69 protein-coding genes and 3 tRNA genes (2 of these 72 running past the window's edge) are annotated in these 53988 nt (G+C 53.1%); 53 read left to right on the forward strand and 19 right to left on the reverse strand.

What is annotated here, in order from left to right; genetic code table 11:
- Window positions 1-25, forward strand: partial view of a putative manganese-dependent inorganic diphosphatase gene (locus J2T58_RS05110; protein WP_253487951.1) — the 3' end only. The gene continues 1592 nt to the left of window position 1, outside the view; only the last 25 of its 1617 coding nucleotides appear in the window; its start codon lies off the left edge, out of view; its stop codon occupies window positions 23-25.
- A 188-nt stretch (window positions 26-213) separates the two neighbouring features.
- Here J2T58_RS05110 and J2T58_RS05115 read toward each other — a convergent pair whose 3' ends face one another.
- The gene (locus tag J2T58_RS05115) at window positions 214-468 is read right to left on the reverse strand and encodes a hypothetical protein (RefSeq protein ID WP_366518446.1); all 255 of its coding nucleotides are present in this window, start codon (window positions 466-468) and stop codon (window positions 214-216) included.
- A gap of 145 nt (window positions 469-613) precedes the next feature.
- Between J2T58_RS05115 and J2T58_RS05120 the strand changes: the two genes are divergently transcribed.
- Together J2T58_RS05120 and J2T58_RS05125 are read left to right on the forward strand one after the other, a co-directional pair.
- Complete coding sequence (locus J2T58_RS05120; RefSeq protein WP_253487953.1) at window positions 614-1000, forward strand: type II toxin-antitoxin system VapC family toxin; 387 nt, start codon at window positions 614-616, stop codon at window positions 998-1000.
- Entirely contained in the window at window positions 978-1187 is a 210-nt protein-coding gene (locus J2T58_RS05125; RefSeq protein ID WP_253487955.1) for a hypothetical protein, read from the forward strand. The genes J2T58_RS05120 and J2T58_RS05125 overlap by 23 nt, the downstream gene beginning before the upstream one ends.
- A gap of 173 nt (window positions 1188-1360) precedes the next feature.
- Here J2T58_RS05125 and J2T58_RS05130 read toward each other — a convergent pair whose 3' ends face one another.
- A complete protein-coding gene (locus J2T58_RS05130) occupies window positions 1361-2437 on the reverse strand; it encodes a GHMP family kinase ATP-binding protein (RefSeq protein ID WP_253488099.1) in 1077 nt (358 codons plus the stop codon).
- 238 nt (window positions 2438-2675) lie between these two features.
- Here J2T58_RS05130 and J2T58_RS05135 point away from each other — a divergent pair, with 238 nt between their 5' ends.
- The 15 genes from J2T58_RS05135 to J2T58_RS05205 all read left to right on the forward strand — a co-directional run bounded on the left by J2T58_RS05135 (window position 2676) and on the right by J2T58_RS05205 (window position 15605).
- The gene (locus tag J2T58_RS05135; protein WP_253487957.1) at window positions 2676-2990 is read left to right on the forward strand and encodes a DUF2551 domain-containing protein; all 315 of its coding nucleotides are present in this window, start codon (window positions 2676-2678) and stop codon (window positions 2988-2990) included.
- 69 nt (window positions 2991-3059) lie between these two features.
- Window positions 3060-3344, forward strand: coding sequence for a hypothetical protein (locus J2T58_RS05140; protein ID WP_253487960.1), 285 nt, complete (start codon window positions 3060-3062; stop codon window positions 3342-3344).
- On the forward strand, window positions 3334-3741 hold the full coding sequence (locus J2T58_RS05145) for an archease (protein ID WP_253487962.1): 408 nt from the start codon (window positions 3334-3336) through the stop codon (window positions 3739-3741). Before J2T58_RS05140 ends, J2T58_RS05145 begins: the two co-directional genes overlap by 11 nt.
- Before the next feature lie 9 nt (window positions 3742-3750).
- Window positions 3751-5184, forward strand: coding sequence for an RtcB family protein (locus J2T58_RS05150; RefSeq protein ID WP_301287483.1), 1434 nt, complete (start codon window positions 3751-3753; stop codon window positions 5182-5184).
- Window positions 5181-5762, forward strand: a complete 582-nt coding sequence (locus tag J2T58_RS05155; RefSeq protein ID WP_253487964.1) for a hypothetical protein — start codon at window positions 5181-5183, stop codon at window positions 5760-5762. Before J2T58_RS05150 ends, J2T58_RS05155 begins: the two co-directional genes overlap by 4 nt.
- Window positions 5763-5793: 31 nt before the next feature.
- Entirely contained in the window at window positions 5794-6216 is a 423-nt protein-coding gene (locus tag J2T58_RS05160; protein WP_253487966.1) for a DUF2111 domain-containing protein, read from the forward strand.
- Between the two features lie 5 nt (window positions 6217-6221).
- Complete coding sequence (locus J2T58_RS05165; RefSeq protein WP_253487968.1) at window positions 6222-7202, forward strand: biotin--[acetyl-CoA-carboxylase] ligase; 981 nt, start codon at window positions 6222-6224, stop codon at window positions 7200-7202.
- Window positions 7203-7314: 112 nt separating this feature from the next.
- Complete coding sequence (locus J2T58_RS05170) at window positions 7315-7833, forward strand: biotin transporter BioY (RefSeq protein WP_253487969.1); 519 nt, start codon at window positions 7315-7317, stop codon at window positions 7831-7833.
- Entirely contained in the window at window positions 7830-8447 is a 618-nt protein-coding gene (locus J2T58_RS05175) for an ABC transporter ATP-binding protein (RefSeq protein WP_253487970.1), read from the forward strand. Before J2T58_RS05170 ends, J2T58_RS05175 begins: the two co-directional genes overlap by 4 nt.
- A complete protein-coding gene (locus tag J2T58_RS05180; RefSeq protein WP_253487971.1) occupies window positions 8440-9702 on the forward strand; it encodes an ATP-binding cassette domain-containing protein in 1263 nt (420 codons plus the stop codon). Before J2T58_RS05175 ends, J2T58_RS05180 begins: the two co-directional genes overlap by 8 nt.
- A gap of 72 nt (window positions 9703-9774) precedes the next feature.
- Complete coding sequence (locus J2T58_RS05185) at window positions 9775-11520, forward strand: pyruvate/oxaloacetate carboxyltransferase (protein WP_253487972.1); 1746 nt, start codon at window positions 9775-9777, stop codon at window positions 11518-11520.
- Window positions 11517-12998 (forward strand): acetyl-CoA carboxylase biotin carboxylase subunit, encoded by a 1482-nt coding sequence (locus tag J2T58_RS05190; protein ID WP_253487973.1) that lies wholly within the window; start codon window positions 11517-11519, stop codon window positions 12996-12998. The genes J2T58_RS05185 and J2T58_RS05190 overlap by 4 nt, the downstream gene beginning before the upstream one ends.
- Before the next feature lie 111 nt (window positions 12999-13109).
- A tRNA-Met gene (locus J2T58_RS05195) sits at window positions 13110-13220 on the forward strand.
- Window positions 13221-13618: 398 nt separating this feature from the next.
- Entirely contained in the window at window positions 13619-14263 is a 645-nt protein-coding gene (wrbA, locus tag J2T58_RS05200) for an NAD(P)H:quinone oxidoreductase (protein ID WP_253487975.1), read from the forward strand.
- A gap of 196 nt (window positions 14264-14459) precedes the next feature.
- Window positions 14460-15605: a serine hydrolase domain-containing protein gene (locus J2T58_RS05205; RefSeq protein ID WP_253487977.1), complete on the forward strand. Its 1146-nt coding sequence runs from the start codon at window positions 14460-14462 to the stop codon at window positions 15603-15605.
- Between the two features lie 12 nt (window positions 15606-15617).
- Here the strand turns inward: J2T58_RS05205 and J2T58_RS05210 are convergent, their stop codons facing one another.
- Complete coding sequence (locus tag J2T58_RS05210; RefSeq protein WP_253487979.1) at window positions 15618-16370, reverse strand: SagB/ThcOx family dehydrogenase; 753 nt, start codon at window positions 16368-16370, stop codon at window positions 15618-15620.
- 73 nt (window positions 16371-16443) lie between these two features.
- Window positions 16444-17214: a GPI anchored serine-threonine rich family protein gene (locus tag J2T58_RS05215; RefSeq protein ID WP_253487981.1), complete on the reverse strand. Its 771-nt coding sequence runs from the start codon at window positions 17212-17214 to the stop codon at window positions 16444-16446.
- Between the two features lie 78 nt (window positions 17215-17292).
- Here J2T58_RS05215 and J2T58_RS05220 point away from each other — a divergent pair, with 78 nt between their 5' ends.
- From J2T58_RS05220 to serS, 5 genes are all read left to right on the forward strand, one after another.
- Window positions 17293-19353, forward strand: a complete 2061-nt coding sequence (locus J2T58_RS05220) for a thioredoxin domain-containing protein (RefSeq protein WP_253487983.1) — start codon at window positions 17293-17295, stop codon at window positions 19351-19353.
- 30 nt (window positions 19354-19383) lie between these two features.
- Complete coding sequence (locus tag J2T58_RS05225; RefSeq protein ID WP_253487984.1) at window positions 19384-19689, forward strand: hypothetical protein; 306 nt, start codon at window positions 19384-19386, stop codon at window positions 19687-19689.
- Between the two features lie 116 nt (window positions 19690-19805).
- Entirely contained in the window at window positions 19806-19994 is a 189-nt protein-coding gene (locus J2T58_RS05230) for a CxxC-x17-CxxC domain-containing protein (protein ID WP_253456584.1), read from the forward strand.
- A 165-nt stretch (window positions 19995-20159) separates the two neighbouring features.
- Entirely contained in the window at window positions 20160-20348 is a 189-nt protein-coding gene (locus J2T58_RS05235) for a CxxC-x17-CxxC domain-containing protein (RefSeq protein ID WP_436262634.1), read from the forward strand.
- A 144-nt stretch (window positions 20349-20492) separates the two neighbouring features.
- Window positions 20493-21770, forward strand: a complete 1278-nt coding sequence (gene serS, locus J2T58_RS05240) for a serine--tRNA ligase (RefSeq protein ID WP_253487988.1) — start codon at window positions 20493-20495, stop codon at window positions 21768-21770.
- Window positions 21771-21777: 7 nt separating this feature from the next.
- On the opposite strand, the gene J2T58_RS05245 is transcribed toward serS, so the two are convergent.
- Window positions 21778-22965, reverse strand: coding sequence for an FAD-dependent oxidoreductase (locus tag J2T58_RS05245; RefSeq protein ID WP_253487989.1), 1188 nt, complete (start codon window positions 22963-22965; stop codon window positions 21778-21780).
- A 93-nt stretch (window positions 22966-23058) separates the two neighbouring features.
- Between J2T58_RS05245 and J2T58_RS05250 the strand changes: the two genes are divergently transcribed.
- The 3 genes from J2T58_RS05250 (at window position 23059) to J2T58_RS05260 (ending at window position 25268) form a co-directional block, all read left to right on the forward strand.
- Window positions 23059-24714, forward strand: coding sequence for an ATP-binding protein (locus J2T58_RS05250; protein ID WP_253487990.1), 1656 nt, complete (start codon window positions 23059-23061; stop codon window positions 24712-24714).
- A 79-nt stretch (window positions 24715-24793) separates the two neighbouring features.
- Window positions 24794-25036 (forward strand): rubredoxin, encoded by a 243-nt coding sequence (locus tag J2T58_RS11095; RefSeq protein WP_301287480.1) that lies wholly within the window; start codon window positions 24794-24796, stop codon window positions 25034-25036.
- Window positions 25037-25061: 25 nt separating this feature from the next.
- On the forward strand, window positions 25062-25268 hold the full coding sequence (locus J2T58_RS05260) for a hypothetical protein (protein WP_253487991.1): 207 nt from the start codon (window positions 25062-25064) through the stop codon (window positions 25266-25268).
- A gap of 17 nt (window positions 25269-25285) precedes the next feature.
- On the opposite strand, the gene J2T58_RS05265 is transcribed toward J2T58_RS05260, so the two are convergent.
- Both J2T58_RS05265 and J2T58_RS05270 read right to left on the reverse strand, forming a co-directional pair.
- Window positions 25286-25370 (reverse strand) — tRNA-Leu (locus J2T58_RS05265).
- 52 nt (window positions 25371-25422) lie between these two features.
- Window positions 25423-26457: an AI-2E family transporter gene (locus J2T58_RS05270; RefSeq protein ID WP_253487992.1), complete on the reverse strand. Its 1035-nt coding sequence runs from the start codon at window positions 26455-26457 to the stop codon at window positions 25423-25425.
- Between the two features lie 121 nt (window positions 26458-26578).
- Between J2T58_RS05270 and ehaB the strand changes: the two genes are divergently transcribed.
- Genes ehaB through J2T58_RS05360 form a run of 18 tightly spaced genes read left to right on the forward strand, consistent with a single transcriptional unit; the run spans window position 26579 to window position 37401 of the window.
- Window positions 26579-27064, forward strand: coding sequence for a [NiFe]-hydrogenase-3-type subunit EhaB (gene ehaB, locus J2T58_RS05275; RefSeq protein ID WP_253487993.1), 486 nt, complete (start codon window positions 26579-26581; stop codon window positions 27062-27064).
- Window positions 27052-27300: an EhaC family protein gene (locus tag J2T58_RS05280; RefSeq protein ID WP_366518447.1), complete on the forward strand. Its 249-nt coding sequence runs from the start codon at window positions 27052-27054 to the stop codon at window positions 27298-27300. Before ehaB ends, J2T58_RS05280 begins: the two co-directional genes overlap by 13 nt.
- The gene (locus J2T58_RS05285) at window positions 27297-27530 is read left to right on the forward strand and encodes an EhaD family protein (RefSeq protein ID WP_253487994.1); all 234 of its coding nucleotides are present in this window, start codon (window positions 27297-27299) and stop codon (window positions 27528-27530) included. Before J2T58_RS05280 ends, J2T58_RS05285 begins: the two co-directional genes overlap by 4 nt.
- Window positions 27527-27769 carry an EhaE family protein gene (locus J2T58_RS05290; protein ID WP_253487996.1) on the forward strand — a complete coding sequence of 81 codons (243 nt, stop codon included), beginning with the start codon at window positions 27527-27529 and terminating at the stop codon, window positions 27767-27769. Before J2T58_RS05285 ends, J2T58_RS05290 begins: the two co-directional genes overlap by 4 nt.
- Window positions 27766-28218 (forward strand): EhaF family protein, encoded by a 453-nt coding sequence (locus tag J2T58_RS05295; RefSeq protein ID WP_253487998.1) that lies wholly within the window; start codon window positions 27766-27768, stop codon window positions 28216-28218. Before J2T58_RS05290 ends, J2T58_RS05295 begins: the two co-directional genes overlap by 4 nt.
- Window positions 28215-28817 (forward strand): EhaG family protein, encoded by a 603-nt coding sequence (locus J2T58_RS05300; RefSeq protein WP_253488000.1) that lies wholly within the window; start codon window positions 28215-28217, stop codon window positions 28815-28817. Before J2T58_RS05295 ends, J2T58_RS05300 begins: the two co-directional genes overlap by 4 nt.
- Window positions 28810-29466, forward strand: coding sequence for a hypothetical protein (locus J2T58_RS05305; RefSeq protein WP_253488002.1), 657 nt, complete (start codon window positions 28810-28812; stop codon window positions 29464-29466). The genes J2T58_RS05300 and J2T58_RS05305 overlap by 8 nt, the downstream gene beginning before the upstream one ends.
- Window positions 29463-29669, forward strand: a complete 207-nt coding sequence (locus tag J2T58_RS05310) for a hypothetical protein (protein WP_253488004.1) — start codon at window positions 29463-29465, stop codon at window positions 29667-29669. Before J2T58_RS05305 ends, J2T58_RS05310 begins: the two co-directional genes overlap by 4 nt.
- A 1-nt stretch (window position 29670) precedes the next feature.
- The gene (locus J2T58_RS05315) at window positions 29671-30513 is read left to right on the forward strand and encodes a respiratory chain complex I subunit 1 family protein (protein WP_253488006.1); all 843 of its coding nucleotides are present in this window, start codon (window positions 29671-29673) and stop codon (window positions 30511-30513) included.
- Window positions 30510-30758: a hypothetical protein gene (locus J2T58_RS05320; protein WP_253488007.1), complete on the forward strand. Its 249-nt coding sequence runs from the start codon at window positions 30510-30512 to the stop codon at window positions 30756-30758. The genes J2T58_RS05315 and J2T58_RS05320 overlap by 4 nt, the downstream gene beginning before the upstream one ends.
- Complete coding sequence (locus J2T58_RS05325) at window positions 30758-31135, forward strand: EhaM family protein (protein WP_253488008.1); 378 nt, start codon at window positions 30758-30760, stop codon at window positions 31133-31135. Before J2T58_RS05320 ends, J2T58_RS05325 begins: the two co-directional genes overlap by 1 nt.
- Entirely contained in the window at window positions 31132-31587 is a 456-nt protein-coding gene (locus tag J2T58_RS05330) for an NADH-quinone oxidoreductase subunit B family protein (protein WP_253488009.1), read from the forward strand. The genes J2T58_RS05325 and J2T58_RS05330 overlap by 4 nt, the downstream gene beginning before the upstream one ends.
- On the forward strand, window positions 31584-32669 hold the full coding sequence (locus J2T58_RS05335; RefSeq protein WP_253488010.1) for a hydrogenase large subunit: 1086 nt from the start codon (window positions 31584-31586) through the stop codon (window positions 32667-32669). Before J2T58_RS05330 ends, J2T58_RS05335 begins: the two co-directional genes overlap by 4 nt.
- A gap of 4 nt (window positions 32670-32673) precedes the next feature.
- Complete coding sequence (locus J2T58_RS05340; RefSeq protein WP_253488011.1) at window positions 32674-33276, forward strand: 4Fe-4S binding protein; 603 nt, start codon at window positions 32674-32676, stop codon at window positions 33274-33276.
- Window positions 33273-33662, forward strand: coding sequence for a molybdopterin dinucleotide binding domain-containing protein (locus tag J2T58_RS05345; protein WP_253488013.1), 390 nt, complete (start codon window positions 33273-33275; stop codon window positions 33660-33662). Before J2T58_RS05340 ends, J2T58_RS05345 begins: the two co-directional genes overlap by 4 nt.
- Window positions 33652-34944, forward strand: coding sequence for a formylmethanofuran dehydrogenase subunit B (locus J2T58_RS05350; RefSeq protein ID WP_253488014.1), 1293 nt, complete (start codon window positions 33652-33654; stop codon window positions 34942-34944). The genes J2T58_RS05345 and J2T58_RS05350 overlap by 11 nt, the downstream gene beginning before the upstream one ends.
- Window positions 34937-36637: a formylmethanofuran dehydrogenase subunit A gene (locus J2T58_RS05355; protein ID WP_253488015.1), complete on the forward strand. Its 1701-nt coding sequence runs from the start codon at window positions 34937-34939 to the stop codon at window positions 36635-36637. The genes J2T58_RS05350 and J2T58_RS05355 overlap by 8 nt, the downstream gene beginning before the upstream one ends.
- On the forward strand, window positions 36634-37401 hold the full coding sequence (locus J2T58_RS05360; protein WP_253488016.1) for a formylmethanofuran dehydrogenase subunit C: 768 nt from the start codon (window positions 36634-36636) through the stop codon (window positions 37399-37401). The genes J2T58_RS05355 and J2T58_RS05360 overlap by 4 nt, the downstream gene beginning before the upstream one ends.
- A 2-nt stretch (window positions 37402-37403) precedes the next feature.
- Here the strand turns inward: J2T58_RS05360 and J2T58_RS05365 are convergent, their stop codons facing one another.
- Entirely contained in the window at window positions 37404-37676 is a 273-nt protein-coding gene (locus tag J2T58_RS05365) for a DUF1922 domain-containing protein (protein ID WP_253488017.1), read from the reverse strand.
- A gap of 196 nt (window positions 37677-37872) precedes the next feature.
- Between J2T58_RS05365 and J2T58_RS05370 the strand changes: the two genes are divergently transcribed.
- Window positions 37873-38631 carry a coenzyme F420-0:L-glutamate ligase gene (locus J2T58_RS05370; protein ID WP_253488018.1) on the forward strand — a complete coding sequence of 253 codons (759 nt, stop codon included), beginning with the start codon at window positions 37873-37875 and terminating at the stop codon, window positions 38629-38631.
- On the opposite strand, the gene J2T58_RS05375 is transcribed toward J2T58_RS05370, so the two are convergent.
- Window positions 38623-38781 carry a preprotein translocase subunit Sec61beta gene (locus J2T58_RS05375; protein ID WP_211529928.1) on the reverse strand — a complete coding sequence of 53 codons (159 nt, stop codon included), beginning with the start codon at window positions 38779-38781 and terminating at the stop codon, window positions 38623-38625. The two genes, J2T58_RS05370 and J2T58_RS05375, sit on opposite strands and share 9 nt — an antisense overlap.
- Window positions 38782-38832: 51 nt before the next feature.
- Between J2T58_RS05375 and J2T58_RS05380 the strand changes: the two genes are divergently transcribed.
- The 6 genes from J2T58_RS05380 (at window position 38833) to J2T58_RS05405 (ending at window position 44936) form a co-directional block, all read left to right on the forward strand.
- On the forward strand, window positions 38833-39864 hold the full coding sequence (locus J2T58_RS05380; protein ID WP_253488019.1) for an amidohydrolase family protein: 1032 nt from the start codon (window positions 38833-38835) through the stop codon (window positions 39862-39864).
- 42 nt (window positions 39865-39906) lie between these two features.
- Entirely contained in the window at window positions 39907-40335 is a 429-nt protein-coding gene (locus J2T58_RS05385; protein ID WP_253488020.1) for a universal stress protein, read from the forward strand.
- Between the two features lie 5 nt (window positions 40336-40340).
- A complete protein-coding gene (locus J2T58_RS05390; protein ID WP_253488105.1) occupies window positions 40341-41189 on the forward strand; it encodes a CBS domain-containing protein in 849 nt (282 codons plus the stop codon).
- A gap of 78 nt (window positions 41190-41267) precedes the next feature.
- Window positions 41268-41909, forward strand: a complete 642-nt coding sequence (gene psmB, locus J2T58_RS05395; RefSeq protein ID WP_253488021.1) for an archaeal proteasome endopeptidase complex subunit beta — start codon at window positions 41268-41270, stop codon at window positions 41907-41909.
- A gap of 31 nt (window positions 41910-41940) precedes the next feature.
- Window positions 41941-43833: a beta-CASP ribonuclease aCPSF1 gene (locus J2T58_RS05400; protein ID WP_253488022.1), complete on the forward strand. Its 1893-nt coding sequence runs from the start codon at window positions 41941-41943 to the stop codon at window positions 43831-43833.
- 26 nt (window positions 43834-43859) lie between these two features.
- Complete coding sequence (locus J2T58_RS05405; protein WP_253488023.1) at window positions 43860-44936, forward strand: MFS transporter; 1077 nt, start codon at window positions 43860-43862, stop codon at window positions 44934-44936.
- Here the strand turns inward: J2T58_RS05405 and J2T58_RS05410 are convergent.
- The 5 genes from J2T58_RS05410 to J2T58_RS05430 form a co-directional block, all read right to left on the reverse strand.
- Complete coding sequence (locus J2T58_RS05410) at window positions 44930-45397, reverse strand: nucleoside deaminase (RefSeq protein ID WP_253488024.1); 468 nt, start codon at window positions 45395-45397, stop codon at window positions 44930-44932. The two genes, J2T58_RS05405 and J2T58_RS05410, sit on opposite strands and share 7 nt — an antisense overlap.
- A gap of 39 nt (window positions 45398-45436) precedes the next feature.
- A complete protein-coding gene (locus tag J2T58_RS05415) occupies window positions 45437-47644 on the reverse strand; it encodes an efflux RND transporter permease subunit (RefSeq protein ID WP_253488026.1) in 2208 nt (735 codons plus the stop codon).
- A 100-nt stretch (window positions 47645-47744) separates the two neighbouring features.
- Window positions 47745-49625, reverse strand: a complete 1881-nt coding sequence (locus J2T58_RS05420) for a beta-propeller domain-containing protein (protein WP_253488028.1) — start codon at window positions 49623-49625, stop codon at window positions 47745-47747.
- Window positions 49626-49725: 100 nt separating this feature from the next.
- Window positions 49726-50196, reverse strand: coding sequence for a GyrI-like domain-containing protein (locus J2T58_RS05425; RefSeq protein WP_253488030.1), 471 nt, complete (start codon window positions 50194-50196; stop codon window positions 49726-49728).
- A 78-nt stretch (window positions 50197-50274) separates the two neighbouring features.
- Window positions 50275-50359, reverse strand: a tRNA-Leu gene (locus J2T58_RS05430).
- Between the two features lie 116 nt (window positions 50360-50475).
- Here J2T58_RS05430 and trpY point away from each other — a divergent pair.
- On the forward strand, window positions 50476-50976 hold the full coding sequence (gene trpY / locus J2T58_RS05435; protein ID WP_253488032.1) for a TrpY family transcription regulator: 501 nt from the start codon (window positions 50476-50478) through the stop codon (window positions 50974-50976).
- Here trpY and J2T58_RS05440 read toward each other — a convergent pair whose 3' ends face one another.
- The 5 genes from J2T58_RS05440 to J2T58_RS05460 are packed head-to-tail and all read right to left on the reverse strand — an operon-like array spanning window position 50977 to window position 53859.
- A complete protein-coding gene (locus tag J2T58_RS05440) occupies window positions 50977-51492 on the reverse strand; it encodes an HD domain-containing protein (protein WP_253488035.1) in 516 nt (171 codons plus the stop codon). It lies immediately after the preceding gene.
- Window positions 51470-51991 (reverse strand): transcription factor, encoded by a 522-nt coding sequence (locus tag J2T58_RS05445; protein ID WP_253488037.1) that lies wholly within the window; start codon window positions 51989-51991, stop codon window positions 51470-51472. Before J2T58_RS05445 ends, J2T58_RS05440 begins: the two co-directional genes overlap by 23 nt.
- Window positions 51991-53064: an ATP-grasp domain-containing protein gene (locus J2T58_RS05450; protein ID WP_253488040.1), complete on the reverse strand. Its 1074-nt coding sequence runs from the start codon at window positions 53062-53064 to the stop codon at window positions 51991-51993. Before J2T58_RS05450 ends, J2T58_RS05445 begins: the two co-directional genes overlap by 1 nt.
- Window positions 53061-53585 (reverse strand): tRNA (cytidine(56)-2'-O)-methyltransferase, encoded by a 525-nt coding sequence (locus tag J2T58_RS05455; RefSeq protein WP_253488106.1) that lies wholly within the window; start codon window positions 53583-53585, stop codon window positions 53061-53063. The genes J2T58_RS05450 and J2T58_RS05455 overlap by 4 nt, the downstream gene beginning before the upstream one ends.
- Window positions 53578-53859, reverse strand: coding sequence for a MarR family transcriptional regulator (locus J2T58_RS05460; protein WP_253488042.1), 282 nt, complete (start codon window positions 53857-53859; stop codon window positions 53578-53580). The genes J2T58_RS05455 and J2T58_RS05460 overlap by 8 nt, the downstream gene beginning before the upstream one ends.
- A gap of 35 nt (window positions 53860-53894) precedes the next feature.
- Here J2T58_RS05460 and J2T58_RS05465 point away from each other — a divergent pair, with 35 nt between their 5' ends.
- Window positions 53895-53988, forward strand: partial view of a hypothetical protein gene (locus J2T58_RS05465; protein ID WP_253488043.1) — the start only. It continues 302 nt past the right edge of the window; 94 of the gene's 396 nt are visible here — the first part of the coding sequence; its start codon is at window positions 53895-53897; its stop codon lies beyond the right edge, outside the window.

The raw sequence follows: 53988 nt of genomic DNA on the forward strand, positions 1-53988 counted from the left end.
CGGCCAGATGATCAGGTCACTCTGATCATTGGATCTTTGGAACAACCCCTGTCCCCTTTCAGAGCATGGAGGGGAGGAGAGGTGTGATCAGGGATCCTGGAAGCCATCCCGGACCGGTATCTACACATTTAAAAAAGTCTGTGAGGAAGTACGCAAGTTGCGTATTCAATAGAAAGAAAAGACAGGGGGTGATAAAACAGTTCAGTTCAATCCTCACGCCGGGGGGGTCACCTGGACACCCTGGTTATCAACGGCAGCCTCAACTGCGATCTCAAGGCCGAGGGAGGCGACGATCGATTCCACATCTCCTCTGCTCTTCTCAGTGATGATGGCGATCGCCGGACCGACCGAACTCATCGCAACAAACTCAAGACCTGCTTCCCGGAGGCGGCTCATATACTCATAGAGCGCAAAGCTGTGATGCTCCACCTCTGCCCGCTTTGATCCGCGGAACTCTATCTCCCACATGATGTCGCCGATTGTTTTTCAATAAGACATTGGTTTTATTTTGATTGAGGGTGAATACTGGCCGAGGGATGATAGATTGAAGGTTTATCTTGATGTATGCTGTCTATGCCGACCATTTGATAACCAGCAGTCACATCGCATCAGGATGGAAACTGAAGCAGTAATTGCAATACTTGGTCGTTGTATGTCCAACTGGGTGTTGGTTGACAGTGAAGTGATCGAGTATGAGATTGGTCAATTTGCAGACGAAGAGAGGGCAAAGACGGTTCAGAACCTCCTAAATTTTTCCCAGGAGCGAGTGAGTATCGATACAAATATCATAAATCGTGCCCGAGAAATCCATGAGTTGGGTATCGATACCTTTGATGCCCTGCATGTTGCATCTGCTGAGAGTGTGGATGCAGTCTTCATTACAAGCGATGACGCCCTTGTCAAAGGTATTAAGAATCACCAGGAAACATCCTCTATTGTAATAGGCAACCCTGTTCAGTGGCTCATGGAGGTGACCTATGGAAACAAAAACACTCAATGAGGTAAGAATCACAGGTTTTAAGGTACTTGTCCAGCACCTTGGACCCGCTGATGCAATTCGGTTTATTCAGAGCTATTCGCATGGAAGTGGAGATTATACAAGGGACCGAAAGTTATGGCTCGAAAAGGATTTTGATACCGTCGTAACAGGAATCATTGAGCGGCGCAAACAAAAGCATAAGGATTGACTGTCCGATTTAGCAAATAGCAATAAAATTTTGATTTTATCGGTACCATAAAATATATACTTAAATACAATTTTTAAGTGTATGAGTCTTTCCCTTTAAAAAAAACATAAAGAATGATAGGTTAAAAAAGAGGGAGCATTCCATAGAATATATATAAAAGAGAGAGCTTTATCTCACACCAGGGGGGTCACCTGGACACCCTGGTTATCAACGGCAGCCTCAACTGCGATCTCAAGGCCGAGGGAGGCGACGATCGATTCCATATCTCCTCTGCTCTTCTCAGTGATAATGGCGATCGCCGGACCGACCGAACTCATCGCAACAAACTCAAGACCTGCTTCCCGGAGGCGGCTCATATACTCATAGAGCGCAAAGCTGTGATGCTCCACCTCTGCCCGCTTTGATCCGCGGAACTCTATCTCCCACATGATGTCGCCGATTGTTTTGAGGTCGCCCCGCTCAACCGCAGGAATCAGATCCATCATGATCATATAGACCTTGAGTTCACGATCCCGGTAATCAAGGGTACGGGCCCTCGTCATCAGGAGATCGAACTCATGCTCCCCTGCACTGGATACTCCGGTCGGGGGGATGACGATGAAGACGTTCTTATCTTCAGCAAATGGATGCTGGTAGACGAGGGAGAGTGCATCACCCATCACCCCGATGCCGCCGTGTGTTGATACCGCAGGGCCGACCCCGGTCTCAAATCCAAAGACGACATCGCCGCCTTCGGTCTCCTCGACATAATTATTCCCAATAAGCACCCGGATCTGATCGCTTGAGAGTGGAGAGCCAAGTGCGGCATTTGTGGCATTTCCAACGGCGGTGAGAAGGGTGCTTGTCGATCCAAGCCCCACATGCTCCTTGCCATGGTCCGTCGCCACCACATGGAATCCTCCGGTATAGCCGACAGCCCGGCTCATTGCAATAAGGAAGTGGCGGATGATGGATGCCCGGGGATGCTCCACCTCTATGCCTTCCGGTGTGCAGGAGACCTCAGCCTGGCAGTACAGCCGGATGGCAAACCCAAGGCCGCCTCCGCCGGGATGGCCGGGGGCAAAACGGTTCATGTCAAAGACGCTCAGATGGATTCGTGCAGGTGCAACTGCAGTGAATGTACCCTCCTGTGGATCTGCAGTCACTTTCCCGAGTAATCCGCATGTCCTGATCTCCTCTCCTGGTGAGAAGGCGACGAACTCGTACTCAACGAGATCGAGGTCGCCACCACGGATCTTCATCGTCGGCATGGTGTATCCCATAGCCTTTTTCGATACCCGGTGATAGTCTTTCTGATTTGTGTATGCAAATATGCATTATCATAACAAGCAGGAGAGAAGGCAACCCGGTGGTATACTCTTGCACCCCCTGAGCCGATAGATCATGAGAATGCACAGAGTCCCAAAAGAGACACAATACAGGAATCCATTGCCACTGTACGAGAGGAAAATAGATTAGTATAAATAGGTGTAGTGCAGTATTCAGTGTATGCTCTCGCCGGGAGAGATCAGGAAAGAGATCGAAGAGCGCCTCAGAGCGTACCTATCCAGAGACAGATCCGGGATACGGAAAGAGTTGCTCAACCTCTTCATTCGTGTCCGTTCACTCACCATTGCAGAGATCCATGCACGGTTAAATGAACACTTCAGCATCGGTATCAAATCCGTTGCATCCATGGTTGGGATCATCGCATCCAAATTCGGAATACTGCATATCCGTCGGAATGCCGAAGGTACAACCAGTGTCTATGAGATGAAAGAACAATATCTTGATGTTGTGACAGATATTGTCGCATCAACATAAGACTCCTTTTTCTGATCGCCTGCATCAGTCAGAACTATTTTAATCATTCTCTCCCCATTAATTACGTACATGCGTAGACCGTTTGGAGAACCCACAGAGGTGCCGGATATCATCATCAACGAAGACGTACGGGCATATATTCATGAGCGCGGATGCGACTTCAGGGTCTGTACATCATGTGGAGGGCCAATCCTCCTCCCGACATCAATCAAGCAGCCAAAATCAACTGACATACGCATAACGGTCGGTGACCATGATCTGTATGTCTCACGGTACCAGGTGAAATGGATCCAGACGATCGACATGAAGATGGTGCCACGGTACTTTGGATATGGTCCGTCCGATGAGTATTGAAGAACTCCCTCATACCGCAGATGTACGTCGGCGTATACGGGCAGAGAGCAGGGAGGAGCTCTTCTCCCTTGCTGCAAAGGCTATGTTTGCAGTCCTCTACCCCGGAGAATGTGATCATCATTCTGAGAAGACGATGAGAGTTGATGCAGACGAGCCCGAGGATCTCCTCTGGGAGTTCCTCTCTGATCTCCTCTACACCTCCGAGGTTGAATCATTCGTCGTCTGTGAGACGGTTGTCAGATTCACAGAAAGCGGTCTGGTCGCCACACTCAGAGGAGAGCCATTTCAGCGAGAGAAGCATGAAGGGGGGCGGGAGATCAAAGGTGTCTCACTCTCCGGCCTCGCCATCCGGACTACCGGAGATATGATGAGCTGTGATATCATCTTTGATATTTGAGGTGTGATGATGCAGAAAGAATTCTCTTCTGTTGGACGCCATGAATGGGATCTTCCCCTGGGATATATCCCGGATATGCGGGTATCCGGGAGGCTCTTCCTTTCAGAGTCTCTCTTTGGCTCTCTTGAAGAGGGAGCCGTCCGACAGCTTGCCAATGTCGCAACCCTCCCGGGTATCATCGGCCACTCCTTTGGGATGCCTGACATCCACTGGGGCTATGGATTTCCGATCGGTGGGGTCGCCGCCTTCTCAGAAGAGGAGGGGATCATCTCACCCGGGGGTGTCGGATTTGACATCAATTGTGGAGTCCGGATGATCACAACGCCCCTGAATATCTCCGATCTGGGGAAGATGGAGGATATCATCGGCAGGCTGTATCAGCAGGTTCCAACAGGTGTTGGTTCAAAAAGTGCATTCCGCCTCTCCGCTACCGCACTCGACGATCTCCTGGCACACGGAGCCAGCTGGGCGGTATCTGAAGGCTATGGCCTTCCTGATGACTGCATCCGGTGTGAAGAGGGAGGATATATGAAGGAGGCTGTCCCCGAAAACGTCAGTGAGAAGGCGCGCAAGAGGGGGATTCCCCAGTGCGGCACCCTGGGATCAGGAAATCACTTCCTTGAGCTCCAGGTGGTATCCGAGATCAGGGATCAAGAGGCTGCAGCAACATTTGGTGTACAGGAAGGCAACGTCTGTTGTATGATCCATTGCGGATCGCGCGGGCTCGGGCACCAGGTCTGCACAGATCACCTGAAAACCCTTGAGAAAGCCACAAAGAAGTACGGGATTAATCTCCCTGACCGCCAGCTCTCCTGTGCCCCTCTCACCTCACCTGAAGGGGAGAGCTACTTCGGCGCGATGGCGGCGGCTGCAAATTATGCCTGGGCCAACCGCCAGATCATCACCCATCAGGTGAGAACCCTCTTTGAATCGGCATTTGGGATCGCCCATACCGAGATGCCACTGGTCTATGATGTGGCGCATAATGTCGCCAAATGGGAGAAACATACTGTTGATGGCTCAGAACGGCGCGTCTGTGTTCATAGAAAAGGAGCAACCCGGGCATTTGGACCAGGAAGACCAGAACTCCCCGCCGTGTACCGGAAAACAGGACAGCCGGTGATCATTCCAGGCAGCATGGGAACGGCATCCTACCTCCTCGCAGGAACAGAGACGGCGATGGAGAAGACCTTCGGGAGCACCTGCCATGGTGCAGGACGGGTCAGTAGCAGAAAAGAGGCGAAGAAGACAGTACGTGGGGCTGCGGTATCAGCTGAACTAAAGAAGCAGGGGATCATCGTCCGGGCGCCATCCGGGGATGTAATCGCCGAGGAAGCACCTGAGATGTATAAGTCAAGTGATGAGGTTATCCGTGTTGTTCATGAGGCCGGACTCTCCCGGATCGTTGCACGCATGATGCCCCTTGGAGTGATCAAAGGATGAAAGGCGGATCACCGGCACTCATCTGGGAAGAGAGGCTGATGTTTCTTCGTCTGATCGAGGATTGTGTCGGGTCCTGCGAACTGGTCACACCACAGCTCCTTGCCGCCCCCTTCTACCGTGGATCATTTGGAACGCTCATCATCCCGACAGGCTTTGCAAACAAGGACTATTCCCGTGTCCTCCCCGCACTCAGGGCAACGAAAAGCCGGATGGAGCGCTTCATCAGGTCAGGAGGAGAGCTTGTGGTCTTTGGGGGTGGCGGCGATGTACCGGACTGCTATGACTGGCTCCCATTCTCTGTACAATACCGGTTTTCATACGGTTCGCGTGAGATTCTCATCAGAAGAGAGAGTGATGCCGTCGCCCTGCTTGATGGATATGACCATACTGCCTTTGAATGCGACGGGCATCTCACCGGGTATTCCGGGGAAGCCATTGCAGAGACCAGGGAGGGAGAACCCATCCTGATTGAGGAGTGTATTGGAGACGGCCGCGTCATCCTGACAACCGCACATGAGTATCCGTCCCGAAGGTTTATCACGGCATTTTGCTCCTCCAAAAAGGAAACCTTCTTTTAGATGGAATTGGTATGGTTGTTAGTGTTCCAATATGCATCGATATACCATTGCCCGGGATGCATCAGCCGATGATCTCGAACCGGTCCTGATGACGATCCACACGATAGTCTCGAATCTTCCGATAACCGGACGATCCAAAGAGAAGCCCGGCATCCGGATAGAAGACGGGAAGGTGATCGAGAGATCCTATTCAGGACCGATCCTTGAAGAGGCGATTGCGAAGAACAGCCTGATCAAGACACGGCCAAAAGAGGGGATCTATAAGGGAATTCCGGTCGTCGTCGCACCCATACGGGATAGTGAGGGGGAGGCGATTGGAGCAATCGGGGTCGTTGACATCACCGGCATCTTTGATCTGGCGACGCTTATGGAACACCAGTCTTTCATCCTTCGTCAGGTCTGTGGAACAGATCCCTGTCCATTGGATAGTGAACAGAGCATTGCAAAAAGGTAAAAACAATGAATAACGCTGCATTTAACGTCCTGAAGATCCTTGACCGGGAGAGCGGTAAGATTTCTGGAGAGAAGATCAGTGAAGAGCTGGGGATCAGCCGATCTGCGGTCTGGAAACATATCGAAGAGCTTCGCGAACTTGGGTATGAAATAGATGCCACCCAGAAAGAGGGATATCATGTGACCGGAAGGACAAACCGCCTCCTTCCATATGAGATTAAGCGGCAGCTCAAAACAAGGAAGATCGGATCTGAGATTCATTATGTCGCAACCACCCCCTCAACCATCTGGCTTGGAAAACAGATGATCCGGGAGATTGAGGACGATATACCGGAAGGGCTTGTCATACTCGCAGAAGAGCAGACCGGCGGGCTTGGACGCCTTGGTCGATCGTGGGCATCACCTGCAGGAGGAATCTGGACGACGATCGTCCTCAAGCCATCGATCCCCATCCAGAAGGCCTTCATGATCATGATCGCCGCATCCGTTGCCGTATCCCGGGCCATCAGAAAAGAGTATGATATTGGCGCATTGATCAAATGGCCAAATGATATCTTCATCGGCGATAAGAAGGTCGGAGGGATGCATCTTGAATTATCAGCCGAGGCTGATGTCATCCACTACTGTCTGCTCAGCCTTGGAATCGATGTCAATGTATCAATCGAGGAACTGATGCCGGTCCTGAACCGCGAGGTGACATCGATCTCAGAAGAGCTTGGATACGATGTTGACCGGACAAAGTTCCTTGCACGTGTCCTGACCGAGTTTGAGAGGCGGTACACCCTGGTCGAGCGGAATGAATATGATGCACTCCTCCGGGAATGGAGAAGCCTCTCCTGCACACTGGAGCGAAGAGTCGAGATAAAAACCCTCAAGAAGACCTTTGAAGGAGAGGCCATTGATATCGATGATCATGGGGCATTGATCATCAGAAAGGATAATGGAAAGATCGAGCGGGTCATCGCCGGTGACTGCCATATCCTTTGAGGCTTCAATATACAAATACCCTTCAAAACCTATTTTCTCCTCCATATCATCATTTCCGGTAGGAAACATGCTCTTTTTTATCGTCAACCAACAAACAATAAGGAGGTTGACGATGTACGGTAATATCGAGTATGCAAAAATCCTGACCCGGACAGCGACATTCGCGGCGCTGATAAGCATCGGAGGGTGGGTATCGATAGTGGTTCCAATCCTGCCACTCGTCCCCTTCACCCTGCAGACGCTGTTTCTCCTGCTTGCTGCCCTTGTAATGAAGCGGTATGCCGTCCTTCCTGCGGTCCTCTACATTCTCCTTGGAGTCTGTAACCTCCCGGTATTTCATAACGGGACAGCAGGACTTGGGGTCCTCCTTGGCCCGACCGGCGGGTATATCATTGGCTTTGTACCTGCGGCACTCATTGCCGGACTCCTGTGTGAAAAGACCTTCCGGCATGCAGAGATAACCGGGATCATCTCGGCAAGTATCATCATCTGGATATTTGGAACTGCCTGGCTCTCCCTCTCAACAGGTATGCCGTTTACTGCCGCCGTGATTGTCGGCGTTCTCCCCTTCATTCCCGGTGATATTCTCAAGGGAGTGGCAGCCCTTGCCATCGCCCGAAGAGTTACATGATAACAATTCACGACCTCTCCCATGGCATTCTCCGGATACCGGCCCTCTCGATAGAGCCGGGTATCACAACAATCCTTGGACCAAACGGTGCGGGAAAGACGACGCTCCTCTCGATAATGGCCGGGGTCATCATTCCGGAGACGGGACTGGTCCTGATCGACGGTAACCCCCCGCGATCATGCGAGGTCGGCTGGGTATCAGAATTTCCTGACAGGAATATACTCTTTGAGCGGGTCTTCGACGAGATAGCCGCCCCCCTCAGATTCAGAAACCTGCCAATGGAGGCGATCGAAACCCGGACAATGGAGATTGCAGAGATGCTTCGGATCACCCGTCTCATCAATCGAAAGACGCGGACACTCTCTGGTGGGGAGAAAGTACTCGTTGCCCTCGCGACGGCACTTGTCACCTCCCCTCTCCTCCTTGTCATCGATGAGGCAGACTCGCATCTTGATGAGGAGACGGCATGGGAGATGCAGGATGCACTCCGATCCGATCCCCCCCCCTATATACTACAGAGCAGCCAGTATCGTGATATTGCCGCTGTATCAGACGATTGCATCATGATTCGTGATGGAAGGGTCATCTCAGGGGGGATACCCAGGGATGGCTGATATGGAGCTCATCGCGGACGCGCTCATCTACCGGCAGGGGGATATGACCATCTCCGCCGATCACCGGTTTGGGCCTGGCACCACCCTTATCACCGGGAGAATCGGGAGTGGCAAGAGCACCCTCTCCCTCCTCCTCTCCGGACAGATGGAACCAGAGAGCGGAGCAGTCCGGAGATCAGGGATAGAATCTGAGATCCTCTCCCTCCAGTTTCCTGAGTACCATATAACCGGAGCAACGGTTGCAGAGGAGATCCGATCGTGGGGAGTTGAGCCCACATCCGTTCTACCGGTCATCCCGGAAGCGATGTGGGGCCGTGATCCCCACACACTCTCCCGGGGCGAGCTGAAACGGCTCAATCTCGCCTCTGTCCTTGCGCGAAATCCGGATCTCCTCATCCTCGATGAACCCTTCTCATCGCTTGATGCAGATATGAAGAGATGGTTCTGCCGCGAAATCCAGAAGCGGAGAGAGAGAATAACCATCATCTTCACCCATGAACGGGAGATTATTCCGGATTCTGACGATCGGCTCGTGATGAGGAACGGGCAGCTGGAGGGGGAAGGGGGATCCCGTCAATCCAGGGCAATGAACCACTCCCGCCCGGAGGAGACGCAGACGACATTCAGTGACGGCAGGCTCCGGCTCCTCTCCGTCATCTCCCTCTCACTTGGGGCATTCATCTCGATCGGGGGGGCTCTTCTTGCCCTCGTCTGGTGGGCAGGTGCATCCCGGAAGGGACGGCGTCTTCCGGAGAAGAGGCTGATTGCTGCACTCGCCCTCCTTATCCTTGTTCCGGCGGTTGTCACTGAGATCCTTGTCGGAGGGGGGGTATCATATGGCATCAGGATGGGTGTCATCCTGCTCATCTCCTTCTGGGCGTATGCGGAGTTTCGTGGAGGCGATATGCTGGATATCTTCGTCTCGTTCTTTGGGGAGAGGTTCGGCTTTGATATCGGCCTTGCGGCAGAGATGACACTCCAGTCATTTCATCTTGCGGGATCGGATCTTCGGGAGATACAACGGGCTTTTTCTATAAAAGGGATGAAGATAGACCACAAGAGCATCATTCCTGCCGCGCTCACCCTTCTTCTCCTTCATATCCGTCGGGCAGACGAGACCGCAAACCTTCTTGCAATCCGGGGGTTTCAGAGTGGCGGAACACATAAACCAAATTTTTCTACATTTCCAAAGGACGTCATATTGACATTTTTTGCAGTATTAATCGCCATTTTAAGCATATTTATCTTCTGGTGAGTTTTTTATACTATCAAGGTTAATTGTTGAGAGGCTCGATTTTTACAATTCCTCAGCCCACGAGGTGTTCAGATGACGTTTTCAAAATCTTCCAGAGTACACATCACAGATACCACGCTGAGGGATGCGCATCAATCGCTCATTGCCACACGCCTTCGTACAGAGGATATGATACCGGTTGCTCATGAGATCAACAAGGTAGGGTTCTTCTCTGTGGAGGCATGGGGCGGGGCTACATTTGATAGCTGTATCCGGTTTTTAAACGACGATCCATGGATGCGTCTTCGTGCACTGAAGGAGGCACTCCCCGACACCCCAATCCAGATGCTCCTCCGGGGGCAGAATCTGGTGGGATACCGGCACTATCCGGATGATGTCGTTGAGCGGTTCATCACTGCAGCTCACACAAACGGGGTGGATATTTTCCGGATATTCGATGCACTCAACGACATCCGGAATATGGAATCCTCCATGAAGGCAGTCTCCGATCTCGGGGCACATATGCAGGGTGCCATCTCGTATACCACAAGCCCGGTCCATAACATTCCCACATTTATCGATATGGCTGAGGAATTGTACTCCCATGGCTGTGATTCGGTCTGTATCAAGGATATGGCCGGTCTGATCATGCCGGAAACTGCACGGGAGCTGATAACAGGGATTAAGGAGAGGGTGGATATTCTCGTCGATCTGCACAGCCATTCGACGAGTGGGATAGCACCGATGAGTTACCAGGCAGCGATAGAGGCCGGCGTTGATATACTCGATACCGCAATGTCACCGTTTGCCTTTGGAACATCACAGCCTGCCACCGAGAGTGTCATCGCATCATTGATCGGTACACCCCGCGAGACAGGAATAGATCTCCTTGCACTCCGGAAGGTCCGGAATCTCTGCATGGATATCAGGAAGAAGTATGACGCACTTGTTGATCCCATCTCTGAGCGGATCGACAGTGATGTTCTTGTCTACCAGCTCCCCGGAGGGATGATCTCAAACCTCGTCTCCCAGTTGAAGGAGCAGGATGCACTTGAGCGGTTATCAGATGTATTTGAGGAGATACCAAAGGTTCGTGAGGACCTTGGGTATCCGCCCCTTGTCACTCCGACAAGCCAGATTGTCGGGACACAGGCGGTCTTAAATGTCCTGATGAACGGCCGCTACCAGAACGTCACCAAAGAGGTGAAGGATTATGTCCGTGGATTGTATGGGCGGCCTCCTGCACCCATCTCTGATGAGATCAGAGAGCGGATCATCGATGGAGAAGAGATGATCACAATCCGGCCGGCGGACCTTCTTGAACCGATGTATGAGAGGAGCAAGGAAGAAGCCATCAGCATGGGTCTTGTGAAGAAGGATGAGGATATTCTGACATATATCCTCTATCCAGCCATCGCTCCTGCCTTCCTCCGGGGAGAGAAGACTGCTGAAGCCATTCCACAGGCAAAGAAGGCAGCAACGGGATCCACAAACGACTTCCCTGATTCGATGGAGGTTGAGGTTGATGGCGAGATCTTCGCCGTTCGTATCGTCTCTGTCGGGGGAAGCACAGTCTCAGCACCAGTCGGTGCTGCTGTTAAATCACAGATCCCCAGAGGCGATCTTCCGGGCGGTGTGAAGAGCAATATGCAGGGGATGGTTCTTGAGATCAAGGTTCACCGCGACCAGGTTGTGAAGAAGGGTGAGACGCTCCTCGTCCTTGAGGCGATGAAGATGGAGAATCCAATCCAGAGTCCGGTCGATGGGAAGGTCTCAGATATCTACGTGGATGTCGGTTCAGTAGTACAGAATGGAGATATACTGCTGGTGATCCAATGAGCTTCTTTGATAAGGTACTCATCGCAAACCGTGGTGAGATAGCCATACGTGTCATGCGTGCCTGCAGGGAGCTGGGGATCGAGACGGTTGCAATCTATTCGGAGCCGGATAAAAATGCCCTCCATGTCAGGTATGCCGATGAGGCATTCCTCATCGGGGAGGCACACCCCTCCAAGAGCTACCTGAATATTGACCGGATCGTCGAGGTGGCTGAGATGAGCGGATCCGAGGCGATCCATCCCGGCTATGGCTTCCTCGCCGAGAACTACCATTTTGCAGAACGCATCGAGGAGAGCAATCTCACATTCATCGGCCCCTCATCAAAGACCATTCATATGATGGGGTCAAAGCTGGACTCAAAGGAGGCGATGAGTGCTGCCGGTGTTCCGGTCCTTCCCTGGACGAAGGGGGGGGTCACCTCCGCTGAGGCGGGAATCGCCTTTGCAGAAGAGATCGGATACCCGGTTATCGTCAAGGCAAGTGCAGGTGGTGGCGGTATCGGGATGCAGATCGTCTGGGATGAGTCCGGTATCGCAGAAGCAATCGAGAAGGGTATGCGGATCGCTCAGTCCGCCTTTGGCGACCCGACCATCTTCATCGAGAAGTATCTGGATAAACCCCGCCATATCGAGGTGCAGATCCTCTCAGACATGAGTGGGAATGGTATCCACCTCTTTGAGCGGGAATGCTCCATCCAGAGGCGGCACCAGAAACTTGTTGAGGAGGCGCCATGCCCGATCATGACCCCGGAACTCCGGGAGCGGATGACAGACTCTGCCCTCACCGTTGCAGAGACCTGCAATTACACAAATGCCGGAACTGTTGAGTTTCTCTATGCAAATGGCGAATATTACTTCATGGAGATGAATACCCGCCTCCAGGTTGAACATACCATCACCGAGATGGTAACCGGCGTGGATATCGTCCGCCAGCAGATCGCCATTGCAGCAGGGGAAGATCTTGCATATGACCAGGAGCAGGTGAGCCTCAGAGGTCATGCCATCGAGTGCCGGATCAATGCCGAGGATCCGATGAATGACTTTGCAGCAGATCCCGGGAAGATCGTCAGGTACCGCTCTCCGGGAGGACCCGGAATACGGGTTGATTCAGGCATTCATGTCGGCTATGCGATACCTCCCCAGTATGATTCAATGATCTCAAAGCTCTGCTCCTATGGACTTACCCGGATCGAGGCTATCGAACGGATGCGCCGCGCGATTTATGAGTATGTGATCCTTGGTGTGAAGACGACGCTCCCTCTCCATCACGCCCTGATGAATAACCGCCAGTTCATCAAGGGGAACACCCATACCCACTTCCTCGCTGATCAGAACATCAGGCGCAATCTTGAACGTTTCTTCCGCGATGAGGAGTCGAGGATGCAGACCCTTGCAGAGTCGCTCAGGCAGGGAAAGGAGACTGCGGCAATCACCGCTGCGGTCAATGTCTATCTTCACCATATGAAGAAGAATGGATAATACCCCTATTTTTATAGAATTTTCAGCCGTGGCCAGAGAGGAGGTCAAATGACAATCTATATACGGATCGGCAACCTCCTTATTATGCACAAGTCGTGCAGACCAACCGTTGCTGCGGTGGCCTAGCTGGTTAGGGCGCCAGACTCATAGGGTTTTGAGCAAATTCGAGGCGCCATCTCCTGGGATATCTGGAGGTCGGGGGTTCGGATCCCCCTCGCAGCACTTTTCCGGTCGGTTGGTAATCCAGAGCGACCTACGCCGATTCTGTTTTTACACATTATTCCATACCGCAGATGGAATGTAGATTCATCTTGCTATGCTTCATTGAGACTGTATCGCCGTCATCCTGTGAGTCTGGTGCGACTATTTTAAGCGAAGGAGTGTACTCTCCGGAACAAGGTGTGGTGCCTTCTGCTCACGAAGAGATCGGGAGAACATTTCACCATACTGTCAATCATAGTCGACAGATCCATCTCAAATCGTCGATTATACCAGACAGTTCCATAGAAGGTTCAGTATCCAGAAGCTCCTTTCAATCCCCCAGGATATCAGATCGAAAAGAGGAGAGCGGGAGCGGTGATCAGCATTATTATCATCCAGAACCCCTCAGTCTCTTCTGTATGACGACTGTTCTGATAGTCTGCTACTCCCTCTATGGCCATGTACACCAGCTCGCATTGGCGGTTGCCGAAGGTGTGCGTACCGCCGGTGCCGAGGCAGTCCTCCGCCGTGTTCCCGAGGCCCTGCCACCCGAGGTTATCAGGAAGATGGGGGCCTCCTCGTTTCAGGAAGAGTTTACGAAGATCCCGATATGCAGTCGCGAGGAGATGGCATCTGCAGATGCGATCATCTTCGGGACGCCGACACGTTTTTGGAATATGTGCGGCCAGATGCGGCAGTTCCTTGATACGACAGGCGGACTCTGGCAGCAGAATGCCCTGGTCGGGAAGGTCGGAAGCGTCTTTACCAGTTCGGGAACCCAGCATGGGGGCCAGGAGTCGACGATCCTCTCGACACAGATCACTCTCCTCCATCATGGCATGGTCATTGCAGGTCTCCCCTATGGCTTCACCGGCCAGTCAAAGACAGACGAAGTGACAGGATGCTCACCCTATGGTGCATCAACGATTGCCGGGGGCGGAGGTGAGCGATGGCCAACAGAGAATGAACTCGCAGGAGCCCGCTGGCAGGGGAAGTATGTTGCGATCCTTGCGAGGCGGCTCTCAGGTGAGTATGATTCCATGAGAGAGGAACTTGGGATATAACCCGGAGTCCCTGGAGCTGCATTACAACGAGGAATTCACACCATTATCCCCCCTTGTTCATTTTGGCGATTTCAACCAATCAGAATGTTTTTTTTTCCTGAAGATGAGATGAATCACCATGTCATTCCATCCCCGGATTTCTATACCCCTGATCCTGATAGGTCTGCTCGTGGCTTCTGCTCTCATCTCAGGATGTATGCACTCTTCAGAGCCGGTTCCAGAAGATACTGACAAACTCCTGACAGCTCCGCCTCCTTCGGTAGATACCAGCCTCCAGAGGATCGTCTCAGATGGTGTCTCCAATGCTGAGATCCCCGGAACAGTCATCGAGATCGTAACGCCGGACTGGAGATGGAGCCATGCGGCAGGATATGCCTCAATCTCCCCTGTGATACCGGCTGAAACCGGGATGCATTTCTTCATTGCAAGCGTGACAAAACCATTTGTCAGTGTTGCAATCCTTCAGCTCGCCGAAGAGGGGAAGCTTGCCCTCGATGATCCGATAGACTCCTATCTTCCGGTTGATATAGTGAAGGCGATCCCAAAGAGCGATGAGATAACAATTCGCCAGCTTCTTGATCATACAAGCGGTATAGCGGATTATGATGAGATATCGCTGATTCTGGAAGCGTACGAGAACCCCGGATACATCGTCTCCTACGAGCAGGGTATGTGGGATAGCCTCCATGCAGGTCCACTCTATGATCCGGAGATGGGGTATACCTATTCAAATGTCAATTATATCCTCCTGACACTGATCATCGACAGGGTATCAGGCACGACATATGAGGAATATATAAAGGAACATATTCTAGACCCTTTAGGCATGAAGAACACATCAGTCCACCGGACCAACCGACTGCCACAGCCATATATGCATGCCATCGAGGATCTCGAGGGGGATGGGGGCCTCATGGATTTCAGCAATCTCTATAAGCAGTACGATCGAGGTTCCGGGGATATCGTGAGCACAACAGCCGATCTCAATGTATTCCATAAAGCACTTGTGTCAGGCATGCTGATCAGCCCCTCATCCCGTGGCGGGATGATGACGATCTCACCACAGTCAGAGAAGAGTGTTGATATGGGCCCTCTGGGGTCTGGAAGCCAGGGGTACGGACTTGGATATATCATTACATCTCTGGATGAGCCGGCGAACCTGACTCTCTCTGGCCATACCGGGGGGTATCCCGGTGCATCAACATTCTGGTACTACCTTGCAGAGGAGGACACCTATCTGACACTCCATGCCAATTCTGCGATGCGGGCAGCAGCAGTCCATGAGGAGATCCTTCTCCCTCTCCTCCTGTTTCTGACAGATAATGGACCTGCGGGCTCCTGATTTGTCAGGAGGTCATAATTTCTCAGTATTTTTCTTCTTCCCGACCGTCGCCGCATAGATGACAAACTCCTCCACGCCATCGGCATGGATGAGTCCTACCATCAATTCATCGTCAAATGCACCGATTGCACAGGTTCCACATCCGATCTGCTCACCGGCAAGGTAGAGATTCTGGCAGACATGGCCTGCATCAAGATGGACAAGCCGGTATGCCCGTTCGCTGTATCGCCAGCTCATCCTGTAGACGATGCAGGACCAGATGAAGGTCACCGCCGATGACCGGACAAAGGGCTGACCAAGACAGGCGTTCATCACCGAGTCGGCAATTCCGGGGCGTATATCAACCGGAGCAAGCCTGTGGGAGAATGCCAGGTACCGGTACAGGCCAGGTGCAATCCCATCAACCCGGTTGATCAGGAGATAGGTCTCAAACGAGTGGCGTCCACCTGCGGATGGAACATTCCGTTTGGTATAGAAGGGATCAACGATCCCGGTGACACCCTGTGTCGCCCAGAGGAGGTAGGCAAGCTCTTCGATTGTGAGCGGATCCCTCGTATAGGTCCGGACCGAGGATCGCATCTCGATCGCCTCCCTGAGATCAGATGACGGCACTCTGATCGATTCGGGAGATGGGAGAGCAATAGCCGTGCCATCGTCCTGATAGGGCTTCTCAAGGGGGGGAGGGGTGACTCCCCGCTGCTGATCAGACGGGGGGAGATGGGCATATCTCGTCATCTCCATGAAGGTTCTGCCGATCTTCTGCATAATCCCCTGATATAGCCCCTCATGATGATGAATATTCCCAGGGATATTGGTTAAGAGAAAAGATGGTCCTGCCTTACACAGGAGAGATGGTCACCGACCAGATGCCATCGGATATGATATTGAAGAGATATGTATCATCATCGTGGATGGTCACTGGAACTGTTGTTGTATAGCTGCCGATAGAGAGGATATCATCAGCATCACGGAGCGCATGCATTTTCAGAGGGACCTGCTGATCATCCTCCATCAAGGGTCTGCCATCACTCCGGATGAGGTGAACGCCAAGCACGTTTCCTTCTGCCATGCCGATCTCGCATGAATAATCCCCGGCCGGGATCATGAAGAACGGGGTTGCGGCGTTGCCAACACCGGCAAACGTCTGTGGAGGAATACCATTGATCATCGCCGGAGGCTGCAGGGTCAGAGACCAGTCACCTTGTTGTCGTACCTCGATGGTGGCATTTCCCCCCTCCGGGAGCATGACGGCCTGGGACCAGCCATACCAACCGCCATCCTCTGCAGCCTCGTACGCCCCACTGGTGAAACTTCCCCGAATCATACACCCGGTATGTGCAGTCATGATCTTCACCACTGAATCATCCGGATAGGAGAGGGGTGGTTTCCTGACGTGGAATCTCAGGAGATGGAGACCTTCAGAGAGGCGTGTATCAACCGTCTGGTCTCCTGATCCGATGAAGATCCAGTCATGAACATCCTCATCAAATGGAGGAGGAGGAGCAGGGGGATGATGATGGGCATCTTCGCCAAGGCATCCTGCAGAAAGGCATACAACGGCAATAAGACCTGCGATCAGAAGAAGAGAAAACGATCCCCGTCGTGACATACATCAACTACTCTCGTCTCAGCCAACCTATACCTTTCCGAGGCAAGCATTGATAGCCACGGACCTTCCAGCATAGGTATGGCTAACCGGCTTAGTGATGAGAAGAGCCCCTACCTTCGTCAGCATGCAGACAATCCGGTGGACTGGTACCCATTCTCAGAGGAGGCGTTTGAGATTGCGAAGGCCCGGGATATCCCGATCTTTCTCTCGATCGGGTACTCAACCTGCCACTGGTGCCATGTGATGAACCGGGAATCATTCTCGGATCAGAAGGTGGCAGAAGCGCTGAGAGGGAGGTTCATTGCCGTGAAGGTGGATCGTGAGGAGCGGCCGGAGGTAGATCGAATCGCGATGGTGGCCTGCCAGCTGATGACCGGATCCGGTGGCTGGCCTCTCACTCTCGTCCTCACCCCTGAGAAGCGTCCCTTTTTTTCAGGCACCTATATCCCGAAACTCCCAAAGTATGGGCGTGCAGGTCTTATTCAGGTTCTCGACCGGATATGGGATCTCTGGGAGAAGAATCGTGATGAAGCGGAAGGGCTGTCACTACGGGTCGAAGGGGCGGTCCAGTCCTATCTCAGAGGTGAGACCACGGTTCCGGAGAAACCGGGCTCTTTAAAGGGCGCTTCGGATGAGGCGTATATCGCCCTTGCCGGATCCTTTGATCGTGAGAACGGGGGTTTTGGAACGGCACCGAAGTTCCCTACCCCCCATATTATATCGTTCCTTCTCCGGTATGCCGGGATGACCGGACGGGTGGATGCCACAAGGATGGCGATTGAAACGCTCCATGCACTGAGAATGGGAGGGATCAACGACCAGATTGGCGGCGGGTATCACCGCTATGCAACCGACCAGGAGTGGGCGATCCCCCATTATGAGAAGATGGCAACTGATCAGGCTCTTCTTCTCACTGCATTTGCCGAAGGCTATCGTGTGACCCGTGATCCCCTCCTGAAGGAGGAGGCGGAGCGGATAGCCCGGTATATAAGATCCGATCTCAGATCCGAAGAGGGCCTCTTCTTCACCGCAGAGGATGCTGAGAGCGGCGGGGAGGAGGGGGGCTTCTATCTCTGGTCAAAGGAAGAGATACGTTCCGCCCTCGATGCTGAGGACGGAGCATGGGCAGCCGATCTCTTCCTCGGGAACGCAGGCGAGAAAGTCAGAATGCCCCTCTCGCTCACCGAACCGAACCCGGATCCTGAGCGTCTCATGAAGGTGCGGGAGAAGCTCCGTGAGAAGAGAGAAGCAAGGACGCGACCGTTCCGTGATGAGAAGATCCTGCTGGATATCAACGGGATGATGATCGCCTCCCTCGCCCGCGCCGGCCATCTCATCGGGGATGCCGGTATGATCACGGATGCGGAGGATGCCTATAATCATCTGTCAGTGATCCTGGAAGAGTCCGGAGATGAGCTCTTTCACAGCCGCATAAACGGGGTGAACACGACACCGGCAAATCTTACAGACTATGCCGAGCTGATAGGAGCGGGCATTATGCTTCACCAGGCAACCGGAAAGCCCACACCGCTCCGGGATGCACTCCGCCTGACAGAAATGGTCATTTTCGGGTTCTTCAATCCGGAGAAAGGCTGGTTCTGGTTTGAGAGGGAGGGGAGCTCGTTCTTCCGGACACGGGATCTGGAGGATGCAGGCGGACCATCAGGAAACGCGGTGATGCTCCATAACCTCCACCAACTGAGCCGGATCACCGGGAACATTGAGATGGCCCGGATCGCAGGAATTATGGAGGAGAAGCTCTCCGCTGCCTTCCTCCACCATCCGACTGCACATATTCATGCTATCAGTGCATCATCACATCATTCCGGGGCAGCTGTTGATGTCGTGATCACCGGTGATGCAACACCCTTCATGGCACCCCTCACCCAGACGAGGAACATCCTCACCACCTGGCTTCCCGTCACGCCGGATCTGGTGTCTGGCCTGCAGGAGAAAGCTCCAAAGCTCGAAGTGTACGAACCAGGTACATCAGAATCAGTTGCCTATCCCTGCAGTGAGGGGGCATGCCTTCCCCCGGTCACCGACCCTGATGAGCTGAGAGAGATTCTGGATACCGCATTTCATCACCGGAAGGATGTGGAGGCGGATCCCTTTACAAGGAGCAATAATTCCGAATGATTCTTCATTGATAGTATCATACATTGCACCATGGCAGAAGAAGAGAGGAAAGGACGTTTTGTAAAGGGACGATTTGTCTTTGAGGAAGAGGAGACTCCAAAGGCTGAGGCAGCAGCTGAAGAGAAGAAACAGCCGACGGTCGAGGATCTGATCAAAAAAACCTCGGAGAATGTCGATATGACAATCGAGAGTGTCGTGGTCCTCGGCAAGAAACTCTTCATGACCGAAGAGGGGAGAGATCATATCGAGACAAAGACCCGCGAGATCGGGTCTGAGCTTCAGAAGGCGGTCGAAGAGATTGCCGATGCCGCACACCGCTTTATGAAGAAGAAATGAATGAATCCAGGATATCCCATAATTTTTTCCTGAAGAAGCGTTCGTCAACAGGATAGTATTTTTATAATGGGAGAGTTAATAGTATTCTGCAGAACTCAAACTGCATGAGTAATACAATGGAAGGAAGAAATTTTGGCGGCCGGGGTAACTTCGGCGGCCCAAGAAGATTTGATGGTCCACGTGAGATGTCAAAGGCAGTCTGTTCCGACTGTGGATGCGAATGCGAAGTTCCCTTTAAGCCCACGGAGGGCAGACCAGTATATTGCCGTGACTGCCTCCCAAAGCACCGGAAACCCCGGTTCTAATTCTCTTTTTCATCAAAGTATCTTCTTCAGAGGGCACCGTTTCCTCCTCAGGAGAAATATCAATCATACACACATTGTAATTAATTGTGTTTGAATATAAGCATACTCTTTTAAGCTTAAATGCCTTATATAATAGAGCAGAACTTACACTGCATGAGCAATATAATGGAAGGAAGAAATTTTGGCGGCCGGGGTAATTTCGGCGGCCCAAGAAGCTTTGACGGTCCTCGTGAGATGACCAAGGCAGTCTGTTCCGACTGTGGTGAAGATTGTGAAGTACCATTTAAGCCCACGGAGGGCAGACCAGTGTACTGCCGTGACTGCCTCCCAAAGCACCGGAAACCCCGGTTCTAATTCTTTTTTAACGACATCACCCCTGTGATGCGCAGGAGATATGTATTTACTCATCATCTGATGGGGATCGTATCAATCAACAAATACAATAAACATCTCAGATAGAGAGATCATATGCAGTCTCACTCTATGAAGGTGTTCTAATTGCTTGATATTAAATTTGTACGGACAAATCCCGATAGTGTCAGGGCTGATCTCAGAAAGCGGAATGATTCCATACGCCTTGCATGGGTCGATGATCTCCTCGCCTCGGATCAACGGGTACGTGAACTGAAGGTGGAGATCGACGCGTTCCGGCAGAGAAGAAACACGATCTCGCGTGAGATCAATGCCGGGCGGAAGGCAGGAAGAGATACAACAGATCTGCTGGAGGAGGCGAAGTCCCTCCCTGACCGGATTAAAGAGCTTGATGCCGTCAAAGAAGAGGAAGAGGCGAAGGTCAGGTATTACCTGATGCGCCTTCCAAACATCCTCGACGAATCTGTTCCGTATGGTGAGGACGCCTCCCAGAATCAGGTTATCCGTCGTGAAGGAACGCCACAGACCTTCGGCTTCGAGTTAAAGAATCATGGACAGCTCGCGGTTGAGAAGGGATGGGCCGACTTTGAACGGGCGGCACGGACATCAGGGGCAGGGTTCTCATATCTGAAGGGCAATCTCGCCCTCCTTGATATGGCATTGCAGCGATATGCAATCGATCTTTTGATGAGGAATGGTTTCACCCCCGTCATCCCGCCATACATGATGAACCGGAAGTCGTATGAAGGTGTGACCGATCTCGGCGACTTTGAGGATGTGATGTATAAGATTGATGGGATGGATTCCTACCTCATCGCGACAAGTGAGCACCCGATCTGTTCGATGTTTCAGGATGAGATCTTTGACGAGAAGGATCTCCCTCTTCGGCTTGCCGGCCTCTCCCCCTGTTTCCGAAAGGAGATCGGATCCCATGGCATTGACACGAAGGGGCTCTTCCGCGTTCACCAGTTCCATAAAGTTGAGCAGTTCGTCTTCTGCAAACCCGAAGAATCTGTTGCAATCCATGAAGAGCTCCTCGCAAATGCCGAGGAACTGTACACGAACCTCGGCCTCCCCTACCAGGTCGTCCTGATATGCACCGGTGATATCGGGACGGTGGCTGCCAAGAAGTATGACATTGAAGTCTGGATGCCACGTGAAGAAGAGTACCGCGAGGTCGTCTCCTGTTCAAACTGCACCTCATACCAGGCGGTGCGGCTTGGAATGCGGATGCGGGATCCATCGGACTTTGAGATGAAGCACCACATTCATACCCTGAACTCGACGGAGGTTGCAACCTCACGGACGATGCGGGCGATCCTGGAAAATTATCAGCAGGAGGATGGATCGGTCGTCATTCCTGAGGTTCTCCGTCCATATATGAATGATCAGGAGTACCTCTGATCCCTTTTTATTTCCCAATCCTGCCCGCTGCATACCGTGCGAGAGCGATGATCGCAAGGATCGGCGGGCGTCCGGGAGCCTCTGGAAGGACAGAGGCATCGGTCACATAGAGTCCGGGAATTGCGGTCTCAAGGTTTGTATCCACTGAGACACCGATCCTTGCCGTCCCGCAGGGGTGTGATCCCCGAAGCGGTGCTGATATAAGGGTCCGTGGATCAACACCTGCACCGGTAAGGAGTGCTGCTGCATGCGTAGCACCATCGACGAGCCGTTCAGCATCCCCGACGCTCACCCCTTTTCTGATCACCTCGCCGACCGATCCATCATCGTCGTCCCTGATCTTGACCATCATCCCGATGATATCCTCCTCTGCCGCGGAGATCCCTGCCTCGTTGAGGAGGGCGTGAAACGGACGGGAGTAGTGAGGGAGGATTATTCCCTCTTTGTACGGGATGTAAAATCCCATCGGAACATCCCGGTTCATTCCGATGCCCGGCAGGACGCCGCCGATCGAGACGAAGGTATCGGCAAAGAGCGGAGTTGTCGGAAGGGAGAGCTGCTGAAGGAACCGGGGTGTCTCAAGTGCCCCGGCTGCCAGGATGATGAGATCGTCCTGATAAACCGTTGATCCCACCCTGACCCCGCCGGCCTCGCCATGACGAACGATAATCTCATCCACTGTTTGTCCTGTGACCACCTCTGCTCCATTCCCCTCGGCATCCCTGATAAAAGCGAGAGCCGACCACCGTGCGTCTGTGGGACAGCCAAATGCACAGAGCCCGTCCATACAGCAGCGATCCGGATCGATGAATTTCGGCATTCTGGAGACGGGATACCCGAGATCGATGGCTTGATCCATCAGGCGACGGGTTCCCGGACCGGTGAGGTGATCCGGGAGCGGCATGACCCCCAGTTCATCCTCAATAGCGGCATAATGGGTGGAGAGATCGATACCAAATCCCTTCATCTCCTCTTCAAGGCTGCGGAGGGCATTCCCACCTGAGACCATTGTGGTACCGCCAAGACAGAATGCCCTCATGAGCCGGATTCCGGCATCGACGTTTGCATACTGCAGATACGCATCGCTCCCGGAAACATGGGGACCACGCTCGATGATCAGTACGTCATGCCCGGCCTCGGAGAGTGCCCTGGCCATGGTTGCACCACCGGCACCGGATCCGATGACGATCGCCATATTGATCGATTGGAGTACAACCAGATAAGCGTGCTCTCTCCAGGATCCCTCCCCAAATTATAACAGCCAATCCATCCATTCTTTGTAGAGAGAATGGATCTGGGTGTAGGACGAATCGGGGATCGTGATCTTGGGATCAGTGCACAGGAGATAGTCACCGGCCGGACATGTGTCATCGCCCAGTCCGGAGCAGGGAAAAGCTGGGGGATTGCTGTACTCTGTGAGCATCTCTGTAAGAATTATATCGGGTTCTGCCTGATCGATACCGAGGGGGAGTACTTCTCGCTCAAGGACCGGTTCCCGATCATCTGGATTGGATCAGACGAGGACTGTGACTTCGATATCGAGACGGTGGATCTGTACTCTGTGATGCGGGATGCGATCGTCTCCTCCCGGCAGGTTGTCTTTGATGTATCGGAGGTCGATATGCGGACAAAGGCAACAGCTCTTGTGAACATCCTCTACGAGCTTGAATCTGAGCTGAGGAAGCCGTTTCTTCTTATCGTGGAGGAGGCAGACAAGTTCATCCCCCAGTCCCGGGACTCGATCAAGATGATCGAAGAGATCTCACGTCGTGGAAGGAAACGAGGTCTCGGACTCCTCGTTGCCACCCAGCGGCCATCCCTTGTCCAGAAGAATGTGCTGAGCCAGTGCAACAACCAGATCATCGGAAAACTCACTATTGATAACGATTTAAAGGCTGTTGCCCACTTCTTTAACGCCAGAAAAGAGGTCGAGGAGCTGATCACCCTTGAGCCCGGACAGTTCTTTGTGATGGGAGGTCTGGTCCGGGAGAAGGTGATGATGAAGTTTGGAGGCCGTGAGACGAAACACAAGGGGGTGACTCCTCAGATCTCCCCGGTTCGCCCGGCACCTCCGACGATGCCCGAAGAGAATCCGGCCGAAGCACCAGAAGGTGAGAGGAGGGAGAAGAAGCCAAAGATCGACCCCCCGGAGATAGATGACGATGAGAGCGAGGGGGACCTGATCCGATCGGGCACCCCTCTTGAGGGAGATGATACCGGATCTGCAGTTCCGATCCTGGTCGAGCGGGATGAGGCACTCAGGATAGCGCAGGGATTCTGCAAAAGAAGTTTCTGGAGCAGGAGGTATCTTGAGAGAATAACCGTTTTTGATCGGATATACTGGCCTCTTATCCTGATTGAGGTGAAGTATCTGGGTGGGATCCTGAAGAAGACGACACGAAAGAGTTCGTTCATTCTTGAGGGATTTCGTGGGGAGAGGGTTGATCTCAATGACGGACTTCGCATTCATCCCGGATTTCGGGAGCTGATCGGCCTTGATGAAACCGCTGTCTCAATACTCTCGGTACTGTCGCCATCCGGTCTGACCGATCTCGAGATCGAGGCAGAGACTGTGCTTGGACCGGCAAGGGTGAAGAAGGGGATCAAACTCCTTCAGAAGCAGAAGCTGATCACCACAATGACGTCGGAGGAGGGGGCGACCGTCTTTGTGCCGCTCCTCGCACACCCCATCCCAAAACTCCAGGGACTCCACCAGTCATTCCGCCAAAATCTCATCCCCCTCTCAGGCGAGTCACGAAGCCCCCTGATAACAGAAGACGCCCTTCGGAAGATCCTCAAAGGGCTTGAACCATCAGCGGAGATCACCCGGTTCAGGACGATATACTATCCGGTCTATGAAGCGACCATTGCCACAGGGGGAGGCAGCCGGCGTCTCTTCCTTGATGGGATCACCGGCCGGGAAGTGAGCGGTTATTCTGAATAAGGAGTAATTCCATTTTACACGCATTTTTGCAACTTTTTTTTACGGGTAGATTTATAAATCAGGGCGTCTCTAAACGAGTATGGATGAATGCTTCTCTTTTCGGTGTATCGTCTGTGGTTTCATCTATGATCCGATGAGAGGAGATCCGATGCGGGGGATCGAACCCGGGACTCAACTTGAAGATCTCCCTGATGACTATACCTGCCCCGTCTGCGGGGTTTTCGTTGTCACCGGAAACTCGCCCTTTGTTCTGATCGAGTCAGAAGGCAGTGGGTGCGGGCTGGAGAGGATGTATGGCGGACGGGAGGAGGAAGAGAGATGATATGTGCGGAGACAGGTGATCCCCGATGATACATCCTGATGAGAAGAATCTGCGGATTGAGCGGATCAAAGCGCTCTCCACCAGCACGTACCGGGATGTCCTCATCTACGATGAGAAGACCTGCGGGGGCATCTATAATGGAGAGGAGATCGACCCAAAGAGTGCCGGCCGTTTACGGAAGAGGGGGCCGTATGTTATCATCAGTGAGATTGACGAGCAGGGCGATGGATAAAAGACTATCTTTTTTTATGCGAGGGGGGCGATTCGAACGCCCGAACTCCTACGAGACTGGGTCCTAAGCCCAGCGCCTTTGACCTGGCTTGGCAACCCTCGCGCAGATCAGTATAGGCACTCTGATAATAAATAGAGGAATGGTTCTTTCACCATCATTCGGCCTTCGGGTCGCTGGCGACTTCCTGCTTCTTTGCCATCTCAAGTTCGCGGAGAAGGAGAATGTATCCTGAGACGACGAAGGCAATAATCAGAGGTCCAAGGATAAACCCGATGAGGCCCATGATAGCCAGTCCCCCAAAGAAGCCGATCCACATCAGGAGGGGGTTGATACTCGCCCGCATGCCCATGATGAGAGGGCGGAAGACGAGATCCGGGAGTGCGCAGACGACCGGATAGCCGACAAGACCGATCATGGCGACACCCCGGTAATCACCCATCGAAAACGCATAGATTCCGAGGAAGAGCATCAGGAGCGAGGGGCCAAGGATGGGGACCAGCTGGAACATGGCAGCTATCGTCGCATAAAAGAGGATGTGATCATAGCCGAGGACATAAAAGAATGGGATTGCAAGGAGGAAGGTGATCAACGCTGTCACCACATGCACCACATAGATTGCATAGAGCGTATCAACAACGGTCTTTGATATCTCCCGCAATCCTGAGGAGAGACGGCCTGGAAGGGCATTGACAGCCCGGATATACATCTCCTCTCCTTTATACAGGAAAGCCATCAATGCCATCAGGAAGATAAGAATATCAAGGACAATCCTTGGAGCATGATAAATGAGGGAAATACCCCATGCAGTCAGATTATTTATCTGGAGCGTGATCCAATCGTTCAGTTCGCTCTCTCCAACCGTCGGTGTCCCGGACGCGCCGAGTGTGGTCAGCCAGAGGAGGATTGTGTCGATAATCTCCTCAATTAATGCGGAATTTGTATAAAAGACAGCGATTGTAAAACTGATCACAAACGTCACAAAGACGATGACAAAGGTTGCAATAAGGAGTGCGGAGACCCCCGGATTAATCACCCTGGTCAGCTGCCGATGGATGGGGAGGAGAATAACGGCAAGTGTTCCTGCCAGGATGATGATTGCCAGCAGCTGCCAGAAGAAAATTGCGGCGGCTGCCATGATTACACCAGTTACCAGCAGCACATTCTTATCAGGATATCCTCCACCGGGCATTTCACAGAGTGATACTCCTCGATACCTTATAAGAATATAGTCAGAAAATTTCGGAACTGATGTTAGAAACATAAGGTTTTACTATTCCTGCGTCGATATATCGAATCAGCTTTGATGCAGAATGCTTGAAGAATATGGACGAATACTAATTGCAGCTGCACTGTCCTGGATACTTTTTGTATCTGTCGATGTATTCTGGCGTCTTCCCGAAAAAGGAGGCGTCAGTGGCGCCAAAGCCATTGGTGAGCTGATTGCCCGGCGTGGGGGCGATCGAAACGGTGGCTGGATGATGGGCAACATCGTCTCATCACCTGATGCATCCGCCGGAACCCTTCTTGCGGCATGCGGGGTCTTTGTCGCCGGTATTCCAGGGGGCATTGCAGCAGCTCTTCTCGTATTCATTGGAAACAGGATCTGTCATGATCCCGGATATGCAGGGACAACCGGAGCACTCATCGCAACCGGTATCATTGCACTCTCCATGCAGTCTGGCTTTATGCCATCCGACTTCATCGTTGGGACGGTCATTGCAATCCTTACGATACAGGGCCTCTCCCTCACAAAGGCAAGCCATCTCCTTGGCATTTTCTGGAGGTGGAGAGCCTGATTGCAGCCGCCATCTGCCTTCTGATAGCAGTCTATGGTGCCTTCAGGGCTGTCATCGAAAAGGAGACTCTCGCCAGACTGCCTTTTGTAAATGTGATGAACTTCGGGATCGCCGGAGCCATCGTCCTGATCCTTCCCCATCCCCTCACACTCGTTGCAGCAGCTGCATACTTCATCGGATCTACCCTTGAGGCAAATGCAATTGCCAGTGCCTATGCAAAACGGGGTGGCACATGATCGATAGTCTGGTTATCCTGCTCCTGACAGTGCTGATCACGCTTGGAGCGGTCGCTACCGCACTCTGGAAAGGACCCTTTGACAAGCTGATCGGGCTTTCGATCATCACTGCCGGGATCATACCGTTCGTCGTGATGAGAGGGTATCTGGATGTTGCAATCGTCGTCGTCCTCATCGTTCCGCTCTCAACGATCATCATCCTGCTTCTGCTTGGGAGGCCGGTTCGATGAGTCCTGAGTTTATCATCGGATGCGGGCTGCTCATCCTTGGAACGATATGTACCGCCTGGCCATCACCGAGGGACTACATCACACGACTGATCAATATCGAAGTGGCGGCATTCGGCCTCCTCCTTGTGATGCTCTCCTTTGATGAGATGATCGCCCTCCTGACATTTGTTGCCGTCTCGGCGGTCAGTGTATTCATCCTCGTCCGGGTTATCGGAAAGAAGGAGGCTGCGGGTCAATGATACGCAAAATATCCAAAATTCTCTCAAATTTCGACAACCTCTCCCGTGTTTATGCTGTCCTGATCATCATCGTCATCCTTGGTGGTCTCATCAGCATCCCCTCGATGGAATATCATGGCGATCGCCTCTATCCAAAGACGATCGACCGTGACAGCCCCCTCGATCCTTATGATCGGGGAGGCGAGCCATTCGAGAGAGCCGATATCCTCGCCGAATACCCGGAGAACAGCCCATACCTCGGCTTCACCACCGCATACCTGACGCCCCTTGCGATGGCGGTTGTTGCCACAACTCCCTATATGGGAACCACTATCGTCGCCCACCCTGGTGGAATAATCGATGAGATCCTCTATGTAACACGGGGACTTGACACCGTCGTCGAGACGGCGATACTCTTCGTCGCCTTTGCAATGGCGGCATATCTGTACCGACGGAGGGATGACGAATGATCACGCCTTTCCATATCGGGTTGTTTGCAGTTTCACTCTGTATCCTTGCCACCTTCCTCGCATTCCTCCAGGAGAAGGATGACCTGCACAAGCTCATCCTGACAGATCTTGCCGCGATTATGGCACTCTTCATCATCGCCCTCGTCGGTACTGATCTCGCGGAGGCGCTCATCCTTCCAGGACTTGTTGTTGGGATATCAAAGCTGATGGCTCTTGCAGAGATCTATCTGGTCAAGGAAGGAATCCAGCAGGAGAAGAGCAGCACAGTTCTTGATATTGAGATCCTTGATACCGCACCTTCAATTCTTGCAGCGATTCTTGTGATCTATGGAATCATCCTGTCCGGATTCTCCGGAGGGGCGATAGCGGGTCTTGGGATCATCTTCTATCTCGCCTTCAAAGCGCATGATGAGAAGTTTGAGCTGATAGAGACGGTCAGTGGATATGCCTGGGTTACATGGATTGCAGCCTTCTTCATCTTCCTCATCTTCCCGTCACAGTGGTTCCTCGCAGTGATGCTGGCAGGAGGGGGAATCCTGCTGAAGGTGATGGCAAAGTTCTCACTCATCGGAACGATGCGGGGTGATCCAGGTGTTTGATCTCAATGTCGAGGGGAGAGAGCTCTTCTCCCTCTCATTTGGAGATATTGTTCCCTACTTCAGTGTCTATACAGGAGCACTCGCTGCATTTGTCATCATCTTCATTCTGATTGCGATTTTCAGCCTCCCTGAACGGCAGGTGAATATCACCTTTGGCGGTGATGCATACTATGCAAAAGAGGTCAATGAACCGGATATGCGATTCTCCAGGTTCATGGCTATCGCCTGTGGTGCAGCCACCCTTGGCGCCATGGTAACCGGGGATATCTTCAACTTCACCCTCTTTGCCGTGATGGTCGGAATAACCAATATCGGTATCGTGGCAGCCTCCGGAAACCGGCATGTTCTCAACGCCGCATATCAGTATGGTATCGTTGCAATGCTTGCAATAGTTCCGCTCTTCGGTGGAGCTGCCCTCATCCTCGCAACGACCGGGAGCCTCTCCATCTGGGTGCTCGCCGGTGCAGGCGTTGTTCCACTCCTTGCAAAAGCCCTCCTCGTCCTTGGAGTGATGGGGGAAGGTATCGCACCATTGTATATCGGTAAAGCCGAGATCATCAGGGCACAGGGAGCGCCGTATGTCCTGATGATCCATTTCAGCTCACTCCTGCTCTTCCTGCGGGTAATTGAGATAGTTCTGGTGATATGATGAAGAGACTCTCCATTCAGTTGTTGGCTATCATCTCAGGTGTGATCCTCGTCATAACATCTGCCGGGGCACACCTTGGAGCAATAGCCCCATCCATCTCTGCAGTAATAGCCATCCTGATTGTGCCGGTTCTGCTCATCTCCGTGGGTCTCCTCTTTGCAGCACGGCTGACCGACGGAGATATTCCGTTTATGGGGTACTGATATGATCGAATATATCCTCGCAGCTATCTTTGCGGGCCTTCTCCTCCACGGCATTCACCGAAAAGTGATCGCACGTGTCCAGGGAAGGCCAGGCCCGCCGATCTGGCAGGAGATACTCCATACCCTCAAGTTCCTTGCAAAAGAGACCTGGATACCAAAGACCGCCAGCCAGGGTGTCTATGTCGGGGTTGTCGCCATATCAATCGGCCTCTGGGTCGCCGCATTTGCCCTCCTGATGGCAGGAGAGAGCCTGCTGCTCCTCTTCGCCCTCTATGTCCTCCATAAGATCGTGGAGCATGGAATAGGGCTTGCCTCAGGCTCGCCGTATACCAAGTTTGGAGCGATACGATCAGTCGTCTCGGCGGCATCGGAGCTTCCGCTCCTCGCCAGTGTCGCTCTCATCTACCTGATCACAGGATCACTGATGCTCCGGGACATTGAGGCGTACCAGGTGATCAACGGACCGCTTCTCCTTCCGGCTCTTCCTGCGGCGATCGCATTGTATATGGTGATCCTCTCAAAGGTCCACTACGGCCCCTTCTCGATCGTCGAGGCAAAAGAACTCGTCTCAGGATACTGGACCGAACACTTCGGGGTCTGGCGCGGGGTAATGAACGCGGCATTCGGTCTGAAGACCTTCGTCCTCCTGTACGCCTTTGTGATGATCTTCATCGGACCGGTCGGGGTTCCGCTGACGCTTCTGCTCATCCTTCTTCTGATGCTGACGCTCTCATTCGTCTGTGCGGCCACACCGATGCTGGCACCCTATGACTCGGTGACGGTTCAGACGATGACAACCGCCCTGATCGCCTGTTATATCATCTACCTGGGGGTCTTTGCATGAGTCTGATTCGCCTCTCAATGGTTGCCGGTGTCGCATTGTATATCGGACTCTTCATGGTTCAGAGTGCATATATGGCATCCATCCTCTATGCCGCGATCATCGGATCCCTGATACTCATCGGTCTTGCCTCCCGATTATTCACCTCAAACAAAGAACAGGCAAAAAAATACGAGATGATCCTGATCTGGTGTTCTCTCCTGACCTTTGCCATCTATGGGATTCTCTATGCAGGAGGTGTGATATAATGGAATATCTGTATGAGAAGGATCTCAGGAGGATGAAACTGCTGATCCTCGGAAGCCGGAGGCACCATGCCGCCACGCAGGAGATTGCCGCAATCCTTGGTATACATATTCAGGGAGCACGAAAGATCCTTATCGAACAGTGTGATATGCTTCTTCTTGAAAACCTGCCAGCCCGGTGTGATGCCGCACGAAGAAAAGGAACCGATATCGAGCAGCAGCTCGGCATCCACCTCCTGACACAGGCAACCCTTCTTATACCACCGGATAAAGGCCAGAAGGCGGTGGCCGGTGTTATGGAGAAGATCGAGAGAGGACTGGAGAGAGAGATTGCATTTAAAGAAGGGAGAGCAGAGATTCTGGAGCTGATCAGATCATGAGTATCATCCAGAGACTGAAGAATACCGTCCGATCACGCTCAATTCATGTCTGCTATGTAAATGTCGGATCCTGCAACGGGTGTGACATTGAGATCATCGCATGCCTCTCCCCGCGCTATGATATTGAACAGTATGGGATCTATGTCCATAACAACCCGCGTGAAGCAGATGTGCTCCTGATAACCGGTGCCTTCTCTCCGCAATGGGAAGATAAACTCAAACAACTCTGGGAGAAGATTCCCCATCCGAAGGTTGCTATCGCCATCGGCAACTGCCCAATCTCAGGTTGTGTATTCAACCGGCCGGAGACGCTCGTCGATCCCCCGGTCTCAAAACATATCCCGATTGCAGCAGAGATTCCCGGTTGCCCGCCACGTCCAACAGAGATTATCAGCACCATCCTCTCACTGGCACCACTCATCTTCAAGGATTACGAGGAGAAGAAGAAATGAAGAAGACAGTTGACATATCCCTCCCAGTTGGTCCGGTACACCCCCTCTTCAAGGAACCCTGCCGGATAAAATGCGAGACACGGGGTGAGTATGTCCTCTCGGCAGAAGTCGAGCTCGGTTATGTAAAGAAAGGGATCGAACGGATTATGCGGGGCCGCCCCTGGCAGGAGGTGATGTTCCTTGCAGAACGGGTCTGTGGGATCTGCTCGGTCATTCATAATTACACCTTCATCGAGGCTGTCGAGAAGATATCCGGGATAACACCCCCTGAACGGGCAGCATACCTCCGTGTCATCGTCAACGAACTCGACCGGATGCAGAGCCATCTTCTGGCAAACTACTCCTACTGCTATACCATCGAGCATGAGACACTCGCGATGTATATCCTCAATCTCCGAGAGACGGTGATGGATCAGCTGGAGCTGATCACCGGTGCACGGATCACCTGCTCATATATCGTCCCTGGAGGTGTCAGGTGGGATCTCCCGGATGAAAAAGAGGAATCCCTCAGGGTGGCTCTTGATCATATCGATTCGGAATTGAGACGCTTTGTGAGGATCTTTGAGACAGGACCTTTCATCGCCCTTCGATCCAAAGGGATCGGCATCCTCACCAAAGAAGCGGCAGAGGCAGCACATGCCGTCGGTCCGACTGCACGGGCAAGCGGGATATCGGTGGACTGTCGATCTGATCATCCGACCTATCAGGCACTTGGCTTTACTCCTGTTGTGCGACAGGAAGGAGATAATTATGCCCGGATCATGGCACGATTTGAGGAGGTCTTTCAAAGCACAAACCTCATCAGGGCGGCTCTTTCCAGGATGAAGCCGGGATCAGTCCGTGGTGGCGGTGTCATACGGGCAGGAGCGATCCAGTACCGGGCAGAGGCCCCGCGTGGCGAACTCCTCTATGATCTCGTCACCGACGAGTATGGCCGTATCCTTGAGATTGCAATCCAGACACCATCTATTATGAATACCCAGGTCTGTGCGCATGAGATGCTGACTGATGCCGAATCCGCAGCCGACATCACATCGATCTTCATCAGTTCAGATCCCTGTATTGCCTGTACGGAGAGGTGACGTTGTGACATCGATCATCTGGTATATCAGAGAGTTCCTCCGTCCTGCATGGATCAGCAGGTTTCTGACAGCGAAGACCGAACCGCTGGTGACCCCGCCGTACTTCAGAGACTTCCCTGTAACGACTGAGAATGAATGTACGCAGTGTCTCGCCTGTATGATGATCTGTCCTGCACCTGAGGCGATCGTTGTTGTGAAACGCGGAGGTATATGGAGACCTGAGATAACAAAAGGGCATTGTATCCGTTGCGGCCTCTGCGTCGAGGCATGCCCGGAGGATGTCCTTGCAAGCGGACAAATTCTTGCAATAAAGAAAGAGGAGAAACTGCTCATCTCAGGGACCTATCATATCAGCATTAATCCAAAGACCTGTATGGGATGTGGAAACTGTTCGGTGGTCTGCCCGGTGAATCGTGAGATCGATCCCTCATTGCGATCAAGTGGGACATCACGATCGAACGAAGTGATCATGCGGGTTGATACCGGCCAGACCAAAGTCTTCCATGAGGAGAAATGTACAGGATGCAAAACCTGCGAGGAACACTGCCCAAACAATGCCATCCGGGTTGCGCGTGTTGTTGAGGCAACAGAGGGGGAGGAGGTATGAGATATACACTCATCTCAGGAAGGACGATCCCGCAGGGATCCTTTGTCGAGCATAAGATCTCACAAGGCTACAGAGAGGCAACCTCGATCCTTTTCATCCATCCGATGGATCTCTTCGATCTTGGTATCGAGTCGGGTGACAATGTCCGTGTCTCAAGTGAGGCAGGATCTGTGGTCCTGAAAACCCAGGAGACAGAGACCTTACGGGAAGGGTGTGTCTTTATTGCCCTTGGACCATATGCAAACGCCATCACCGGCGGATACAGTCATGGAACAGGGATGCCTGATTATAAGGAGATTTCTGTCGAGATTGAACCGACAGACGATCCTATCGTCACGGTATGGGATCTGATGGAAGATATTGGAGGGCTCCGTTATGATAGTTGAAGATGTACCATGCCCTTTCTGCGGCTGTCTTTGTGATGACATCACCCTGACAGTGAAGAACAATCGTATTGTCGGCGTTGAGAACTGCTGTGTGCTTGGTAATGCAAAGTTTCTCTCAAAGAAACGCCTGAAGCACCCGATCATGAGAAAAGACGGTTCATGGGTGGAGGTGAGCTTTGATGAGGCGATTGAGGAGACCGCCCGGATTCTTACCGGAGCAAACCGCCCCCTCCTCTATGGATGGAGCGGAACCTATAATGAGGCGCAGGTGACGGCGGTCCATCTTGCTGAAGAGCTTGGTGCCCTCATCGACAGCACCACATCGGTCTGCCACAACCCTTCCATCATCGCGATTCAGGAGGTGGGCCATCCCGGCTGCACCCTCGGTCAGGTGAAGAACCGGGCAGATCTCGTCATCTACTGGGGGTGCAACCCGATCGAGGCGCACCCCCGCCACCTGAGCAGGTATTCAACCTATGCAGACGGGTACTTCTTTGAAAATACCGTCCGTGACAGAAAAGTCGTCGTCGTCGATATTCGTGAGTCCGAGACGGCAAAGATTGCCGATGAGTTCATCCAGGTGAAACCGGGAGGGGATTATCTCATCCTCTCGGCACTCCGTGCGATGGTGCGAGGACGAGGAGATGTTGTTCCCGCAACGGTTGCAGGTGTGAAGAAGGAGCAGTTGGAGCGGGTCGTTGAGGCCTGCCAGAATGCAAGCTATGGGGCAGTCTTCTTCGGTCTTGGAGTCTCCATGACCAGGGGGAAGTATAAAAATATCAGAAATGCCATCGAGCTCGTCTCTGAACTGAACCGGAAGACGAAGTTTACGATCAGTGCGATGCGGGGCCATTATAACGTCTATGGCTTCAATGAAGTCCTCACCTGGATGGCAGGATATCCGTTTGCTGTAGACTTCTCACGTGGTATCGCTTTTTACAATCCCGGCGAGACAACCGTCATCGATGTACTGGCCAGAAAAGAACCGGATGCATGCCTCGTTGTGGCAAGCGATCCCGGCGCACACTTCCCAAAAACCTGTATTGAACATATGGCAGCAATACCGACCATTCAGATCGATCCATGCGTCAATCCAACGACAGCACTCTGCCAGGTGCAGATCCCCGTTGCGATCACCGGAATCGAGGTTGCAGGAACCGCATACCGAATGGATGGTGTTCCAATCAGGATGAAAAAGGTGGTAGAGACAGAATTTCCAACCGATAAGCAGGTTCTCGACAGGATCTGCGAACGAGTCAGGGAGTTGAATGGAAATGGGTGAGATTCTTCTGAAGAATGCCTGGGTCATCGATCCGATATCGGGCATCAATGGCGAGCTGATGGATATCGCAATGGATGGCGGGAGGATCGTTGAGGACGTATCAGGGAAAGCCGAAGTGATCGATGCACAGGGGTTCCTCACCCTGCCAGGGGGTATTGACTCTCATACCCATACCTCCGGGACGAAGGTGAACTTTGGGAGATACATGAGCCCTGAGGATATGCGTGCAGGAAGAACGCAGAAAAAGGGTCCGATGCACATCACCTCCGGGTACAGCGTACCCACAACCTATGGAAACAGCTACAAATACAGTGCTCTTGGATACACCTGCCTCGTCGAAGGGGCGATGGCACCACTGGAAGCGAGGCATACCCATGAGGAGTTTGCCTTCACCCCACTTCAGGACTCATTTGCCAATGCACTCTTTGACGGGAACTGGGGGATGCTTGGAGCAATCGAAGAAGGAGACATCAAACGGACGGCGGCCATCATCGCCTGGACACTCTCAGCAGTGAAAGGTTTTGCGGTTAAGCTTACCAATCCCGGAGGAACCGAGGCATGGGGCTTTGGGAAGAACGTCTCATGCATCAACCAGAAGATGCCACGGTTTGATATCACCCCGACCGAGATCATCAGATCCGCTATCGAGGCGAACGAGCTCCTGAATCTTCCACATTCTGTCCACCTCCATTGTAATAATCTTGGAACCCCGGGCAACTATACCTGCACCCTCGGTACCTTTGACCTCGTCCCGGATCTGAATGACAAGCGGCAGACACTGTATGCAACTCATGTCCAGTTCCACTCATATGGAGGAAGCGGATGGTCCGACTTCTCTTCAAAGAGCGAACCGATTGCTCGAAAGGTGAATATGCGCCCTCAGATCGTCATCGATATGGGCCAGGTGATGTTTGGAAGGACCACAACGATGACGGCAGACGGGCCGATGGAGTTTAACCTCTACCGGCTCCACCATGACAAGTGGAGCAACCATGATGTCGAGCTTGAGACCGGATCCGGGATTATTCCGGTTAATTACCGGAGGAAGAACCTTGTCAACAGCATCATGTGGGCGATCGGCCTTGAACTTGCCCTCCTCGTCGAGAGTCCATGGCAGTGCCTCCTGACGACCGATAATCCAAATGGTGCTCCGTTTGTCAAATACCCTGAGATCATCGCACTTCTGATGAGCAAAAAATACCGGGACGCAGAATTTGCAACGGTTCACCAGGATACCGGGAAGAGAGTGCCCCTCCCTGCCATCGACCGGGAGCTCACCTGGCATGATATCGCGGTGATGACACGTGCCGGCCAGGCACGGGCGCTTGGGATCACCGGTGTCGGCAAGGGATATCTCCTCCCCGGTGCTGAAGCAGATATTGCGGTCTATCCGATGAGGGTTGATGATATTGACCCCGCACAACAGTATGAAGAGGTCATCAAAGGCTTTTCACAGACCGAATATACGATCAAGCGTGGCCGGGTCGTATCCAGGAGGGGTGATGCACTGATTCATGGTGAGAATACCACATTCTGGGTGAAGCCTGAGGTTCCTCCGGAGTATGACATGACGCATGATGAACGGTTCAAGGAACACTTTGAACGGTATTACAGCATCCGAATGAGTAATTATCCGGTCCAGGAGGAATACCTCCACAGGAACTACTGCATCAGGACGGAGACCGATCTATGAAAGTGACGATAACCCTCTGGGACAGGGATAACCCGCTGATCCCGGTCGAAGCCGAGATGATAACACCCGACGCCTTCTTCTCAGGAGAAGAGATCATCGTCGCTGTCGGAAACAGACATATCCATCTTGCCGAAATTGCAGATATCCATATTGAAGGGGAGGCCTCCTCGGCTGCGGAGGTTGCTATTGAGATACGGGGTGACTCCGCACGCTTCAAACGGGTCGGTGAGATGATGACCGCCGGCTCGATCACCATCGAGGGTGATATCGGGATGCATTGTGGCAATTTTATGTCCGGGGGGAGTATCGAGATCCTGGGATCTGCTGACGGGTGGCTCGGCCGTGAGATGAAGGGGGGCGAGATCATCTGCCATGGAGATGCGGGAGAGTATTGTGGTGCCGGATACCGTGGCGGCCGCAAGGGGATGAGAGGCGGATCGATCGAGGTGGTCGGATCGGTCGGAGACTTTGCATGCGAGCATATCGCCGGTGGTGAGGTGATCATCCGCGGGAATACCGGTGATTACCCGTGTGCTGAGATGAAAGGTGGCACGGTGATGATACTTGGCGACTGCAGCCGGGTATGCGCAAATATGTCAGCCGGTACATGCTATGTCTATGGATATGCGGATGAGATGATCCCGACCTTCGAGCGGATCGGCTGTGTCGATCGGGACGGCCTCCAGCTCCATCATTTTAAGGGAGATGTCGCCAACCGGGGCCATGGCGATCTCTATGTTGCCAGGTACGGGTATCTGAGCTGAGTTCAGGTTGGAATATGCGCCTTCACCCACCGGGCATAGGTGGTGCGAAGGCGGGCGATCTCCTCATCGGTCAGCTCATCCCTGCTCGCCCTCTTCAGGTACTCTTCAAGCCTGCCGATGAGATCTTCAGCCTCTTCATAGCTCTGCACCTCAAGGTAGACCGGTGCCCGTGCTCCGCTGATGATCTCGCCACAGACCGGGCAGAGCCGCCACCGCTGAAGATGATCGATATAGGTAAATGACCGGCACCCCGGACACCGGATTACATGGTACATGCGTACCCGGTTGTCTGCGGATTTAAGCATAAAGGTATCGGAGAGGCGGACGATCACCATCCCCCCAAGCGGATCAGAAGGAGACCTGAACCAAAAGGTATTCCCCAGACGGTATGGTGAGGGGGCTCTCTTCGTATCATCGCGGATAAACACAATTGCGAATCTTAATCTGGACCAACACAGAAGAGAAGATCTCATGTCTGTCGAAGTCATCGGGGTTGAAGGACTCCCCATTATCCAGCCGGGGGACAATCTGGCCCGGCTCATCTGCGAAGCGATCAGCGTACAGGACGGCGACATCCTCTGTGTTGCAAGCTCTGTCTATTCCAAGTCGGTTGGCACTATACGGCATCTCTCAACCGTCACACCAACAGATGAGGCGATCAGGATCGGAGCGATCACCCATGAGGAGCCAGCATTTGTTCAGGCAGTCCTTGATGCATCCGAGGAGATCATCATCGATGCACCATTCATCCTCTCCCGACTTCGATCAGGCCATATCGGAGTGCGGGCGGGTGTTGACCATAGCAATGTCGAAGACGGGATCGTCATTCTTCTGCCAGAGGATCCGATGGCAGCCGCAGCATCACTGAGGGATGAGATCCTGGCAACGACCGGGATGACTGTACGCGTCATCCTCACCGACACCTGTGGGCGGGCATTCCGGCGGGGCCAGACCGGCCATGCCATAGGATGGAGCGGTATGACAGCAATACGCGACTTCCGTGGCGATCATGATCTCTTCGGGCATGAACTGCTCATCACCGAAGAAGCGGTCGTCGATGAGATAGCAGGATTTGCAAACTTCATGATGGGAGAGAGTAATAAAGGCGTTCCTGCCGTCATCTTCAGAAACATGGAAACCTGGAAGGGGCATGATATGCTCTACTTCAAGGAAAAAGAAGATCTCATCCGGGAGGCATTGAGAGAATGCCGGGAAAACAGGTTAGTATAGGAGGTTTAGGATATAGATGAATACTGCAATGCCAATCGTTGCCGCAAAAACGGTCTTTGGGTTAATAGTGATGGCTCGTCGGTCTTCGCTGTCGTAGTACGTGACAAGACCTGCTGATGAAATCATTCTCCCGCCTTTCTTCTTTGCCATGCTCAATGGTTTCTCATTGCCTATATATAAAAGGGAGGTCAATGGATAGCTATGGAGTCTGAACGCTCCCTTGAAGGGCTTGCATTTCTGGAGGATGACCTGGAACCACGGCATGTTCGCATACATCTTGAGGAAGGATCCATCCGGACCATCGAGGAGACCAGGACCTCCCCCTGCCGGTATATACTCCCCGCGCTCTTCAATGCACACACGCATATCGGCGATACGGTTGCGATGGATATTCCCATAACCGGGGATCTTGCATCCATTGTCGCACCTCCTGACGGCCTCAAACACCGTATCCTTCGCGCAACAGATCAGGGAACACTCACCACTGCGATGCGTTCGACGATGGAATATATGGAGCGATCCGGTATAGCAGGGTTTGCCGACTTCCGGGAAGGTGGTCCGCCCGGTGTCAGTGCCCTGAAGGAGGCGGCGGTGGGTCTTGGGATCCGCCCCCTCATTCTCGGACGGGATGGTGGGGAGGTGCATGGAGATGGTCTTGGAATAAGCAGTGTTCGTGATATCCGGGATTATGAGAGGCAGATAGATGAGGCGCGGAGAAATGGGAAGCTCATTGCCATCCACGCAGGGGAACGGGACCATCACGATATTGAAGGGGCGCTCTCCTGTGACCCCGATCTTCTCATTCACTGCACTCATGCGAGAGAACGGGATCTCCGGGAGTGTGCTGACAGGGGGATCCCGATTGCCATCTGCCCACGCTCAAACTGGGTGCTCGGTGTGACAGAATCTCCCGCCGCGCCCCCTGTTGAAAGGATGATTGAGCTTGGATGCACCGTCTTCCTTGGGACTGATAATGCAATGTTCGTCCAGCCCGATCTCTGGGGCGAGATGGCATTCCTCTCTGTGATCACCTCTGTACCTGCGCGGGAGATCCTCAGGATGGGGATAGCCGGATCAGTGCTTCCGGGCTCCGGGTATCGCATTTCTGAAGGTCAGAAGAGCCCGATCATTCTGATTGATGCAGAGCAGTCGAACCTCAGGTACTCACGTGACCCTCACCGGACCATCGTCTCACGCGGGGGATCTGATCATCCCAAGAGGATTCTTTTTTAATTGATCAGTACCAAATATACTAGAACTTATTTTGGTGATACCATGTTTCACAAGCTACTGGTCGCCATAGATGGCTCAGAGATCAGCATGAACGTCCTTGATCAGGCCATCGATATGGCCCGCGGATGGAAGGCGGAGCTTCATGCTGTGTATATCATAGAGACCGGCCTCATCTCGTCGGTACCGATGGATAACACCTGGGAAGTCATCTATAGCCTCCTCGAACAGGAAGGAGAGAAACTCCTTGATACTGCAGAGAAGAAGGCTCAGGATGCAGGCGTATCCCTGAAAAAACATCTTCTCTCCGGTCATGCAGGCAATGAGATCATCAATGCCGCAGAGAAAGAAGGCGCGGATCTGATCATTGTTGGATCACGCGGGAAATCCCAGATTGATCGCCTCTTAATCGGTAGCGTATCAGCTCATGTTGTAAAATACAGCACCATATCGACCATGGTGGTGAGGGTATAAGCGTGATGCTTGTTCGTGACTACATGACAAAGAATGTGGTCACCGCTGATACTCCGGCAAACCGGGATGAGATCCTGAAGATCCTGAAGAGAACCGGAATCAGTGGTGTCCCAGTGATGAAGGATGGCAGACTCATCGGGATCATTACAAGAAAGGATCTCCTGAGAAATCCTCATGAAACCCAGATCGCACTCCTGATGAGTAATGAGCCGATCACAATCACACCGGATACCACCCTCAGGGAAGCAGCAGAGATAATCATCAATAAAAATATCCGCCGTCTCCCCGTTGTTGAGGATGGGAAACTGATCGGCCTCATCAGTGTCGCCGATCTTGTTGGTGCCGTCGCACAACTCAAAATAACCGATGAAATCCGCCAGCACTTCGTTTCAAAGACATTTGCACTCTGGAACGAGACACCCCTCACGGTTGTCGGCAGGATTATGGAGATCGGGCATGCTGATGCCATACCAATCCTGGATTCTGAGAATAAGCTTGATGGTATCATCACCGAGCGCGATCTCATCCGGTGCTCCTGCATTGAGGATGATGTCGAGGTGAGTGACTTCTCCAATGGAACCGATGATGATGAGTGGACCTGGGAGAGCATCCGTGATATGCATGTCATCTCCTATGGCATCTCACGTATTCAGCTGCCAGATAAGCCTGTCAAACTTGCAATGGTGAAGAAGGTGATTGCAGTTCCGGTGAATGCCGGGGTGAGTGAATGCGCACTGAAGATGAAGAGGGGCAGGGTTGATCAGCTCCCGGTCGTCAACGGTGACAAGCGGCTTGTCTCAATGCTCTTTGATCGCGACCTGATCAGGGTCCTGCTCAATGACAAACCACAATAATAATCTTTATCTGAAGTAATCACCAAATAAGGAACAACGCCAAACATTTTTTGCGTTCTGATTTTTGGGGGCATATACATGATGCAACAGCCACAGGAGATTATGCATGGGACGACGACCATCGGGATCGTCTTCTCAGATGGTGTCGTCCTTGCGACGGAGAAACGTGCGACCATGGGGTACATGATCGCAAGTAAAAATGCGAAGAAGATCTATAAGATCACCGAATCCATCGGAATGACAACCGCCGGGGGTGTCGGTGACGCCCAGCAGCTGGCACGGCTTATGAGTGTTGAGAGCAACCTCTTTGAGATCCGGAGAGGTCGCGGGATAACCGTCGGAGCATCCGCAACACTCCTCTCAAACTATCTCAACCAGAACAGGTACTTCCCGTACTATGTACAGCTCCTCGTCGGCGGTATCGATGAGAAGGGGCCTTCAGTCTACTCGGTTGATGCGATGGGCGGTGCTACTCGCGAAGATGATTTTGTTGCAACAGGATCAGGATCCCCGATGGCGTTTGGAGTGCTTGAAGACAGATATGCATCAGGCATGACCGAGAAGGAAGCGATTGAGCTTGCAGTCCGATCCATCAAATCCGCAATGCGGCGTGATGCCGGATCCGGAGAAGGATTCCAGCTCGCCGTCATTACAAAGGAGAAGTTTGAGGTTCTGGATGATTCACAACTTAATCAGATAGCAGCCTCCCTCCGCACCTGATTTTTTTTACAAACTTTTTTAGGAAGATTCCATGTTGATTGAGGACAGACTCAAAGAGCTGAAAGAGCTTATCAACCGTAAGGTACCTGCAGGTATAAAGGTCTCGGATGTCGAATTTGAAGGGCCTGAGCTGGTTATCTATACCGATGATCCCAAGCAGTTTGCTGATCAGGCGGATCTTATCCGTGTTCTTGCCCGGGACCTGAGGAAGCGGATCGTCGTCCGTCCTACGGTCCTTGAGGATCCGGAGCGTGCATATGACGATATCAAAGAGATCGTTCCGGAGAATGCAGGTATTACCGATATCTTTTTTGACCCCGATACCGGGGAAGTCCTGATCGAAGCCGAGAAGCCGGGTGTCGTCATCGGGAAGAACGGTGCGACACTCCGGGATATTACAAAGAGCATCGGGTGGACACCCAAGGTTGTCCGGACACCCCCGATTGAGAGCTCAACAGTGAAACAGATCAGGAAGTATCTCCGGGCAATCCGGGATGAACGAAAAGAGTTCCTCCGTGCAAGCGGCAGACGGATCCATCGCGACATCCTTGCAAAGGATCAATGGGTCCGGGTCACAACCCTCGGCTGCTGCAGGGAGGTTGGCAGGGCAGCCTTCCTCCTCTCAACCCCGGAGAGCAGGATACTCATCGACTGCGGAGAGAAACCAGGTGCCACAAATGGGGCGACACCATACCTGGGCGTCCCTGAGATTCATCCACTCACAAATCTTGACGCCGTCGTCCTCACCCATGCCCACCTTGATCACTGTGCCCTTATCCCTCTCCTCTTCCGGTATGGATTCAATGGCCCGATCTATGCCACCCCTCCGACACGGGATCTCTCATCGATGCTCCAGCTCGATTATCTTGAGGTGATCAGGAAAGAGGATCGGCCTGCTCCTTATACCTCAAATGAAGTGAAGCAGTACGTCAAACATTCCATCACCTTAAACTATGGATCCGTGACGGATATCGCACCGGATATCAAGCTGACCTTCCATAATGCAGGCCATATCCTTGGATCAGCCATCGCCCACTTCCATGTCGGTGACGGACTGTATAATATCGCATTTACCGGGGACTTCAATTACGGAAAGAGCCGCCTCTTCAACCCTGCAAACGCTCATTTTCCAAGGCTTGAAGCGATCTTCATGGAGAGCACATATGGCGCATCACAGGATTCGACACCATCGAGGAAGGATGCCGAGTCACGCCTCTATGATGTGATCAGGCGCGCTGTCGAACGTGGTGGCAAGGTCATCATCCCCGCATTTGCCGTCGGCAGATCGCAGGAGGTCATGCTCGCACTCGAAGAGGGGATCCGGAAGGGTGTTCTTCCCCGGATGAAGGTCTATCTTGACGGAATGATCAAAGAGGCGACAGCGATCCATACGACCTATCCTGAATACCTCAATTCGGAGCTCAGAAACCAGATCTTCAGGGAGGGGTTAAACCCGTTCCTCTCCGAGTGCTTCGAACAGGTGGATTCAGGCGAGAAACGTGAGGCGGTCATTAATGGTGAGCCTTCCGTCATCATCACCACATCAGGAATGATGAATGGAGGTCCTGTGATAGATTATCTCCAGAACCTCGCCGCAGACGAGCGTAATACCCTCGTATTCGTCGGATACCAGGCAGATGGAACACTTGGACGCAGGATTCAGAAGGGGTGGCGGGAGATCCCCTATGGGTCGAAGGGTAGTATCACCATCAACCTCGAGGTAACGACGGTGGAAGGATTCTCAGGCCACTCAGACCGGCGGCAGCTGATGAGCTTCGTCAGCCATATGCAGCCAAAGCCGGAGAAGATCTTCTGTATCCATGGTGAGGAGAGCAAGACAATTGATCTCGCCAGTTCGATCTATAAGAAATTCCATATCCAGACACATTCACCGATGAACCTCGAGACATATCGAATGGTTTAAAGAAGCATCACGCATAATCAGGATTAATGAAGAACCTCCTCCCCCCGATCGCAGGGGTATTTGTAATAATGGCACTCTCCAATGCGGTAGTGCCGGTACTTCCTGCTTTTGGGGAGGGGTCCGTTCTCCAGGGGATCATCTTCTCGGCATACTTTTTTGGAGCCCTCATTACCGTCTTCCCGGCAGGCTATGCAAGCGACCGGATCGGACCGACGCCGCTTATCCAGACCGGGCTTGTGATCACCCTCCTCTCAGGAATGATCCTGATCTTTGTCGGTTCACCACTTCTGATCATCCTTGCCCGCTTCATAGAAGGGATCGGTGCAGGTCTCTTCATTGCATCGGCGATGTCGCTTCTGAATGCCCGGCCCGATCACACCCGTCTTGCCGGATACTTCATGGCTGCCCTGAACGCCGGTCTCCTCGCAGGCCTCGCAGGAACAGGATGGATCGTCTCCATTCTCAGCGACCCACGGGCCGGGCTCTTCGTCTTTACCATCCTCTCAGGGATCGTCTGTATCCTGGCTGTCAGGATGGACGAAAGGGTCGGAAAGAAGGCCGCCCCCTCAAATATTCCCTTCTACCTGACAGAATACAGGTGGCTCTGGTACTCAGCCATTATCATCGTCGGTACAACAGGCGCACTCACCTCACTCTATCCTGAGTTTGGCGGCCACAATCCGCTCCTCACAGGAGTTTTCATCGCAAGCATGAATCTGGCAACGATGGTGTCGGTCCTGATCGTCTCCCGGTTCAGGCTTGAGCCGATCATCACGATACGTATTGCTGCAGTCGGTGTCGGATCGGCAGCTCTCCTATGCCTCATATCTCCCTGGGGTTTTCCGATCATGGGGGCATTTGCCGGATTTGCGATTATTGCGCAGATGACGTTCCTTGCCGGTACAGGAGCACCCCAGGGGATCATGATGGGGATCCTGAATACCTCGACCTATGGGGGGCTTGCACTTCTCCCCTTCTTTGCAGGTTTTATTGCCGAATTTGGAACATTCACCATGGCCTTCCTCTTCCCGGCCCTCCTCACCATCACCGTCGCAGTCACGATAGGACAGTGCCGGTGCAGCCTTCCCCCACGACTTCAGTAAACTCTTCGATCCGGCATCTCTGCCCATTCGCGGAGAAGGGCCTGATTTTCTTCAATGAGATACCCGCCGATGATCTCCATCCGGCTCCCTCCAAACTCCTGCATACTGATATTTGAGATGGTCATCTCAGAGAAGCCGAGAGCTCTGACATCCTCTATTGAGGTGCCGTAGACGATCCTGCTGATCTTTGCCCAGTGGCATGCGGCAAAGCACATCGGGCAAGGCTCGGTTGTTGCATACATGGTGCAGCCTGAGAGATCAATTGTGCCAAGCTTCTCCTGCGCCTCCCTTATGGCGACGATCTCGGCATGTGCCGTGCTGTCGGTTCCTGCGAAGACCCGGTTATGGGCAGAGGCGATGATCCGGCCATTGCATTCGATGCAGGCACCAAAGGGAGTCTGCCCTTTGCTAATCCCTTGACGGGCGGACCGTATCGCTTCACGCATGCAGTCAGGATTCATTCTTTACTGGTGTGGATGAAGAAGCAAAAAAGATGGGTGTTATCTGGCTATTGCATCCCGGTTTGCAATGGCAAGCACTGCGGGCATCACGATGATCGCCCCGATGAGGGAGAAGCCGACGGTGATGACAGTGACCATCCCAAAGTTGCTGATGATGTTAAAGCTTGAGAGGAGGAGGGCTGAGAACCCAAAGACGGTTGTCAGGCCGGAGACGGTGATCGCCGATCCTATCTGGGCGACACTTGTGTTGATGGCATCATAGAGGGGGAGACCTTTATCCAGCTCCTCCTGGCACCGCTCCATGATCAGGATGGTATATTCACAGGCGATCCCGATCGCCATCGATCCAAGGGTCGCGGTCAGCGGGGTATAGTCGATATGAAGGGTGTACATGATCAGCCCGTTCCAGCCGACGATCATAATGATCGGTACCAGGGGTGTAAGAGCGAGCTTCGCTTTGCGGTAGATGAGGAGGAGGAACCCGAAGATGAGGAGGAACCCAAGCAGGGTCATATACGTCTTCCCTTTCCTGATATCATCGATGAGGGTGGTGAAGAGCTCGACCGAACCCGTCGGAGTTGCTGAGATACCGACCGGCGGCTCGATGAAGAGGAGATCTGATCGCACCTGATCGACGAGTGATTTCTGCTGATCGGTCTCCATCTGGAGTAATGAGAACTGGATCACAGCTTCATTATTCCCATTGATATAGAGCTTCTTTGTATCCTCAGGTATCCTCTCAAGAACGGCGCGTATCTCGGTTCTGGTCTCCGGAAGCTGGCCATCATTGTAGGTGCGCATATACGTGGTGATGCTCTGAACCCGCGTTATCTCACCATGCTTCGCGACCGCATACTCCCCATATTCATCTATCCACCGGATGCCTTCAGGTGAGAGGACAGTATCCCCGCTGATATAGATGGGGAGGGTGAGGGTCGATCCCATCGTCCGCGTGACCTTTTTGATATCAACGACAGCGGGCATATCATCTGGTACAAACGTATGTTCATCGGTGGATATCGGAACATAGGTGTCCATCTGGACACCTGCAAGGGCGACAAGCCCAAGGACGAGGATGACCGGTATCGGGACACGGGCAATCTTTGTGGCGAGCCTCCCAAGGAGGTTGTTATATCTTTTCATCAGCCCTCCCTCACCTTTCGGAGGTTTTGGGGTATAGCCAATGAGAATACCAAATGTCGGGACGATGATCAACGCCGCAATATAACAGAAGACGACGCCGATGACACAGACCAACCCGAAGTCGCGGACCATCGGAACCGGAGAGACCATCATTGCGATAAATCCCATCGAGGTTGCGATCATCGCATAGAAGACGGCCGGCCCGGTCTTGGTGAGGGTTGAGCAGATGGCCCCGGCCATCGGCTGTCTCCGAAGCTCTTCATCCAGACGGGAATGGAACTGGATGGCATAATCGATCCCGATACCGATAAGAACGGGGAATGCCCCGATGGTCACCATACTTATCGGGATATCAAAGAGCCCCATCATCCCAAATGTCAGGAGAAGGCCGATGGCAACGACACCCACCGGAAGGAGGCGGTAGCTGACGTGGGAGAAGAGGAGCATCACTGCGATTATCATCAGGATCATCGCAGCCCCGATTAAAACCCCCATCGAGGTCCTCATCTCTTCCTTCATCTGCTGGGCAAATGCCGCATCTCCAGAGAGGGTGATGGTAGTACCCGGTGGGAGATCGGTCATCCCGATGATCGTCTCGAAGTTACGAAGGATACTCTCCCGTACATCCGAACTTGTCCCAGGCTCAAGGGAGACGATGAGGATCGTCATCATATTGGAGGGATAGACACGGTCAAGGATATCCGGCGGAGCATTATCGAGGATCTGCGATATCTCACCGGTCGAACGGGGGATGGTGCCGCCATTCATCATCCTGATGAGATCCGTTATCCCGGACGCACTGGCGACGTATCGCTCCCTCTGAAGGCTCCAGGAGAGCTGATCGATCATCAGCAATGTATCAGGATCAACGACATCGTCTGATTCGATGATCACCATGATGTTGTTGGTCCGGAAGGTATCCTGGTACTGTTCCATGATGACACCCTGCCGGGTACTCTTATCGAGGTAGGTCTCGGATCCTGTTGCCATATGAAGGAAACCGGTCCCGTAGAAGGCAAGCAGAATCAATGCAAAGAAGAGACCTGCGACAAGGGCCGGCCTGGCATTGATGGTATCTGACAGATAGCGAAAGAGGGGCTTCACGATTACTCGGTAGAAGATAGGATCTCCAATCTGATAAATTATTTGTTGCGATTATGACAACAAAGATCATAATGCAGTGGGTGAAGAAGGGGTGAGAGGATCAGAATGCCATAACAGGGGGATGCCATCTCCCGTATCCCCACCGATCCCCTGCCGGGAGAGGGATCTCCGCATACCGCTTTGTCGGGTCTCCAAGATCGCTTACAACGATGGTCGTGTCAGAGATCGTCGCAATGGTTTCACCTATCGAGAGGGAGCGCCGGACGGCGGTCGGCCAGTGGCCGGGCTCCGGGGGTGCATCGCCGGTATACTGGGGGATCGTTCCATGAAGGGTGAACCCGGACTTTGGAGAGATGGTATAGAGATAGGTCCCCTCCCAGACGTACCCCCTGCCATACCCATCTGCAACCGTGATCGGAAGCGCCATCAGGCCGATCTCCCTGTTGAAGTAGAATGCCTTGTGGTCACGAAGAACCTCGGAGTCACTCCCCATCCCGCCAAGGGTGATCGAGTCCAACAGATCCGGCTTTTTTACATCCGAGACATCAAAGAGGGCGATCTTCACGCCGGTGGTGGTAAACCCACCCCATGCGGTCTCCTTTGTGTCCTTTCCGATCCCGATGATATGGTTTGCGTCAAAGGGATGGAGGTAATCTGAGTATCCGGGGATTTTCAGTTCACCAAGAATGGACGGGTTCTCCGGATTTGAGAGATCGATGACGAAGAAGGGATCGATCTGCCGGAACGTAACGAGATAACAGCGATCACCGATGAACCGTGCCGCAAAGATCCGCTCTGTCGGAGCAATGCCGGTGATCTCGCCGGTGACTCTCCCGGATCGATCAAAGATGGTGATCCGTGAGGAGGTCTGCATGCCTTCGCGCCCATACTCTTCAACGGTGGTTGCAACCCGGAGATGATCCCTGTACTCATCCATCGAGAACTGGTTGAGCATCATCCCCGGAACACTCATCGTCTGCCGCCAGATGGGATCGCCCCTCCTGAGCTCAAACCTGTGGATGATCGTGGATGGGCCGGTCCTCCCATATGGCTGGCCCCCATAGTGGGTGTAGGTGATATACAGGTTCTCCTGTGTTGCATAGATCGTTGTTCCGTACCCGACAAGATAGCTCTCTGATCTGACTGGTGACGTCGCAGCCGGCCTGAATGCGGTGATCGTCTGGAAGACGAACGGGCCGGGGAGATCATCGAACCGCCAGATCCCGGGATCATAATGCCGGTCTCCGTCCCGGATGATCGGAAGTGGCATATCGGGCCCGTGCCTCTGCGGGGACTCCTGCGAGACGAGATAGATGACGCCCCCGGTCATCCGGGAAGAGGTGTATGACCCTGATGCAGAAACCTCCCGGATGAGGCGTGGCCGGCTCCGGTCTGCACAGTCATAGACGGAGACGCCCGTCACCTGCCGATAGACCGGGACCGGCGCGGCACTCCCTTCAACCGCCATAAAAGACTCTTCGGTGATGTCCGCGATGATCGCGATGGTTGATCCGGCAAGATACATCTCCCGAGGGGTGCCGGAGAGTGTCGTATTTGAGATGATACGTGCATTCTCCGGCGGATATGCATCAACGATGAGCAATCTTCCCCCGGCGATGATGTATATATACCGACCATCATTCTTGACAAAGTCCGCCTCATCCACCCCTTCAACCTGGATATTTGTTGTTGAATATTCGGGGCTGCTCCCGGCTCCCTCCATAACCGGGGAGGTCATGGGGGGCGCGATGGCTGCCGCGTCTTTTGTCATAGCTCCGGGAAGGATACGGAGGCCACCGTTCCATCCGGTCGTATACTCCTGATCCGCGGTTTGCAGAAACTCCCGGACCTCATCTGCTGAGGCGAACGGGATCGGCCCGTCGGCTGGTTCTGATGCCTGGCGATCATAGAATCCGGCCCCGATGATCAGTGCGGCGACCAGCCCCCCGACAAGCAGAGCTCCAGTGAGATATCGGTTCATTCTCTTTCTCCTGAGATTGTATTTCAGGCAGAGGAGAAGATATAGATATGGAAAACTGCGGAAAAAATCGTAGTATTAAAGAAAGAAGAGAGGAGATCCATCACCCGACAGGGGCATAGATCCAGGTGACGAGGAGATCCTCCTCGGTCGTTTCGGGGTCATTCATATAGACCTCCCGGATGGGGCCATTGATGGAGAGATTCTGTTCGGCAAGCCAGCTGAAGAGCTCGGTATAGGTCTCTTTAGAGTCCCGGTATGCCCCCATATGAATGATCCTGACCATCCGTCCGCCCGCAAGATCATAGGCCTGTATATCCCCCTCCCCCTCGACACCGGCATCTACCGGAAATACCACCTCAATATCAGCTGAACCGGTCTCTGTCGCGGCCTGAACCGCTTCCAGTGTCATCTCATGGCAGATGTAGGCAGGCGGTCCAATGGGAGTTATTCCCTTCTCCTGAATATAGGAGGCGATCTCCTTGATCATCGGTCCGATCTCATCGTATGATCCGGTTCTTCGGAGACCGAGAACCTTCTGCGGGGCTCCCTCGACCTCGATAATTAATCGCATGGATGAGGATCTGGACGTGATAAAATAAAATGATTTGTGAGGAGAGAGTTACCTCATGAACTGATTGATAGAAGAAAATGCGAGGGACCGGATTCGAACCGGCGAACCCCTACGAGACTAGGCCCTCAACCTAGCGCCTTTGACCTGGCTCGGCAACCCTCGCACAGTTTGACCTAATAACATATGCACCACCCCTTAAAAACCCTATCGATTCACCTTTGCCTCACCCCATCGTAAAGAAGATCCTTTTTCACTCATGGCGCCAATCATCTCCTGTCTATGTGGTCTGAGATCGTTGAAATCTTCGCAGATTCCCCCTCACAACGAAGAGTTGTCGGATTTCTCCTTGAAAACGGGTTTGGTGTCAACAGTGCAGGCAGGATCACCGCAAACGGAATTGAGATGCCGGCGACGCAGGTCGCGCGAGCAATCGGGGTCGACCGCAGGGTCGTTGATACGACTGCCCACAGTATCCTTGAGAACGAGAACCTCCGTAGGGTCTTCTGTAATATCCGGGTGACACCGGATCTCTCACGGGTCGCGGAGGATCTCGGCCTTGCCGTCATCACCCTCCTCCCAAAAAATGCCGCAGACAAGCATATCGTTGCTTCAGTCGTCAACATCCTCGCAGGATACGATATCCCGATACGCCAGCTCTTTGTGACCGATCCGGTCTATGCAGAAGAGCCGAAGCTTGTGGTGATCATCGACGGAGCCCTCCCGCACGGGGTTGCAGAGGATCTGCGAAAACTTCCCCAGGTCATGAGACTGATCCTCTGATCAGGAGCGAAAGAGTTCCATCTCAAGTGCGAGACGGTATGTCCTCTTCCGCTTCGTGCGGGGGAGATCAGCGATTCTGATCATCCGCTCCTCAATATGGATCTCCGATGAACCCCTCACACAATTGTCTGCATGTGCAACGATCTTCTCAGAAAGAGTCCGTGGCATGGCATCACGGGGAGTAAGACCAAGCTGGAGGCATTCGTCGGATGTCTGGCCTGCCCCGAGATGGCATTCGACGATCCGGGAGAGCAGTTCGGGGATCCCACGCTCCCGGCAGATATCCCCGCCAGCCTCTGCATGATCGAGGTCGTGCGTCACTGATCTGCCGATATCATGGAGAAGAGCCCCGCACCGGGCAAGGCAGGGGATAACCGCTTCATCATGGGTATAGTCAGCAACCACCCGCCTGACGGCACGGGAGTGGGCGATCACCTTCTTTGTACACCCGGCACCGAGAAGATGATCGATGCAGGCATCCTCGGAGATACAGTCAGGCATCACCGAGTGATTCATTGATTGCCGCAAGCCTCCGTCTCAGTGCGGTGACAAGCACCTCATTATCAAAATGGCTGAGTGGAACCTCACAGGTCACACAGGAGAACTCGTGTGGGAACGCCTCGCTGAAGGTATACATCGCACCACAGGTCTTGCAGAGGTAGAAATCATTCTCCTCCTCGTAGCGCCTCCGCGCCTCAAGCTTCTCCCTGACGGTTGCCAGATCCTCGGCGATGACCGGTTCAAGGTTATCGAGCCTGAGGTGCCAGAGGTAGGTGAGCCAGCCGGTCTCATTGTCTTTTACTCTCCGGTACTCAGCCAGCCTCCGTTCATACAGTGTATAGAGGCTGTGCCTGACGGAGTTGAGGTTGATCCCGGTGATCTCGGCAAGAGCCTCATCACTGTGCTCACCGGTCTCGGGAAACCGGGCAATGAGCTGGATCCCCTCGTCACCCACAAGACGGAGGAAAAATTCATGAATGGCCGGATTCTGCAGAAGTTCTTCCACTCGTTCCATTACGCAAGATATGGTGCTATGATACTAATATGGTTATCCAGCATCACAAGGGCGGCCTCCCGTGTACCACCATACCCAAAGACACTGACAACCGCATCTCCTCTGGAAAATTCGGTCCCTATCGGAGGAATATCGGCGATGAAGGATCCGAATCTCCGGAGATCATGAAGGAGAATACAGTCATCTTCGGCAAAGAGAATGCGCCGCGCCGCATACCTGCGGGGCTTTGGCCGCATCTCCGGAAGGATGCCGGCGCATGCCTGCATATGAAGGGAGAAGAGATTCATGCCGGTTGCCGATTCAACGGTGTCAAGGGTTGCCTGGAACCGTGGGTTCACCTCAATCGCAACCGCCTCATCAGAGAGGACAAAATCGATCCCAATGGATCCGACACAGCCGGTTGCCGCCGCTATCTTCTCGGCACAGTCCATCATCTCACCGGCAAGCGGGTGATCACAGGGGGTGATCGACCCCGCAAAACCAAAGCCCGCCTCGCCTTCACCCCGGAGGATCTGTTCGTTTGCTGTCACCGCAACGGCCCGTCTCCCATCTGAGAGGCACGAGACACTGGCAGGCGTACCCTCGATGATCTGCTGGGTCATGTAGGGGAGATCGATCATCTCAATCCATGCATCCATCTCCTCCTGTGATGAGATGATGGCATTCCTCCACCCGCCAGCCCCGGTGATCGGTTTGGCAAAGACCGGAAACGTATCACAGCCCGCAAGGCAGGGATGAGGTACAGCTATCCCCTCAAAGAATGCCTGTGTCTTCATCTTGTCGATGAACCGCGATACGATCTGGGGACTGGTCCCGGCACGGGAGATTCCAGGGCAGACAACCTCTTCAGCACCCGAGGTGAGAACCAGATGATCGATCCTGTTTCGTGATCGTATCTCCTTAATTGCACCCGGGAGATCAGTAAGCTCCTCAAAGCGCACGTAATCATCAACATACCAGCCGGAATCGAGATCACAGAAGTGATCGACAGCGATGACGCGGTATCCCGCTCTCCAGGCGGATGAGACGACATGCCGTGTGGCATATCCGGCAACAAGTACCGTCTCCCTCACAGCTCCACCGTATTCTTCCCCCGTTCGCACGGAATGACACGGATATCGGCATCCGGAAACTCACACTCAAGCTCTCTTCCCTCATACAGCTGATCGAGGAAGACGGCGAGTCCGGCAATCTCGGAGTGAGGCTGGTTGGTGACGCCGACATTGTAGTCAGCAAGTCCGTATATCTCGCCCGGCACTTTTTCTGCACCGACGATGATAAGAACCTTCGGAGCAGTCCTGATCTCCCTGATGACATCCTGGATACGAAGGCCGTACATCGTCAGATGAACAACAATTCCTCCGGACTCCTTGAATTCGTGGATGCACTGCCTCCAGTGAACACCATCCTCAATATGATAGTCCCCCCCAAACCGCCTGGCAACACTTCTGATACTCTCGACGACCCCCGGATCATCAGCAGCAAGGTACATCCCCTTCGCACCAAGCGCCCTGCCGGTCAGGCCGACATGCGTTGTCACACGCTGATCCCGATCATGCCTGTGGCCGATTCTCAGAATATATGTCTCAATGATGATGATCACTCCTGATTTTTATTACACCGTTCTCAATAGTCACAGGAAGATCCTTTGTATATCGGATCCTGCAGGAGAGGAGCATCTCCTCAAGCCCCATGGGACGGAGGAGCTCCCCCTCCTGCCTGATGAGAAGGTATCCGACAAGCCGCTGTACCGATGCCCTGATCACCTCTTCATCAAGCTCTGTTATCGAGATGAGTTCCGGGATGGTGCCTGCCTCTCCAAGGGCGATCCGGTGGTAGATCTGCCAGTCGATATCTTCGTCTCTCACACAGTATTATGGCGTTTAAAGTGAGCATATATCTTATGGAGGAAACGATCTCTCTTTTTGAGATAGCAGATGAGCTCCTTGAATATGCAGATGAAGACGACCAGCGACTCGCCCGGGCCATCGGCCAGC

Origin of the sequence: Methanocalculus alkaliphilus, assembly GCF_024170505.1 — an archaeon.
Classification (GTDB): domain Archaea; phylum Halobacteriota; class Methanomicrobia; order Methanomicrobiales; family Methanocorpusculaceae; genus Methanocalculus; species Methanocalculus alkaliphilus.

What these genes read in the sequence shown, in the direction of transcription:
- J2T58_RS05130 (WP_253488099.1), bottom strand. Translation starts at nt 2,437, where the DNA reads ATGCCGACGATGAAGATCCGTGGTGGCGACCTCGATCTCGTTGAGTAC.
- J2T58_RS05205 (WP_253487977.1), top strand. Translation starts at nt 14,460, where the DNA reads ATGCACTCTTCAGAGCCGGTTCCAGAAGATACTGACAAACTCCTGACA.
- J2T58_RS05310 (WP_253488004.1), top strand. Translation starts at nt 29,463, where the DNA reads ATGATGAAGAGACTCTCCATTCAGTTGTTGGCTATCATCTCAGGTGTG.
- J2T58_RS05410 (WP_253488024.1), bottom strand. Translation starts at nt 45,397, where the DNA reads ATGAATCCTGACTGCATGCGTGAAGCGATACGGTCCGCCCGTCAAGGG.
- J2T58_RS05400 (WP_253488022.1), top strand. Translation starts at nt 41,941, where the DNA reads ATGTTGATTGAGGACAGACTCAAAGAGCTGAAAGAGCTTATCAACCGT.
- J2T58_RS05260 (WP_253487991.1), top strand. Translation starts at nt 25,062, where the DNA reads ATGATACATCCTGATGAGAAGAATCTGCGGATTGAGCGGATCAAAGCG.
- J2T58_RS05335 (WP_253488010.1), top strand. Translation starts at nt 31,584, where the DNA reads ATGAAGAAGACAGTTGACATATCCCTCCCAGTTGGTCCGGTACACCCC.
- J2T58_RS05225 (WP_253487984.1), top strand. Translation starts at nt 19,384, where the DNA reads ATGGCAGAAGAAGAGAGGAAAGGACGTTTTGTAAAGGGACGATTTGTC.
- J2T58_RS05300 (WP_253488000.1), top strand. Translation starts at nt 28,215, where the DNA reads ATGATCACGCCTTTCCATATCGGGTTGTTTGCAGTTTCACTCTGTATC.
- J2T58_RS05285 (WP_253487994.1), top strand. Translation starts at nt 27,297, where the DNA reads ATGATCGATAGTCTGGTTATCCTGCTCCTGACAGTGCTGATCACGCTT.
- J2T58_RS05145 (WP_253487962.1), top strand. Translation starts at nt 3,334, where the DNA reads ATGAGTATTGAAGAACTCCCTCATACCGCAGATGTACGTCGGCGTATA.
- J2T58_RS05350 (WP_253488014.1), top strand. Translation starts at nt 33,652, where the DNA reads ATGATAGTTGAAGATGTACCATGCCCTTTCTGCGGCTGTCTTTGTGAT.
- J2T58_RS05380 (WP_253488019.1), top strand. Translation starts at nt 38,833, where the DNA reads ATGGAGTCTGAACGCTCCCTTGAAGGGCTTGCATTTCTGGAGGATGAC.
- J2T58_RS05250 (WP_253487990.1), top strand. Translation starts at nt 23,059, where the DNA reads ATGGATCTGGGTGTAGGACGAATCGGGGATCGTGATCTTGGGATCAGT.
- J2T58_RS05440 (WP_253488035.1), bottom strand. Translation starts at nt 51,492, where the DNA reads ATGAATCACTCGGTGATGCCTGACTGTATCTCCGAGGATGCCTGCATC.
- J2T58_RS05320 (WP_253488007.1), top strand. Translation starts at nt 30,510, where the DNA reads ATGAGTCTGATTCGCCTCTCAATGGTTGCCGGTGTCGCATTGTATATC.
- J2T58_RS05165 (WP_253487968.1), top strand. Translation starts at nt 6,222, where the DNA reads ATGAATAACGCTGCATTTAACGTCCTGAAGATCCTTGACCGGGAGAGC.
- J2T58_RS05445 (WP_253488037.1), bottom strand. Translation starts at nt 51,991, where the DNA reads ATGGAACGAGTGGAAGAACTTCTGCAGAATCCGGCCATTCATGAATTT.
- J2T58_RS05185 (WP_253487972.1), top strand. Translation starts at nt 9,775, where the DNA reads ATGACGTTTTCAAAATCTTCCAGAGTACACATCACAGATACCACGCTG.
- J2T58_RS05160 (WP_253487966.1), top strand. Translation starts at nt 5,794, where the DNA reads ATGCATCGATATACCATTGCCCGGGATGCATCAGCCGATGATCTCGAA.
- J2T58_RS05180 (WP_253487971.1), top strand. Translation starts at nt 8,440, where the DNA reads ATGGCTGATATGGAGCTCATCGCGGACGCGCTCATCTACCGGCAGGGG.
- J2T58_RS05360 (WP_253488016.1), top strand. Translation starts at nt 36,634, where the DNA reads ATGAAAGTGACGATAACCCTCTGGGACAGGGATAACCCGCTGATCCCG.
- J2T58_RS05295 (WP_253487998.1), top strand. Translation starts at nt 27,766, where the DNA reads ATGATACGCAAAATATCCAAAATTCTCTCAAATTTCGACAACCTCTCC.
- J2T58_RS05405 (WP_253488023.1), top strand. Translation starts at nt 43,860, where the DNA reads ATGAAGAACCTCCTCCCCCCGATCGCAGGGGTATTTGTAATAATGGCA.
- J2T58_RS05425 (WP_253488030.1), bottom strand. Translation starts at nt 50,196, where the DNA reads ATGCGATTAATTATCGAGGTCGAGGGAGCCCCGCAGAAGGTTCTCGGT.
- J2T58_RS05170 (WP_253487969.1), top strand. Translation starts at nt 7,315, where the DNA reads ATGTACGGTAATATCGAGTATGCAAAAATCCTGACCCGGACAGCGACA.
- J2T58_RS05325 (WP_253488008.1), top strand. Translation starts at nt 30,758, where the DNA reads ATGGAATATCTGTATGAGAAGGATCTCAGGAGGATGAAACTGCTGATC.
- J2T58_RS05115 (WP_366518446.1), bottom strand. Translation starts at nt 468, where the DNA reads ATGTGGGAGATAGAGTTCCGCGGATCAAAGCGGGCAGAGGTGGAGCAT.
- J2T58_RS05150 (WP_301287483.1), top strand. Translation starts at nt 3,751, where the DNA reads ATGCAGAAAGAATTCTCTTCTGTTGGACGCCATGAATGGGATCTTCCC.
- J2T58_RS05140 (WP_253487960.1), top strand. Translation starts at nt 3,060, where the DNA reads ATGCGTAGACCGTTTGGAGAACCCACAGAGGTGCCGGATATCATCATC.
- J2T58_RS05135 (WP_253487957.1), top strand. Translation starts at nt 2,676, where the DNA reads ATGCTCTCGCCGGGAGAGATCAGGAAAGAGATCGAAGAGCGCCTCAGA.
- wrbA (WP_253487975.1), top strand. Translation starts at nt 13,619, where the DNA reads ATGACGACTGTTCTGATAGTCTGCTACTCCCTCTATGGCCATGTACAC.
- J2T58_RS05230 (WP_253456584.1), top strand. Translation starts at nt 19,806, where the DNA reads ATGGAAGGAAGAAATTTTGGCGGCCGGGGTAACTTCGGCGGCCCAAGA.
- J2T58_RS05355 (WP_253488015.1), top strand. Translation starts at nt 34,937, where the DNA reads ATGGGTGAGATTCTTCTGAAGAATGCCTGGGTCATCGATCCGATATCG.
- J2T58_RS05215 (WP_253487981.1), bottom strand. Translation starts at nt 17,214, where the DNA reads ATGTCACGACGGGGATCGTTTTCTCTTCTTCTGATCGCAGGTCTTATT.
- J2T58_RS05220 (WP_253487983.1), top strand. Translation starts at nt 17,293, where the DNA reads ATGGCTAACCGGCTTAGTGATGAGAAGAGCCCCTACCTTCGTCAGCAT.
- J2T58_RS05370 (WP_253488018.1), top strand. Translation starts at nt 37,873, where the DNA reads ATGTCTGTCGAAGTCATCGGGGTTGAAGGACTCCCCATTATCCAGCCG.
- J2T58_RS05330 (WP_253488009.1), top strand. Translation starts at nt 31,132, where the DNA reads ATGAGTATCATCCAGAGACTGAAGAATACCGTCCGATCACGCTCAATT.
- ehaB (WP_253487993.1), top strand. Translation starts at nt 26,579, where the DNA reads ATGCTTGAAGAATATGGACGAATACTAATTGCAGCTGCACTGTCCTGG.
- J2T58_RS05345 (WP_253488013.1), top strand. Translation starts at nt 33,273, where the DNA reads ATGAGATATACACTCATCTCAGGAAGGACGATCCCGCAGGGATCCTTT.
- J2T58_RS05175 (WP_253487970.1), top strand. Translation starts at nt 7,830, where the DNA reads ATGATAACAATTCACGACCTCTCCCATGGCATTCTCCGGATACCGGCC.
- J2T58_RS05420 (WP_253488028.1), bottom strand. Translation starts at nt 49,625, where the DNA reads ATGAACCGATATCTCACTGGAGCTCTGCTTGTCGGGGGGCTGGTCGCC.
- J2T58_RS05245 (WP_253487989.1), bottom strand. Translation starts at nt 22,965, where the DNA reads ATGGCGATCGTCATCGGATCCGGTGCCGGTGGTGCAACCATGGCCAGG.
- trpY (WP_253488032.1), top strand. Translation starts at nt 50,476, where the DNA reads ATGTGGTCTGAGATCGTTGAAATCTTCGCAGATTCCCCCTCACAACGA.
- J2T58_RS05235 (WP_436262634.1), top strand. Translation starts at nt 20,160, where the DNA reads ATGGAAGGAAGAAATTTTGGCGGCCGGGGTAATTTCGGCGGCCCAAGA.
- J2T58_RS05390 (WP_253488105.1), top strand. Translation starts at nt 40,341, where the DNA reads ATGCTTGTTCGTGACTACATGACAAAGAATGTGGTCACCGCTGATACT.
- J2T58_RS05315 (WP_253488006.1), top strand. Translation starts at nt 29,671, where the DNA reads ATGATCGAATATATCCTCGCAGCTATCTTTGCGGGCCTTCTCCTCCAC.
- J2T58_RS05290 (WP_253487996.1), top strand. Translation starts at nt 27,527, where the DNA reads ATGAGTCCTGAGTTTATCATCGGATGCGGGCTGCTCATCCTTGGAACG.
- J2T58_RS11095 (WP_301287480.1), top strand. Translation starts at nt 24,794, where the DNA reads ATGGATGAATGCTTCTCTTTTCGGTGTATCGTCTGTGGTTTCATCTAT.
- J2T58_RS05270 (WP_253487992.1), bottom strand. Translation starts at nt 26,457, where the DNA reads ATGCCCGGTGGAGGATATCCTGATAAGAATGTGCTGCTGGTAACTGGT.
- J2T58_RS05385 (WP_253488020.1), top strand. Translation starts at nt 39,907, where the DNA reads ATGTTTCACAAGCTACTGGTCGCCATAGATGGCTCAGAGATCAGCATG.
- psmB (WP_253488021.1), top strand. Translation starts at nt 41,268, where the DNA reads ATGATGCAACAGCCACAGGAGATTATGCATGGGACGACGACCATCGGG.
- J2T58_RS05365 (WP_253488017.1), bottom strand. Translation starts at nt 37,676, where the DNA reads ATGTACCATGTAATCCGGTGTCCGGGGTGCCGGTCATTTACCTATATC.
- J2T58_RS05210 (WP_253487979.1), bottom strand. Translation starts at nt 16,370, where the DNA reads ATGCAGAAGATCGGCAGAACCTTCATGGAGATGACGAGATATGCCCAT.
- J2T58_RS05120 (WP_253487953.1), top strand. Translation starts at nt 614, where the DNA reads ATGGAAACTGAAGCAGTAATTGCAATACTTGGTCGTTGTATGTCCAAC.
- J2T58_RS05375 (WP_211529928.1), bottom strand. Translation starts at nt 38,781, where the DNA reads ATGGCAAAGAAGAAAGGCGGGAGAATGATTTCATCAGCAGGTCTTGTC.
- J2T58_RS05125 (WP_253487955.1), top strand. Translation starts at nt 978, where the DNA reads ATGGAAACAAAAACACTCAATGAGGTAAGAATCACAGGTTTTAAGGTA.
- J2T58_RS05155 (WP_253487964.1), top strand. Translation starts at nt 5,181, where the DNA reads ATGAAAGGCGGATCACCGGCACTCATCTGGGAAGAGAGGCTGATGTTT.
- J2T58_RS05190 (WP_253487973.1), top strand. Translation starts at nt 11,517, where the DNA reads ATGAGCTTCTTTGATAAGGTACTCATCGCAAACCGTGGTGAGATAGCC.